This window comes from Roseivirga sp. YIW32 (assembly GCF_057219245.1).
In genome coordinates, this window is the sequence record NZ_JBXVVG010000001.1 from 456,541 (window position 1) to 514,211 (window position 57,671).

Consider the following 57,671-nt stretch of genomic DNA (forward strand, 5'->3'; position numbering starts at 1 on the left):
ACGAATGCCCAGGTTGAGGCCTCTGTTCTTTCACTTTATGACAAAGAACGATTAACAGGTCCTTTGAAAGCTGGTGCCGAGATCGATTGGGAAACCTTGGATAGAGAAGTAACAGCGAAGTTGGCACAAGCAGGTCAAATCAGAATCGTAAGCAATTCTGTGTTGAGTCCTACGACGAAAAAGGCTGTTGGTGAATTCATTGCGAAATACCCTGGTGCTAAACATGTCTCGTATGACGCCGTTTCAGCATATGGTATTTCAGAAGCCAACCGACGCTCTTTTGGTGAGGCGATGATTCCTTCTTACGATTTCAGCAAAGCCAAAACCATTGTGAGTGTTGGTGCTGATTTCTTAGGTACATGGATATCTCCTATTGAATTTGCGAAGCAATATGCACAAACAAGAAAGATCCATGCCGAGCATAGAGAGATGTCTCGTCATTATCAATTTGAATCTAACCTGTCTTTGACGGGAGCAAACGCTGACTATAGAACACCGATCAAACCTTCTCAGGTGGGGCCTTTGGTGGTAGCCATGTACAATGCTGTTGCAGCCAAAGCGGGTGCAGCCAAGGTGAATGCGCAGGCAGTAGGGGATGTTTCCTACATGGCCAAAGCAGCAAATGAACTTTGGGCGAATAGAGGCAAGTCATTGGTTGTTGCAGGATCTAATGATCCGGCCGTTCAAGTGCTTGTTAATGGTATCAATGCCATGTTAGGCAATTACGGTGTAACGCTTTCAACAGAAAGACCGGTACATTTCAGACAAGGTAATGACCAAGACTTAGCGAATTTTGCGAAGGAATTGAATGCCGGAACTGTTAAAGCTGTAATCTTCTTTAACTGTAATCCACTCTATGATTCTGCGGAGGCGGCTGCTATTCAAAAAGGATTGGCAAAGGCCAGCTTGACCGTTTCTACTGCTGATCGAATGGATGAAACGGCTTCTGCAGTGGAGTACGTAGCACCAGATCACCATTACTTGGAGCAATGGAACGATGCAGAATTGAAGACGGGGCACTTCTCCTTGATTCAGCCAACGATCTCTCCTTTGTTCAGTACCAGACAGGCGCCACAATCATTCTTGAAGTGGGCAGGTCAGGATGTTGAATATTATGCGTATCTGCAGGACAACTGGAGAGCGAACTTCTTCAACAAGCAAAATGACACGACAAATTTCCAAATGTTCTGGGACAAGTCCTTGTTTGATGGAGTCTTTGAGACAGAAGGAAATACAAAAACATATGAATTGGACGAGTCGGCGGCTTCAGCTGCTGCAACCAGTATCGCTCAGAATTACAAGTCTGAGGGAGGACTAGAACTTGCTCTTTACGAAAAAGTAGGTTTAGGTAATGGATCGCTGGCAAACAACCCATGGTTGCAAGAAATGTCTGATCCAATTACGAAAGCCACTTGGGATAACTACTTGACCATTTCCATGAAGGAAGCCAACGAATGGGGCATCGAATTGGACGAGGGAGCGACGCAGCTGGTGGAATTAACTGCTGGTGGACAAACCATTAAAGTACCAGCATTGGTGCAACCGGGTCAAGCAGAGGGAACTGTCGGTTTAGCTGTTGGATACGGAAGAACGAAAGCAGGCCGTGTAGGCAATGAAGTGGGCGTGAATGCTTATCCTATGGTGACCAAATTGAATGGCGCCAACGTGATGGATGTTCTAGCCGGTGTATCAGTGGCTGCCACTGGGGAATCATATCGAATTGCTCAAACGCAGACACACCAAACCTACATGGGCAGAGAAAATGTGATTCAAGAGGCTGTGCTTGCAGATTATCAACAAGATACTTCTGCGGGTAGATGGTCGCCTAAGATCTATAAAGAAGGTGAGTACGTGAAGCCTTCAAAAATTACCCTTTGGAAAGGACACGAGTACAATAACCACCATTGGGGTCTATCGATTGACATGAATTCATGTACGGGCTGTTCAGCTTGTACGGTTGCGTGTCAGGCCGAGAACAATATTCCTGTAGTCGGTAAAGAAGAGGTACTCAACAGAAGAGAGATGGCATGGATTCGTATCGACAGATATTATTCTGCTGCTAATCCTGCAGGAAACAAAAAGGAGCTGGAAGAAGCTTCAGCGAATCCTGAGGTCACCTTCCAACCGATGATGTGTCAGCATTGTAACAATGCACCATGTGAGACGGTATGTCCTGTTGCGGCAACAACGCACAGTACGGAAGGATTGAATCAAATGACATACAACAGGTGTATTGGTACAAGATATTGTGCGAATAACTGTCCTTATAAAGTAAGACGATTCAACTGGTTCAAGTACCACGACAATACGCAGTTCGACAAGAACTCTTCAATGAATAATGATTTGGGTAAAATGGTATTGAACCCAGATGTTACTGTTCGTGCAAGAGGGGTTATGGAGAAATGTACCATGTGTGTGCAGAGAATTCAAGCCGGTAAGCTTTCGGCTAAGCGCGAAGGCAGAAGACCTGAGGATGGAGAAATCAATACGGCTTGTGCAAGTGCATGTCCGTCAGATGCCATCATTTTTGGAGATTTGAACGATCCAACTTCTAGAATTTCACAATCACTTCAGATCTCTGAAAGAAAAGAAGGAGATAAAGTGACCGAAAGAGTAGTCAATGAGGATCGTGCATACCACGTGTTGGAGGAGCTTAACGTCAATCCAAACGTTTGGTACATGACGAAGATTAGAAATAAGGACAAACAAGAAGCTTAATTTTTAAACCGAGATAAAAATGCAAGTTGAAGCAACAGTAAGAAAACCTTTAGTAACGGGTGGCAAGACGGTTCACGACGTGACCAACGATATTTGTCGCCATGTTGAAGGTAAGCCAACAAAACTGTGGACTGCAGCCTTCGGTATCTCCGCGATCACCTTATTGATCGGTCTAGTAGCCGTGGTTACTACACTTTGGGAAGGTATCGGAATGTGGGGTCTCAACAAAACAGTAGGTTGGGCCTGGGATATCACAAACTTCGTATGGTGGGTAGGTATCGGTCACGCAGGTACTTTAATCTCTGCCGTATTGTTATTGTTCCGTCAGAAATGGAGAATGGCAATTAACAGAGCATCGGAAGCGATGACCATCTTTGCAGTGATCTGTGCTGCTCAGTTTCCAATTCTACACATGGGTAGACCATGGTTAGGAGCCTATTGGGCTTTACCATTACCCAATACCTTTGGTTCTCTTTGGGTAAACTTTAATTCACCTCTTCTTTGGGACGTATTTGCGATCTCAACTTATTTCTCGGTTTCATTGGTGTTCTGGTATCTCGGTTTAGTTCCAGACTTTGCAACCATCAGAGACAGAGCAAAAGGTATCAGACGAGTGATTTACGGCGGTTTGTCTCTTGGATGGGATGGCGCTGCTAGAACTTGGTCACGGTATGAATCAGTATCATTGATCTTGGCAGGATTGGCTACGCCGCTTGTGCTTTCAGTGCACACGATCGTATCCTTTGACTTTGCTACCTCGGTTATTCCGGGTTGGCACACGACAATTTTCCCTCCTTACTTTGTGGCGGGAGCGATCTTCTCTGGTTTTGCCATGGTATTGACCTTGATGATCGTGACAAGAGAAACATTTAAACTGCATGATTACATCACCATCGAGCACATTGAGCTGATGAACATTGTCATCATTGTCACAGGATCAATAGTAGGTATTGCTTACATCACAGAATTCTTTGTGGCCTGGTATTCAGGTGTTCCTGCTGAGCAGTATGCATTCTATAATAGAATGCAAGGACCTTATTGGTGGGCTTACTGGTCGATGATGACCTGTAACGTGATCTCACCTCAGCTGTTCTGGTTCAAAAAGATCAGAACATCCATCGCAGCAACATTTATCATTTCCATCATCGTTAACATTGGGATGTGGTTCGAGCGTTTCGTGATCATCGTGACCTCACTGCATAGAGATTACTTGCCTTCATCTTGGGCGATGTTCTATCCGACCATTTACGATATGGGCGTTTATTTATTCACTTTCGGATTGTTCTTTACTGCGTTCTTCCTCTTTGCGAAGTTCTTCCCAGTGATCAACATGGCCGAGGTAAAGAGTATTATCAAATCTTCATCTGAAAAAACTGCTGAATAATGAGTGATGTAAAGAACTATGTCCTGGGTGTATACGATGACGAAGACGTATTGCTAAAAGCCGTAGGCAAGCTACGTGCCACAGGAATTAAAATTCAAGAAGTTTATAGTCCTTTTCCTGTACACGGATTGGATGAAGAATTAGGATATAAACGTTCGAGATTGCCAATTGCAGCATTCATGTTCGGTGTATTAGGGACAACTTTGGCCCTTGTGATGCAGGTGTGGATGTTAGGAGTTGACTGGCCTATGATCATTGGTGGTAAGAATTACATCGCTCTACCAGACTTTGTGCCGGTTACTTTTGAATTGACCGTATTACTCGCTGCCTTTGGTATGGTGGGTACGTTTTTAGTGTCAAGCGACTTGAAGCCTTGGAAGGATCCGAATTTGCTGGACATTAGAATTACAGACGACAAACATGTAATGGCCATTGACATTGCCAGCAACAAGACAATGGAAGCTGCGGCCATTCAAAAAGCACTGAAAGAATCAGGTGCTGTCGAGGTAAATGAAAAATCAAGAGAAGAATAAGCTGACTGATTTATGATCTATCGATTGAAACAAATAGTCCCCCTTTTCAGCATCGTGCTGTTAGGAGCTTGTGGTGCGAGCGGAGATAATCCGGGCAGAGAGTATGCACCTCAAATGTATCACTCTGTACCTTACGAGCCACTGACGCAGATCAAGGACAAATCACAAGGTACTTGGTTGTCGAACAGGGAAGATGGTTTGGGAGAGTTCTATAACTCAAACGAAAACAACCCTTACGCGCAAAACGTACGTCAGCCAGTTGAAGGAACAGTGAGAAGAAATGGCAATGGACTCGATTACCTACCTTACAGACTAGGTTACGATGACATTGAAGCTGCGGCTGCCATTGAAAATCCATTCGAGGCTACACCAGAGATCAAAGCTGAAGGAAAAAGACTTTATGAGCAATTCTGTCAGCATTGTCATGGCGCAGATGGAAAAGGCCAAGGCAAAGTTGGAGTCGTGTATGCAGGGGTGCCCTCGTACTCATCTCCGGCAAAAAGGGATCTATCACAGGGACATGTTTTTCATGTGATCACTCATGGCATCAGAAGAATGGGAGCCCATGGTTCTCAGATCTCTGAGGACAAAAGATGGAAGATCGCACGATATGTTCAAGAGTTACAACAGAAATAACAGGTAAACATTTTTAAGGATGGCAAAAGAAGTTTTTGATTTTAATGCAGGCCTAAAGAAAAAGCTATCGATAGCATTTGTTGTCGGCTTGGTACTGTTATTAGTTGGTGCAATGTTGCCTGGTGGTGAACACGCAGAAGGAGAACACGCAGAAGGAGATCATGTAGAGGCAACTCATGAAGGTGACCATGATGACGCAAGTCATGCAGAAGAAAGTCACGACGAGGGGCACGGTGGTGCCTTAGAAGAGGCCGGAGACGGTGAAGGTGAAGCTAGCCACGGTGGTGGATGGTTCAAACGCTTCAAGATCGATTTTTGGATCAATAATGTGTACTTCACAGGATTGGCCATTATCGGATTGTTCTTCTTTGCCATCCAGTATGCAGCGCAAGCTGGTTGGTCTGCATATATCATACGAGTTCCTTTAGCAATGGCGCATTGGATCGCCCCAGCGGGTATCTTGATGTTGGCGGCTTATTTCTTGTTCGGACATGACATATTCCACTGGACGCACAGTGATCTATACGAGGTAGGCGGTGCGCACTATGATTCCATTATCGCGGGTAAGCAGGCCTTCTTCTTTTGGCCTCTTGAAGGCGGGACATTCCCGATCTTCTTTATTTTGAGAATGGTGATCTTCTTTGGGGTTTGGTACTTGTTATTCAAAAAATTGAAGGGTCTTTCTCTTGCAGAGGATGAGCTTGGTGGAGACAGCTACTGGTTTAAAATGAGAAGAATTTCAGCCGTGTTCCTAGTGATCTTTGCGGTTTCATCTTCCGTTGCAGCCTGGGACTGGATCATGTCGATCGACACACACTGGTTCTCTACCATGTTTGGCTGGTATGTATTTGCAAGCTGGTGGGTTTCTGGCTTGGCGTTGATCACCTTGATCATCGTGTTATTGAAAGAAGCTGGGTACATGCAGCAGGTTACTTCTAACCACTTGCATGACCTTGGTAAATTTATTTTCGCTTTCAGTATTTTCTGGACTTACATCTGGTTTAGCCAGTTCTTATTGATCTATTATGCGAATATTCCTGAGGAATCTGTCTATTTCGTAGAAAGATTCTTATCAGATCATTATTCTCCGTTCTTTTTCGCAAACATTGTTGTTAACTTTTTCCTTCCATTCTTAGTATTGATGACGAGAGATGCAAAGAGACTAAATGTCTTCTTGAAGATCGTTTGTGTGATTGTTCTGCTAGGACACTGGTTAGATTTCTATCTAATGATCACACCAGGTACGTTGGGCGCTGAAGGTGCCTTCGGATTGACGGAAATCGGTATGTATTTGATGTTTGGTTCGGCATTCTTGTTCGTGGTTCTTTCAGCTTTAGCTAAGTTTAACTTAGTACCGAAAAACCACCCAATGTTGGCAGAAGCAGAGCATCATCACATTTAATTAAAGTAGAATAACTAACAAATATGTTCGGTTTTTATATAGCACTAGCAGTATTCTTAGTAGTCGCGATCTTGTTGTTAATCTTCAGGATTACGAGACTAGTTAATGTAGTAAAGGGAACTGGAGAGGAGACTACCCAGACAAGCAATAACATCAATGGTGCATTGATGATGCTTTTCATGGTGCTATTCTTCGGTCTTATGGGTTGGTACTCATGGGCCAACTTTGACGCGTATGAGCCGCCTGTGGCTTCAGAACATGGTCAATTGACTGATAAATTGTTCTGGAGAACCATGTGGATCACATTCATTACGTTCTTTGTGACCAATGTGTTGTTGTTTTATTTCTCTTGGAAGTATCGTTACAACAAAAACAGAAAAGCATTATTCTATCCTCACAACAATCAGTTGGAGTACATCTGGACAGGTGTTCCGGCGATTGTGTTGACTTGGTTAGTGATCTCTGGTTGGATGGCATGGGATGGCATCATGAGTGAAGCGCCAGAAGATTCAGAACAAATTGAGATCATGGGATACCAGTTCGCTTGGTCATTGCGCTATGGCGGAATGGACAACCAAGTGGGTGACTATGATTATCGCTTGATCGACGCGGTCAATTCGCATGGTCAGGATTTTTCTGATCGTGCAGGATTTGATGATTTTCAATACAGAGACCTAGTGATTCCTAAAGGGAAGCCGGTCTTGTTAAAGATCAGAGCAAGAGATGTATTGCACTCTGTATTCATTCCTCATATGCGAGTGAAGATGGATGCGATGCCAGGTATGCCAACGCAGTTTTGGTTCATTGCGAACAAAACAACAGAAGAGATGCGAATTGAAGAGGGAAATCCTGATTTCAATTATGAGTTGGCGTGTACTGAGGTTTGTGGTAGAGGTCACTTCTCTATGAAGAAGAATGTGATCGTTCTAGAGCCGGAAGAGTACGAAGAGTGGAAAGCAGAACAAAAATCATGGCTTTCTAAGAATCCTGAATATATGAGTCAGGTACCTGATAATTTGAAGGAGTTGGCAGTTGTCACTGCAGGAATCAACGAATAAAAAGATTTAATTAAGCTATGTCTACAGCAACAGAAGCAGCAGTAATTGACGCACACGTGCACGAAGAGCATCATGACGAGCATCACGAGCAGTCATTTATTACGAAATATATTTTCTCAACAGACCATAAAACGATCGCCAAACAATTCCTGATCACAGGGATCTTTTGGGCATTTATTGGTGCAGCCATGTCTGTGATCTTCCGATTACAGCTCGGTTTCCCGGATGCTGATCTAGGATGGTTAAGACCCATCTTGGGCAAATGGATTCAAGTAGATGGAAGTTTAGATCCAAACTTCTATTTGGCTTTGGTAACGATGCACGGAACCATCATGGTATTCTTTGTATTGACAGCAGGTCTTTCGGGTACATTCTCGAATTTCTTGATCCCATTACAGATTGGTGCCAGAGATATGGCATCAGGTTTCATGAACATGTTGTCTTACTGGTTCTTCTTTGTCTCAGGAGTGATCATGTTCATTTCCTTGTTCATTGAAACAGGGCCAGCCTCAGGGGGTTGGGTTGTTTATCCACCTTTATCGGCCTTGCCGCAAGCAATGCCAGGCTCCGGTTTGGGTATGACTCTTTGGTTAGTGGCAATGGTGTTCTTTATCGCATCTTCTTTGTTAGGCGGTATTAACTACATCACCACTGTGATCAACCTAAGAACAAAAGGAATGACCTTCTCAAGACTGCCATTGACCATTTGGGCATTCTTCTTGACAGCGGTTATCGGTCTTTTGTCATTCCCTGTGCTATTTGCTGCAGCCTTGTTATTGGTGTTCGATAGAAGTTTTGGTACTTCTTTCTATTTGTCTGAAATCTACATTGGTGGTGAGGCATTATCGAACGTAGGTGGTAGCCCAATTTTGTATCAGCATTTGTTCTGGTTCTTGGGTCACCCTGAAGTATACATCGTATTGTTACCTGCATTAGGTATTACATCCGAGATCATTGCTACAAATTCGCGTAAGCCGATCTTCGGTTATAAAGCCATGATCATTTCAATGATGGGAATTACTTTCCTTTCATTCATTGTATGGGCTCACCATATGTTCGTGTCTGGTTTGAATCCTTTCTTAGGATCGATCTTCATGTTCTTGACATTGATCATTGCGATACCTTCGGCGGTTAAAGTGTTTAACTACTTGACCACCTTATGGAAGGGTAATATCATCTTTACCCCAGCCATGATGTTCTCAATAGGCTTGGTCTCAGTATTTATATCTGGTGGTATTACTGGTATTTTCTTAGGAAATTCCGCCATTGATATTCAGTTGCACGATACGTATTTCGTTGTTGCCCACTTCCACTTGGTAATGGGTGCGGCGTCAGCCTTTGGTTTATTGGCGGGTGTTTATCACTGGTTCCCAAAAATGTTCGGTCGTATGATGGACAGCCGTTTAGGCTATGTTCACTTCTGGTTGACATTTGTGGGTATCTATTCAGTGTTCTTCCCAATGCACTACATCGGTATTGCTGGCTTCCCAAGAAGATATTATTCATTCACGAACTTTGATGCATTCAGTGGCTTTACAGATCTGAACATGTTCATTTCTGCAGCGGCGATCTTCACTTTCGTGGGTCAGTTGATCTTCTTATTTAACTTCTTCTACAGCATGTACAGAGGAAGAAAAGCTCCAGCTAACCCATGGAAGTCGAATACCTTGGAGTGGACAACACCAATCAATCCTGGTCATGGTAACTGGGAAGGTGAAATTCCACAGGTGTACAGATGGCCTTATGACTACTCGAAACCAGGTGCAGAGGATGACTTCATCCCGCAGACGGTGCCATATTCTCAGACGATGGAATCCAATCTACCTCATGAAAATGATATGATTGCCTTGGAGAAAGAAGAAGCAGCGGAGGAAGTAGTGGTGGATGCAAAAGGCGAACACTAAAGGAAGATTATTTAGACGGTTTTCAGCCGTCACGATCATAGCAGTCTTCTTGCTCATCGCCATTGGCGGTATCGTAAGAAGCACAGGTTCAGGGATGGGATGTCCTGATTGGCCTAAATGTTTCGGAAGTTGGGTGCCCCCTACGGAGGTCGCTCAACTTCCGTCAAACTATAAAGCAATTTATGCTCAGCAGAGGGCTGAGAAGAATATAAAGTTTGTCAACTACTTGAAAGGCCTAGGATTTGATGACTTGGCCTTACAAATAGAGAATGATCCTTCTATTTTGGTAGAGGAAGATTTCAATGCGGCAAAGACCTGGACAGAATATGTCAACAGGTTGATTGGAGCATTAATTGGCTTACTAATATTTGCAACGTTTGTGACTTCCTTGTCTTATTGGAGGTCCGACAAAACAGTAACCGTTCTTTCATTTCTTGCATTTGTATTGGTAGGCGTTCAGGGCTGGATTGGTTCAATTGTGGTAAGTACAAACTTGTTACAATGGATGATCACCGTTCACATGTTACTGGCTTTGGCCATCGTTTGCTTGTTGATCTACGTTTATTACAGATCGAGAAAGCAAATCGAAGCAAAAGTTGCGTTACCCAAAAAAGCTTTGTGGTTAGGAATTGCTTGTTTAGTGTTAACCACGATACAGGTAGTACTTGGTACTCAAGTGAGAGAAGCCATTGATGTTGTAGCTGACTCAGCCATTGCAAGAGCGCAATGGATCGAGGAGCTCGGTGCGACATTTCTTATACACAGATCCTATTCCTTACTCTTGTTGGCTTTGCACGTCTATTTATTTTATGTGCTCATGAAGTCGGTAGCTTTTCAAGCGTTCAAGACATGGATATACCTACTTTTGGGCGTGGTAATTTTTGAAATCGCTACAGGAGCGTTGATGGCGTATTTTGCGATACCGGCATTTATTCAACCAATACACTTGCTGTTCGGATCGTTGATCATTGGGATTCAATATTATCTCGTTTTATTGATCAACAGCAAAAGAGATGAAGTGACTATATAGAAATGATTACAGGAAATTCGACAAATGTTGGACAAATGAGTCTCATCGCTGTTAAAGCGAAGGCTTATGTAGAGCTGCTGAAAACGAGGTTATCGTTTTTGGTGTCTTTCTCTTCAGCTTTTGGCTATACGTTAGCCATGGGAGGCAGAGTCGATTGGGTACAATTGACCATGCTTTTTCTCGGAGGATTTTTGATTTCAGGCGCCAGCTGCACAGTCAATCAAGTGATTGAAAAAGATCTGGACAAGGTCATGAAGCGTACATCTTCTCGACCTTTGCCAACTGAGCGCCTGACGAAGAAAGAGGCCATTTGGTACTCTGTTATAGTAGCTATTGTTGGCTTGTTAATTCTCGCCCAATGGACCAACCCTTTAACGGTGTTGTTGGCAAGTATTTCAATGGTCTTGTATTCATTTGTTTATACTCCCCTCAAGAGAGTAGGACCAATCGCTGTGTTCGTTGGTGCCATTCCAGGCGCACTTCCTCCACTTTTGGGCTGGACAGCAGCAACGGGAATGATCTCGCATGAGGCATTGATCATCTTTGGTATACAGTTCATCTGGCAGTTCCCTCATTTTTGGGCCATTGCTTGGGTAGCGGATGAAGATTATAAAAAGGCAGGCTTTAAGTTATTGCCAGTAAAGGGCGAGAAAGATTTGAAAACGGCTTTTCAGATCATGACCTATACGTTGTTCTTAATTCCATTAGGATTGCTACCGATGTATTTCGGTATCACAGGAACTAATTCGGCTGTTGTGGCGACAGTCTGTGGAGTATTGTTCTTAGCGTCAACGATCAAGTTGATGAAAGATCAATCAAGAAAATCGGCACTAAGGATCATGTTTGGTTCCTTCTTGTATTTGCCGATCGTTCAAATTGCGTTTTTACTAGACATGGTGAAATGATGGTAGAGGATTATAAATTAGTAGACGCACCTGTAGAGCAACCGCTCTCCATGCATCCAAAGAAATTCGCGATGTGGCTTTTCATCGTAACGGTGATCATGATCTTTGCGGCCTTTACGTCTGCTCATATCGTGCGACAAGCAGATGGTGATTGGTTGGAATACGACATTCCGAGCATGCTCTGGATTACGTCGGGAATTATTTTATTGAGCTCAGTATTCATGCAATGGGCCTATGTTGCTGCCAAACGAAATAAGCCGGAACAAGTGAAATTGTCTTTAAGCATTACGGCTTTTTTGGGTGTGATCTTTCTATTTGGACAATTACGAGCATGGGACCAATTGGTAGAAGCAGGAGTCTTCTTTGTAGGAAATCCTGCAGGAAGCTTTATGTATGTGTTTACCGGTTTGCATGCCGCTCACTTAATTTCGGGTATTATCTTTTTGATTTACATGGTCGTTATGGCCTTCAAGTATAAAGTTCATTCTAAAAATATGTTGAACATTGAGATGTGTACCACATACTGGCACTTTTTAGGAGGACTTTGGATTTATTTATTCATATTTTTGCTTTTAAATCATTAACTAACTGATTGTTCTATGGCAACTACTGCTACAATGAGTAAAAGAACCCTTTGGGGTGGAGGAGTAGCGCCTTTCAAGGCGAGCTACGGTAAACTGATGATGTGGTTTTTCCTTTTATCAGATGCCTTTACTTTTTCGGGCCTATTAATTACTTATGCATTCTTACGATGGAGTGCCCCTGCGTATGTGGGTGATCCAAAAGACTTTGTTTTTTCGACTGAATATTGGCCAATCCCTGAAAAGGTATACGAGGCATTCCCTGGTTTTCATGGGGTAGAGCTTCCATTGGTCTTTGTCGGTTTGATGACCTTCATTCTGATCATGTCTTCTGTGACCATGGTATTGGCCGTAGAAGCAGGACATCGAATGGATAAAAAGAATGTAGTGAAATGGATGCTATGGACAATTATTGGTGGATTTGCGTTTTTGAGCTGCCAGGCTTGGGAATGGTCTCACTTCATCACGGGCACAGATACAGCTACAATCGGTGATGTTGTTGTGAACGGAATTTGGAGAGAGAACTATGAGATCTTCGGTGCGAATCTGACGTTTAATCAATACGGTCCACCAGCCTTTGCGGCCTTGTTCTTTTTTATTACTGGATTCCACGGATTCCACGTTTTCTCAGGGGTACTATTGAATGTGTTGATTTTCTTCAATGCAGCCAATGGTGTTTATGAGCGAAGAGGACATTATGAAATGGTAGAAAAGGTTGGTTTGTACTGGCACTTTGTAGACCTTGTTTGGGTATTTGTATTCACCTTCTTTTACCTTATCTGATCTAAAGACTTTTTATTATGGAACAAGCAACTAGCAACATACAAGTACAACCCGCTGACAAATCTGTGATCTGGGGCATATGGAAAGTCGCCTTGATCTTGGCCGTTGTCACAGGAATAGAATATGTTTTCGCCTTTACAATGGACGCAGGGTTTTTAAGGTCTACGATCTTCGTTGCCCTCACGATCGTCAAAGCTTTCTACATTGTCTCTGAGTTCATGCACCTAGGTCATGAGGTAAAGGGATTGATCTATTCGATCATTCTTCCCATGATGTTTATCATCTGGTTGATCGTTGCCTTGGTCAACATGGAAGGCGCAGCGGTAAAAGATTCACGAGGAATTGTGGATTATGAGCCAGCGGGTACAGAACAAATGGATGATGCGAAATAATCAGCACAAAGAATAAAAATTCAAATCAAGTCAATCCATTGGCCTGATTTTTTCGTTTATAGCCCATGAAGAAAAAAGCTCTTTTTCTGTTTTTATTGTTACTACTCCCCATTCTGGTTTTCCTTTTTCTCAAAGGATTCGGAAGGAATGAATTCACCATCCCGGTTTACTATGAGCAAGGAGTTGGTGATAGTTTGGATACACCCTGTTTAGATAGGGCCAAACATCAGTATTATGTAAACTCTCCATTCGTTGAAGATGGAAAGCTAAAGATCATTCATTTTGAACGAGTGGATGGTCCTTTGACATTGTTTCGTTTAGAGGAGCTGGAGCGCGTGCAAGATGTTTTTGGTGATGACCCTGAAGTGGAATTGATCACTTCTGTGAACACCTCCAGCATGGGTGTACAAGAAATAGAGGATTATCAGAGTAGAGTGTACTTTGAAGATAAATTCTGGAAGCGGCAGGCCTTGGATTCAATGGCCTGGGCTCGATTGAAATACTGTGATATGGTCATGTCTAATTTGGATAACCGTGTGGTGCTATTGGATAAGGAGAACAAAGTGAGGGGGTATTACAATATTACCGAGCGGGACGAAACAGACCGATTGATCTTAGAGTTACGCATATTAAAAACTGAAATTGTAGAGTAACATGGCGGAGGTGTTAGCAAGCAAAAAATCAATGCTATGGATAAGGATATTTTCCATAGCCATCCCAGTAGCGGTGGCAGTACTTTTAGGCTTACCCACAAAACTGGATTTAGGTGATTGGGTCTATGTATTGCCTGATGTGATTGGGGTGATCAATACCTTGACGGCTATAGCTTTGGTAATGGCACTAATAGCGGTCAAACGAAAGAACATTGAGCTGCACCGTAAATTTAATGGCTTAGCTTTCCTTTTAGGTGCCGTATTTCTGGTTTGCTACGTTTTGTACCATGCGAGTGCAGAGTCTACACCATATGGAGGTGAAGGGGCGATTAGGTATGTGTACTACACCCTGTTGATCTCTCACATTGTCTTGTCCATCGGAGTGGTGCCGTTGGTGTTGCTGGCTTTCTTTTATGCCTTGAATGGCATGATAGATAAGCATAAGCGGATCGTGAAGTATACTTTCCCTATTTGGCTCTACGTATCTGTAACAGGAGTTGCTGTATATTTAATGATCAGTCCTTATTATGTACATTAATGGGATAGATGCTTTTTGAATGTTAACTTTGAACAACATGAAGAAGGGGAGAATAGTAATATTATCCATCATTGCTTTGGTGATGATCAACGTCAATGCCTTGGCACAATGTGCCATGTGTAGAGGTTCGGTTGAATCGCAGGTGAGTGCCGGTGACACTTCGGTGGCAGCGAACTTGAACTTTGGTATTCTCTATCTCTTTTTTACACCTTATCTGGTCGTTGGTGTGATCGCACTGTTATGGTATAGAGCAAGTAAACGTAATGTCAACAAGATCCAAGCTAGGCGCAATTTTGCAGGGTAGATGCCCGCAATGTAGAGAAGGTAAACTTTTTCAATTCGGTGCTTACAATTTAGACAAGTTCACTAAGATTCATAAGCAGTGTCCACACTGCCAAGTTAATTTCGAGAAAGAGCCACGCTTTTTTGATGGAGCGATGTACATCAGCTATGCACTATCTGTCGGTCTTTTCTTGGTCTCAGCTTTTCTGATCTATTTCCTTTTTCATCCGGTCAGCGAAAACGTCTATATGATCGCGATCATCTCGGAGGTGGTCTTACTCTATCCGATCATGTTCCGCTACTCGCGTATTTTCTACCTCTATGCCTTTGGGGGAATGAAGTATAAGGGGAAGTGATTGTGCGATGTGCGACATGCGATAGATAAATTGAAACGTAAGCGATAAAGTTGATCTTGCCTTGATACTCTTAACCACTGTTTGTGAGTGACTACTGATTTATGTATAGGAGTTGAACAGAGGAAGGTTATCACCAATAAGGGTGGTGTATAAAGGAAGTGACTAATATGCAATTCGTGATTCGCTGTACGCCCATCGAAACAAAAATCAGCTGATCTCCCGATTAAACACCAAGGCTTTGGCTATCCAGAAGTCGAGGTCCTCTTCCAGGTCGAATCCTTCGGCATCGATGAAAAGAAAACCGCGCATGACCCTACCGGTGAAGTCCATGGCTTTACTTCCTTTTTGAAAGATCAGTTGGTCGTGGTTGGCTTTGCCTACGCGCACCATCAATCGGTCTTGCCCGGTTTGTTTGTCTATGTCGAGGCCAACGCACATCTTGTCATTGACCATAAAGATCAAGCCGCCCATCATGCGCTTCTCTGCTGTGATGCCCGCCTTGGCTAATTTTTGGCGGATGCGCTCTGCTTGGTGTTCGCTAAAGGCCATTTTCTTTTTGAATTTGCGTGCCGTACTGAATTTACAAAAAACTTCAATGTCATCTATAAGCCGCGGTTGGTTTGCTTCAACAACCGCTCAATCGTGCGGATCCTTTTTGACCATCAAGGGGCTCTTATATAATGCTCTAACGTCAAGCACTTGGTAACAAAACTTGGCCGGTTTCTTGCTTCTTAGGTTGAATGTGTCGCTAGCACGTAAATAATTGTTAGATTAAGCATTGGCTTATACATAGAGATACTTGATCATAAACGCTCAACTCAGAACGCATCGCTGGATCATTGCCTGCATCTTTATTCTCATCATTACCGTGGTGATCGATGAGGGTATTTTCTCTGATCAAAAGAGAAGAGTTGACCCGCAAACCGCCATAACCGAAAACTTACACCGAGAACTGAGTCGCTTGGACGAGCATTTGCAAGACATCAGCGTCACAGCCATTGTCAGCCTCGATCGCTTGTTTAGCCGTTTTGAAACCGACGAGGCAATGCCATTTTTCTTGTTTGAGAATGGTGAGGTCATTTACTGGAGCACCAATCGTTTTGTACCCAAATACGGCACACTGACAGGCACCTACCTCTATAAATTTCTAAGTTTAAAAAGTGGGGAGTTTGTGGTAAAGAGAAAGGTTATCAATAGTGCGGAGAATCGTGTGATCGAGATCTTCACGCTGCTGCCACTAACGTCCAGCACCGCCATTTCTAATGATTTTGTTGAAAATGGTATGAATGCACGCATTTTCGGAAGGTCGCGATATGCCTTGTCGACCGATGCAGCTAGTGATAAAAAAATCTTTTCTCCTGAAGGAATATTTCTTTTTTCATTTGAAGGTAGCCCCCTAATGAAGATCGATTATCCGGTGTACGACTACTTTATTTTGCTGCTTTACCTGGCGGCAATTTTCTTCTTTTTACGCGCCGGTTATCACTATGCCCATCAGATGGCAGTACGCAGAGGAGTGTTCTCAGGTGCGGGTTTATTGGCTGTCTTTTTGATCCTATTCCGGTTTTTTAGCGTTTATTATGAATTTCCGCTGAGCATTATTGATTGGCATATATTTGACCCTTTTGATTATGCTGACGGCATTTGGCAACCTTCTATCGGTGACCTATTGCTCAATGTTTTGACGTTTTTAGGCTGGGTCCTCTTTCTATTCGTCCACAGCAATCAAAAGGTTCGGCAGCTCAAAGACCTCCATCTTATGGCAATTGGTTGTTTAGCGCTGGTATTGACACTTCATTTTGTCTATCAACTGGAATCCATGATCATCAATGGCCAATGGTCATTTGATGTGGCAGAGGAGATCGGCTTTTCTGTTTCGAAGGTCTTAGGGTATTTCGCTGTTTTTATCAATGCCACCTTACCCGTCATGATGATCCACTTGTTGCTTTTGAGGGCTGAATTCTCTCCTAAAAAGAAAGAAATGATTCTAGGGTTTGGAATTGCCGGTGGGCTAGCCCTATTGGTTTTTGCTTTCACTTCAATTTCAGCGATCTGCATTATCGGGTTACTTTTCCTCTATTGCGCCTTGATCCTACTCTTTGGTTTAGCTTCGCAATTGAGCAAATTGAACTACAGCTCTTTTCTTCATCTATTCTTGTCATGTTTTATTTGGTCAGCCATTGCCTTGGTCGTACTGAATGAAACCGTTGTGGAAGAACTCAGGCTGAATAAAACGGCCTTGGCCATTGATCTACAATCCGAGAATGACATCACGGCAGAATACCTGCTCAATCAGGCAAGACTGAGCATAGAAAGTGATATCCTAATTCAGAATAATATCTCTAACCCCTTTTCGCCTAAAGATTTGATCGAACAAAAGATTCGAAGAGTGTACCTCGGCGATTACTTTGATAAGTATGAGATTGAAATTCTCTTGTATAATGGTAACGGGAAGCCGATCAATGCCACGGCCGTTGATGTCGATGTGTTGAAAGAGGTCTACGCGATCGAGGAAAATCAAACGGAATTTGACTTTCTCTACTTTTTGAATGACGATTTCCCGCAATCGCTTAAGCAGTATTACCTCTTCTGTGAGGTGAAGCGGTACGGCGCTTTGATCGGGTATGTTGTGTTAAAACTAGACCGGAAACGACAACTCAATAACAGTATTTTACCTCGATTGCTGCTTGATGAGGAAGCAAGTCTCAACCTAAAGAATGACCTGAGTTATGCTTTTTTTAAGAATGGCACTATCGAAGAGCAAAATGGAACCTTTAACTACAGAAGGAATTTTAATGCTCAGCTGCTGGATGAGGAACCGGGAGAACTTAGGGGTGCCATAGAAAATGGGTATTCCCATACCGTCTTTGAGCTGGCAGAAGAGAATACACACTTGGTCATTAGTAGCCCGGTCTACCCTTTAGCCTATAAGGTGACCAATTTTTCCATCTTCTTTCTGTTCATGATAGCCCTCATCATGACCATTTTTGGTTTGATCTCTTTGCTTATCAATGCGCGAAAAGAACAAACGACGATTTCAACGAAGGTTCAGATTTTATTGAATTTTGCTTTCTTCTTGCCATTGATCACGGTAAGTATCATTGTACTCCAGTTGGTCAATGAAACAGTTGAGGAAAACCTCGAATCGAAGTACCTGAATACCACTCGCAGTGCAGCTGAAAACTTGAGCAACCCACTTTATTATTTCTTGATATCGAGGGAGACGAATGGTGAAGAGATTGAAAACAGGATCTCTGAGATTAGCCAGTATGCTGGTGCTGACATCAACCTCTTCAACACCAAAGGACAACTGATCGCAACGAATCAACGACTCATATTTGACAATGATTTATTGGCACCCTTTGCCAATCCGATGGCAGTGGCGAGTATCATTGAATCGAGCAACATTGGGGAGTTGCAATTGGAGCAGGTAGGCAATATTAATTATAAAGCGACCTATTACGCCATCATTGGGGGCGATACCAGAGAATTATTGGGTGTGTTGAGTATGCCGTTCTTTGATTCTCAAGAAGAGTTGATCGATGAGCAGCGGCAAATCCTTTCCAATATTCTGAATGCTTTTACCCTCATTTTTGTGGTTTTCGTGATTCTTTCCTTTTTGGCTTCACGCGTCATTACCTATCCCTTCACTTACCTCACCCAGAAGATCCGCTCAACTACTTTGACCAAGGAGAATGAACCCTTGATCTGGCAGGCTGACGACGAGATCGGCTTGCTAGTTCGTGAGTACAATACCATGTTGTTGAACCTAGAAAAGAGTAAAAAGGCCTTGGCACAAAGCGAGAAAGAAAGTGCATGGAGAGAAATGGCACAGCAAGTGGCGCATGAGATCAAAAACCCACTGACGCCGATGAAGTTGAAATTGCAGCACCTAAAAAGGGTGTTGAGTGAAGCCCCTGCTTCGGAACTAGCCTACGAAAAGCCGATCAATAACCTGCTCGAACAGGTAGATACTCTTAGTGACATTGCCACCACCTTTAGTGCCTTTGCCAAAATGCCGGTACCAGTGAATGAACGCATGGATGTTGGGCAGGTGCTCAAACGGACCATCGGCTTGTTTTCTGCACAAGACGTTCGTATCGACAAAAACATTCCAGCACATCAGCTTTGGATCATGGCCGATGAGAAGCTTTTAGGGCGCATTTTCAACAATCTAATTCTCAATGCCATTCAATCGAGCAAGGCTGATGAACCGGCGCTAATTCATGTAAGGGTAGAAGAATTGCCGAAAAAGGTAAGGATTGCCATAGCAGATGAAGGAAGTGGAATACCTGAGGCCATCAAAGACAAGGTGTTTATTCCTAAATTTAGCACGAAGAAAGAGGGCTCGGGCATAGGTCTTGCAATTGCTAAACGTGGGGTAGAACATGCAGGTGGGAGTATATGGTTTGAGTCTTTCGAAGGTAAAGGCACAACCTTCTTCATTGAATTTCCACTAATTGATTGATCGTGGAGCTAAAAGCTCGTCAAGTTTTTATTTTCAACCTTGCGTTTCTGTTCGCCTACGCCTTGAGTGGGCAAGATTGCAAATGGATCAAAACGACCGGTGGGCCACAAGTACTTGATTCCCTTACCGTCTTACCTTCTTCTATTTCCTTACCCAAAGATGAAGCCATTCGGTTTAGCTTCGATTTGGAAACCAATACGATCACGTTTCAGCAGCCAACAGTAGATTCCGTCTACGTTTGTTACCGAACGCTTCCTTTTGACCTCCATAGTCCGAGAGCAAATAGAACCTTGGCCGTTTATGATTCGACCGCTTTATTCAAGGATGCACTTCGTTATCAGGAGGCGCTGGTGATTCCTAAAAGAGAAGAGATCTTTAAAACGAGCAACATAGTGAAGACAGGGAGCATCAGCCGTGGGGTCTCTTTTGGGAACAGGCAAGACGTTTTTGTGAATTCTACCTTGAATTTACAGATGGAAGGGCAACTATCGGATAACGTGAATCTTCGGGCGGTCATCACGGATCAAAATGTGCCCTTCCAGCCGGAAGGAAACACCCAACAATTATAGGATTTTGATAATGTCTACATTCAGCTATACAACGACAATTGGTCTGTGAAGGCAGGAGATGTGGTGTTGGCCAATACAAAGTCTAATTTTTTACGGTACTATAAGAACGTTCAGGGTGGGCAGTTTTCATCAACGTATGCATTAAAGAATGGCTTTAAAGCTGAGACATCACTCGCAGGTTCGGTAGCAAAAGGACGCTTTGGGTCGGTAAGTGTTCAACCCATTGAAGGGGTCCAAGGGCCTTACCGCGTGCAAGGGCCAAAAAATGAGCGTTTTTTGATCATTTTGGTCGGTTCTGAGAAAGTGTTTATCGATGGTAAACAGCTAAAACGAGGGTATGATCAAGACTACATCATCGACTACAACCTTGCCGAGATCACCTTTACCAATCGAGTGGTCATCACACAGTTTACACGAATACGGGTCGATTATGAGTTTTCAGATCAAAACTATAGCCGTTTCATTTTTCAGGCGGCCCATCAGCAAAGTAATGAGCGAGTTTCCTTTGGCCTGCACTATTACTCTGAAAAAGACAATAGAGTGCAGCCGCTTGCCTTTGACCTAAGTGAAGAAGAAAAACTAGTACTTGCTAATGTTGGTGACGACCTAGAGAATGCCTTTACCTCAAGGGTGGATAGTGTTGGGTTTACCCAAGACCTCATTTTATACCGAAAAACTAATGGTTTGGATGGACAAAATCAGGTTTATGAGATTTATGAATATTCAACAAACCCTGATAGTGCTTTTTACCGCGTAGAATTTTCTGAAGTGGGTCAAGGAAATGGCAATTACATGCTGGCCAATGCCACGGCCAATGGACGCATCTACCAATGGGTTCCACCGGTTAATGGCATTCGACAGGGTCAATTTGAGCCAATTTCTTTATCGAATGCACCCAATCAGAAAGCCATGTTTACAGGTAATTTTGGGCTGAAACTGAGCAAATACGAAGAGGTCAAAACAGAAATGTCACTTTCTAAGAACGACCTCAACTTATATTCATCTTTAGATGCAGAAGATGACAATGGTTATGCCTACAAGGTGATGATGAATTCGGACAATCGGCCCTTAGGTAATTCGGGGACTTATAAGCTCAATGCAGGCTTAAGCTATGAATTCAATGACCGCAATTTTTCCTTCATCGACCGGGTGAGGTACATCGAATTCGATCGGGATTGGAGTTATGATCCGCGTGATTTCACAACCACTTTTGCGGAAAACATTGTCAATGCGGATTTGTCGGTGCGGAAGGACCTGATCAATGGCTTAGATTATCGTTTTGTTTTTCGCAAGCGAGGTGAAGCCGTAGATGGCACGCAACATTACCTCACAGGACAGAAAGATATCGGACGTTTTCGGTTGGCTTTGGATGGTTTTACCATGCAAAATGAACAGGTGCAGAATGATTCTGAATGGCTTCGCTATTCATTGGATGCCTCATACCGAAGTAAATGGCTGATTCCGGGATACCGATACCAAATCGATCGCAATGCGGTGACCAACCGACTTTCCAACGAAGTGATCAGTACGGCAATGAATTTTGAAGAGCATGCATTCTATTTGAAAAATGCCGATACGCTCCAAACCACCTATGGAGTGGAGGTGCAGTTACGAGAAGACCGCTTACCGCTCAATGGTGACTTAGTGGATAACACCCGGTCCGAGACCTATAATTTCTTCTTACGTTCAGCTATTGATCCGAACAATCGTTTGGAGCTTTTATTGACTTACCGCAACTTGACAACCTTGAGTTCAGGGAATGATCAGGAAACCATCATGGGACGGCTCGACTGGAACGCGGCATTTTTCGATCGAATCATTCGATCAGACTTTAGTTATAACCTTTCCAATAGTCGTGAGCTCAGAAGGGAGTTTATTTTTATCCCCGTACCTACGGGTGAAGGAATACATACCTGGCGTGATGACAATGGGGATGGAGTGCAAGACCTCAACGAGTTTTACCTCGCCATAAATCCAGACGAAAAGAACTATGCGAAGATTTTTGTACCAACAGATACTTTCGTTGACGCTTACAATACCATCATCAATTACCGCTTTAATCTGAATTTTCCTCGTACTTGGAGAGATGAAGGAGGCTTTAAAAAGGTCTTAGAGCATTTTTCGAACGTTTCAGCCTGGACCTTAAACTCCAAGATCATCGATGAAGAACTTGCCAATCGGTTATGGCCAACTCAAGTGGCTGAGGAGGACATTATTTCGACTAAAGAAACGCTGCGATCTACCTTGTTTTACAACCGAACAAATACAAAGTTTTCAGCAGACCTGGGATATACGCGATTACAAAACAAGCAATTGTTATTCAATGGATTCGAACAGCGGGTCAATCGTGACATCAAAGCTCATGTACGTTGGGGTATCAACAAAGCACTGAATTTTGATGTCAATTACATAGAAGGAATACGCTCTAACGCATCGGATGTGCTGACCAATCGTAATTATTCAGTAGAAACAGTGACGGTACAGCCGACCTTGGCTTGGCAACCGACAAGCCGCATGCGTTTTGTTAGCACTGTGGCATGGAAAGAAAAGGCAAATACCTTGACCGAATCCACAAACGAGACGGCGAGTATTCGACAAGTGGGTTTAGAAACGCGGTTCTCCAAAGCAGCGACTTCCACCGTGAGTGCAAACCTGAACTACATCCAAATTGATTTTGTGGGAACCGAAACCTCACCTGTTGGCTATTAGATGTTAGAGGCGCTCAGACCTGGCAGCAACCTCACTTGCAACCTCAGTTGGCAGCAACGCATTGGTAGTGGCTTACAATTGGTATTACGTTATGATGGTAGAAAATCGGGCGAGAATGATGCCATCCATTTGGGGAGGGTGCAGGTCAGTGCGTTGTTCTAGTCAGATGCTTTTGAATTTACGCATCATTTTATTCGCAAAGACAAAATCTTCCAGCTCTTCCACTCCGCTATGGATGATCTCTTCATTGGTTCCTTCCCATAGTTTCCGTCGATCACAAATGAAGATGATATGCTCACCGATCTCCATCACGGAGTTCATGTCATGCGTGACGACCATGGTGGTCAGTTGATACTCTTCTGTGATCTCTTGCAGCAATTGATCGATCTTGATTGATGTCCTTGGGTCTAGACCGGAATTGGGTTCGTCGCAAAAGAGGTACTGTGACTTATTCACGATTGCTCGGGCAATGCCTACGCGTTTCTGCATACCTCCACTAATTTCTGAGGGCATTCGTTCGTTGGTGTTTTCGAGCTTCACGCGTTTAAGGACTTCATTGACGCGGTCAAGCTTTTCATCTTCCGGCATTTTGGTGAGAACGTCCAACGGGAACTTCACATTTTGCTCAACGTTCATGGAATCGAACAAAGCACCACCCTGAAAGAGCATACCGATCTCTCTTCGGATCTCTGTTTTCATGTCGCGGTCGGCAGTGATCAAATCACGGCCGTCATATAAGATCTCACCGGAGTCCGGCTTAAAAAGGCCAACGATATTTTTGAGCAGCACACTTTTTCCTGATCCACTGGCGCCAATGATCAAATTGGTTTGCCCTTGCTTAAAAATGGCGTTGATGTCGGTCAGGATGACCTTTTCACCAAATGACTTCGAAAGATTTTTGACTTCTATCATCTGACCAAAAGCAATTGCGCTAAAACAAAATCACTAAGTAAAATGGCAATACAACTCACGGTCACTGCTTTTGTACTCGATTGGCCTACTTCCAATGCCCCACCTTTGGTATAAAACCCCATGAAGGCAGCGATCGAGGAGATCAGGAATCCAAACACGACCGATTTGATCAGCGCAAAATAGACACTGAATTCGTTGAATGAGGTTTTCAGACCGGTGAAATAATCTGTAGGACTTAAGGCACCGGCTACTTCTGCTGCAAGATAGCCACCTGTTATGGCAAGAACGCCAGCCAAGATGACCAAGAAAGGATACATGAAAACAGTGGCTAAAATCTTGGGGAGCACCAAGTAGCTGACGGAATTGATTCCCATGACCTCAAGGGCATCGATCTGCTCTGTGATGCGCATGGTTCCTAAGTTTCCAGCTATGCTTGAACCTACCTTGCCGGCAAAAACGATGGCCGTGATGGTTGGTGCCAATTCCAAAATGGTCAGGTCTCTAACGACCAAGCCAACAACTGACTGAGGAATAAATGGGCTCACTAGGTTGTAGGCTGTTTGCACGGTTGAAACCGCCCCCATGAAAATGGACACAATACTCACGATCACAATGCTGTTGATGCCGATGTAGATGCATTCGTCCAGCGTAAGTCGCAAGTAGGTCTTGAACGATTCCCTGTTTTTAAAAAGGGCTCCTAAAAATAAAATGTATTGACCAAGTCTGCTCATACTCGCTACTCTCTGCAGTATACTGGAAAAATAAGAAAACTATCTCCAAAGGTTCCTTCCTGAAGAAAAAACATTCATTAGGTTTAGTTTATTATTCTTTTAAACTTTCATTTATGCGGAAACTTGCAGTGATCAGTAGCGGAACCAAAGGCATTGGTAGGGCAACGGTAGAAAAATTTTTCAAGAATGGATTTGACGTGGTGACCTGCGCGCGGTCAGAAGAAGATTTGAGGTCCTTAGCCATTGAAATGGAACAACTAGACGAAGGAGCACTATTCACTCGTGCTACCGACATGTCAAAAAAAGAGGAGGTTATGACCTTTGCTCAAATGATCAAGGAACTTCAACGCCCAGTGGATGTACTAGTCAATAATACAGGGCTGTTCATTCCCGGCGCTGTACATGAAGAGGCAGATGGCAGCTTGGAGCAAATGATCGAAACCAATTTGTACAGTGCCTACTACTTGACAAGGGCCCTGATCGGATCGATGAAGGAGAGAAAGGAAGGGCATATTTTCACCACTGGGTCTATTGCCGGAATCCAGGCCTACGACAATGGAGGTTCCTATTCTATTTCGAAATTTGCATTATTGGGTTTCACAAAGGCCATCAGGGAAGAAATGAAACCACATGGTGTTCGTGTGACGTCTATTTTACCGGGGGCTACGTTGACCGCAAGTTGGGAGGGTGTAGAGCTTCCGGTAGATCGATTTATGAAACCGGAAGATATTGCAGACGCCATTTATGGAGCACATGCACTGTCGAAGCAAACGGTGGTGGAAGAGATAGTGCTAAGGCCACAGCTAGGGGATATTTAGTTAATTGTATCAACACTGTCTCCTTTCGGAAGGGGCTAGGGGGAGGATAATTGTTTTCGTTGATGCTTTCACTTTTTGCAATGGTCTCAGCGAGACGCTAAGACCAGAGGGTTCTAAAAAAGGCCCACCATTTACGACCAAATGGTAGACCTTTCTAGGTAATTTAATGGATAGAATACAAACTTTATCAATAAGGCCAATAGTAGGGTGACGCTAAAGAAAAGTACTTGATATTTAATTCTGTCCTTCTCCTTAGATTCTATAGCTAAAGTAAGGTAGTACAAACTCCTGCCAAGATAGATTACTAAGATGATGTTCAATATATATTCGAAATACATGATGTTTCTTTTTCACTAGTCTTAGCGTCTCGCTAACTTGATATGCTCAATGCTTTGGATAGAGTAAGAATCTGATTGATAAGGCAAGTACTAGACTTATGCTAAAGAAGAGTAATTGCAATTTAATTCTGTCTTTCTCTTTTGATCCAATGGCCTTGATTAAAAAGAACAGCATTCGTCCCAGATAGATCACAAAAATGATGTCGAGCAAATGATAGAAGTTCATAATGTGCGTTTAAATTGATTATCTAATTTAAAAATTTCGCTATTGAACGCATAATACCTTTCCCTTTTAAGGCGTTCCACTTGTTCCAAAATCCTTGATCCTTCTGAAAAACCTCCTGCCAATTCTAACTTTTTAAGCCTATGGAGGTTACCTTTGCAGCCGAAAGAAAGTCATGAGCGATTCTAAGAAATACTGCAACAGTCTCACCCAATATTCAAGAAGAAAGACCATTCCTGTGAAGGTGGGCGATGTGGTGATCGGTGGCGATAACCCTATTGTTGTGCAGTCCATGACGACAGTGGATACCATGGATACCATGGGTACGGTAGAGGAGACACTGCGCATGGTGGCTTCAGGTTGTGAATTAGTGAGGATCACTGCACCAAGCATCAAAGAGGCTGAAAACCTTAGGGAAATCAAAGAAGAATTGCGTAAACGAGGTTGTCATGTTCCTTTAGTGGCGGATATTCACTTTACCCCAAATGCCGCTGAGGTCGCTGCTCAGATCGTTGAAAAGGTCAGGATCAACCCGGGAAATTACGCTGACAAGAAGAAATTCGAGCAGATTACCTATACAGACGAGACCTACCAGGCAGAGCTCGATCGGATCAAGGAAAAATTTAAGCCACTGGTTGAGCTTTGCAAGAAGCACGGCACGGCCATGCGTATTGGGACCAACCATGGCTCACTCTCTGACCGTATCATGAGCCGCTATGGAGATACGGCTTACGGCATGGTGGAATCGGCATTAGAGTTTTTGCGTATTTGTGAGGAAATGGATTACGATCAGATCGTGTTATCTATGAAATCGTCGAATGCGCAAGTGATGGTAGAGGCTTACCGCTTATTGGTTCATAAACTGGAGGAAGAGGGCTTAAAACCTTACCCTTTGCATTTGGGGGTAACGGAAGCTGGCGAAGCAGAAGATGGAAGAATCAAATCTGCGGTCGGTATTGGCACCTTACTCGAAGACGGCTTGGGCGATACGGTTCGGGTTTCTCTGACTGAAGCACCGGAATTTGAAGCACCAGTGGCAAGGAAGTTGGTCGATCGTTACATTAGACGCGCTGGGCATGCACCCATAGCAGCCATTGAGGGAAACCCCATTGACCCATTCCTTTACCACAAAAGAGAAACGAGAGAAGTTGCGAATTTTGGCGATCGAAATGTCCCTCGTGTTATTGCAGATCTTTCAGGATTGACCGAGCTTCAAGTCAAAGACCTGAAGTCAGTCGGACACTTTTACTTGCCAGAACCCGACAAATGGCGCATGAATGATCAAGGAGTCGATTATGTCTATACTGGATCGAACCCTTCTCCCTTTATGTTGCCAAATGGGTTAGGTGAAGTCATTGATTATACGGTTTGGAAGGGGCTAGCTGATAGAAAAAGTCGTTATCCACTGTATACGGTGGATACACTAAAGTCTGCCGAGGATTGTTCAGAGGAACTCAACTTCTTACGCATCACGATCGACGAATTTGATCCGGCGGATTTCGACTTGCTGGAAGTGGACAATTTGGTATTGCTCTTGCGTACGACCAATGCGCATGCCATGCCGGCACTTCGAAGATTCATGTTTGAATTGGTGGCGAGAAAGGTGAAAAGCCCGGTTGTTTTTGAGCGGAACTACACCATTGCCGAGCAGGAACAATTCTTGATCGATGCCTCGACAGATATTGGAGGCTTGCTAGTTGACGGGTTTGGCGACGGCGTCATGATGACCGTAGAACCCACTGAAAACATCTTGGCTGAACTAAAGCTTAAGAACGAAACAGCATTCGGCATATTGCAGGCTGGACGAACGCGCATGACCAAGACCGAATATATTTCTTGCCCTAGTTGCGGCAGAACCCTATTCGATTTACAGGAAACAACCGCCAAGATCCGTAAACGAACGGATCATTTGAAGGGAATCAAGATCGGTATCATGGGTTGCATTGTGAATGGTCCAGGTGAGATGGCCGATGCAGATTACGGTTACGTCGGGTCAGGAAAAGGGAAGATCACACTCTATCGCGGACAAGAGGTTGTCAAAAGGAGTGTACCTTCAGCCGATGCGGTCGATGAATTAATTGAAATCATTAGAGAAGATGGCAACTGGTTAGAACCGGAAGTTGTTGAATTATCAAACGCATAAGCATGGAAGAGCAGCAGAAAGAGCAAAAACAAGAAAGAGTAAAGTTAACAGCAAAAGAAGCGTTTGACTTTGGTCCGGTTTTCGAGTACTTCTTTCGAAAGAAAGATCCTAACAGACCTTCGAACTTCAATTTGAAGATGATGCACGGCATCAACAAGATCTCGATCATCATGTTCCTGATCGCTTTGACGGTGATGATCGTGCGGTTTATTACTCGTTAATCAAACTGTTTAAATCCAATATCTAAGTATTCCAGTTGCCAGAGCTCTTCGCTCTGTTTCAAATGCAACTAGCCAATAATTGGAGTTTCTTTGTTAACCTTAAATAGTAGGTAGGCATTCTGATTAGGGTTTGGAAAGAAATTGAATTGATTAATGGGTTCTCCATTTTGTTCCTCTTTCAAAAACAAGTGTACTGTAGAATCGTCAAACTGACCCCATTTTTCAGACCTTATGAGTATTTCTTGATCTGCAAGAGCCATGGAGACAACTCTGTTGGGTCCTCCCCAGATCTCCATTATTCGACCATAGACTTCTATTCCCGGATTCCTTAAAATGACCTTGGCATTATACCTCAAGTAGCCTGAAGATGCTCGGAATTCCTCATAAACAACCTGAAGGTCCTTAGTGCCATCGCCATCGATATTTATTTGGTCGCTAAAGGTTTTTGAGTTGATCTCATTAGTATTGGTTTGTCCCACCAAAGTCATTTCTGATTTATCGAAGGTTTGGAATTCGTCAATGCTTGAAAGATCCCCTACAATGATTGACAAGGTAGTTTCTTCATCATTCTGACATGATAAGCATAGAAAAATTGGAGAAAGTCCAATAAGCGTTAACTTCAGTAAGTGAATAATAAAGCGATCTATGTACATAGATGAATTTAGGGAATTCTGCTTAAAGAAGTCTGGCGTAACCGAATTGACCCCATTTGGTCCTGATACCTTGGTGTTCAAGGTCATGAATAAGATGTTTGCTATTACAGGCATCGACGAATTTGAGTTCATCAATCTAAAATCGACACCAGAAAAGGCGATTGAACTACGGGAAACATGCGAAGGCATAAAGCCGGGTTGGCACATGAATAAAACGCACTGGAACTCTGTATTTACTGATGGAACAGTGAGTGACCAGCTGATCAGGGAGCTTACGGATGAATCCTATGATTTGATCGTTGCCAGCCTGCCTAAGAAAACACAGCAGGAGTTAGCGGAAATCAAGGCACGATCTTAATGCCATAATTATGGAAGCTGTAGTTGTCATGGTCCGACACACTTAATTCTATCCACGCCAAATAGCGTGTGTTTCCATCTTGCATTCTAAAGGCCACAAACCTATTGTCAAGGCCATTCCATAAGCCCGTGGTGCTGCGAGAAGTAGGATCGTAAACACCGAGTGGTGCTTCCTCTACCGAATCCCAGGCGCCCTCTTCAAAACGAATGATATCACCACCATTCAGTGGCACCACGAACCCGTCAGCATTCACCAATACCTCAGCATTTGTTGCTTCATTCGCAGTGGAAATCACCAAACCCTTGTCACCGAAAAAGTCTTGATAAGCCCGCAGGATTAGGTCAATGTCATTGTTTTGGTCCAAGTCCAATTCCCTAAGGTTCGAATGAATATCGTCTCGCTCTATGGTGATTGGGCCCTCCAACCCGAGAAGTCGTACCCCTGCTCCATCATCACCCATGATCAACTGGCGTTGCTCGTCCGTAATGGTTGGACCGTTATCGCTCTCACAGGAAAGGATAAAAAGGCTAACAATTAGTAGGTAAGCGGAGTGGTATAACTTCATTGTGACGTTTTTAGGTTTGCCAATATAACGTTTGTTCCTTGATCGGGTTTTCAAATGGGACGTGTTCTTCTTGGCACTTCTCATACCGTGTTCGGATGGCATTGTACCATTTGGCTTGCATATCCGGGTCTCCCATGAGCATGAGAGGAGGATTGTTGTTCAACCCTTCTTTTAACTTTTTAAAGACATCAACATCTTGCTGAATGAAGGTATCTGCGAACCGATAGAAGATCGGTTTGAGGAACTTGATCCACTTGATGTCAGTATAAATGAACTGCGTTAATTCCGTTGTATGCTCATTGACAGGGGTAAGGGTGGTCATGATCACAATGTCATTTTCACCTACTTTTAGGTGTTCAATGCGTATACCAGGAATCTGAAAACTGATCTCTGTCGTTTGCTCCTTCTTCAAGATCTTATAAGCCGCTGAGTTTTTACTTGGGGCATGCCTGACCATCGTAAAGCCCAAATGTGAGGGGGCGAATTTTTTCGTTTTGAGTTTGAGGTTCGTCTTTTTTCTAAAAAACCAGGACTGATGAACGAAAGGAACATGCGCAGGGTCGATCAGTCCGATGACTGAATGATCAAGTCCGCAATCCATCGTTTTGGCCGTCACCAGGTCGAAGGATTGATTTTCATTCAAAGGGAATTGTGGGAGTAGGGTTTCGTCAAAGTCCTCCGGTTTTCGAATGTCCTTGGGGAGGTAGATCAAGACCAAACCATGCATTTCTTTAAGCAAGTAATAGGGAGCCCTTACTTTAGATACATCAAGTTTCGATTGTGGAGGGAGCGCCGGTATTTTGGAACAAACACCATTGGGTTGGAATCTCCAACCGTGATAGCAACATTCGATTTCACAGCCGTCAAAAGTTCCATAGGTCAATGGTATGCCTCTGTGAGGACATTGATTTCTCAATGCGAAGGCTTTTCCATCATTTGCACGGCCAAAACAGATCTTTTCCCCGTCGATCTCTTTTTCAATGGTCTTGCCTATTTCCAGTACAGAACTATGACAAGCAACATACCAGATATTGCGTAAATTTTTAGAACTTGATTTGCTCATAATTATGATTGCCTACAAACATACACAATGGCATAGAATGTAGGAAATGATGTAGGTCAGGTATTCTTATTTGATGACCTCTTGAAGAACCTCCAGCTTCCCATCAATCTCAGGCAATTCAGTTATTCCGAGCAGTTTCGCGATCAGAGGATAGATGTGAACATTTTCAAAAGTAGACAGCCGTAATCCTTCTTTAAGCTGCGGGCCATTGGCATAGAAAATGCCCTGCATGTCTTGCATTTCATAAGGATCAAAGCCGTGTTCACCTTTAATGGAGCGGGTTTCGACAATTCCTTCTATGCGACTTGATGAACTCAAATAATGCTCGGTGTTCATGGTGACTATGATGTCACCAATGCGAGATGCATTGCCTTGGTAATGCCATTTTTTAGGGAAATCCTTTCTTAAAAACATCTGATAGCCTTCTTCTCTTTTCTTTAACTCACGGTAGATCTTTTTGATGTTCTTTTGCTCATTCACGTAGAAGTGAGCATGAGCACCATTAGAAACAAATTTATAGTCCGATCTATTAAGGCCGGTTTGTAATTGTTCAATAGAGATGTAGTTGTCAGGGCTTGGTGGAATTTCGTGCATGCCATGGTCACTGACCAAAAGGACATTGATGTCCAGCGGTAAATCTTCAATTCCTTTCATTAATAGCCCAAGGAGGCGATCAGCCTCTAATACCGAGCGTTTAGTGGATTCAGCATTTGGACCAGCACGGTGACCCTCTGAATCGACCAATGAGAAATACAAAGTAATGAATTGAGGCCGCTGCTCAGCAGGTAATTTAAGCCATTCCATGGCTGCCTCAATTCGTGTTTCGTTGGCGATTGCCCCGTCGTAGATGTGGTAGTAATCGGGAAATCTTCCTTTCACCGGTGCTTCGGATCCCACCCAAAAATAGGAAGCGGACTTCATTCCATGTTCTTGCACCAATTGCCATAAGGGTGTCCCTCCATAGAACCGGGCATCCTCGACTACCTTGCGGTTCCCGATGGTGTAGGTAAGGCCAAGGTCGCGATCGTAGAAGCTGTTGTCAACCAAGCCATGGTGGCTAGGGTACAAACCCGTCACGATACTGTAATGATTGGGGAAGGTTTTGCTTGGGAACGAGGGAATGAGCCCTTGGGCTGCTACTCCTTCATCGATAAATGCCTTAAAGTTTGGTGCATCAAATTTTTCCACATAATCATGCCTGAACCCGTCAAATGAAACCAGCACTACGATGGGTTTATCTTCTTTTTGAATGGCAGCGATCTTGGCGAATGAGACATAGCTCAAGACCAACAACAAAATGATCAGTTCAAAATTCTTTTTAAGCACACCCAAAGGTAAGTCGGGATTGATAAAGAAACATCAATCCACGATTATCAAAGCTTTACGAAAAGGTAAATCAGTTAGTCAAAATAGGCGAGGTCAACATCAATAGTGAGATTGGCCTCGTTCATAATGGTTTTAGCGAGTCCCTTCGTACGGCTCATTTCGTATTTAAAAAAGAATTGCATCGTGTGGATCTTACTTTCGTAGAAACTCGTTTGAAACGCAGTGTTTTTATCGTTCAATGCCTTTTGCGCAGCAGCGGCCATTTTTAACCATTGCCAACCCACCACAATGGTACCAAACATGTCCATGAACGGTGTGGCATCAGCTAAGAATTTCTCAAAGTTGCCGGTTTTAGCAATGGGTAAGAGATGTCCCAGGACCTGCTGCACAGTTGCCAAGTTGGTTCCTAGTTCCTCAGCGTAAGGGCTCAGTTCAGGATATAGAGCTGCTGCACCGATGGTTTGCTGCATCTCTTGCGCAAGCAGTGTGAGGGCTTTGCCATTTTCTAAGGTTACCTTTCTCCCAAGGAGATCGAGCGATTGAATACCGGTTGTTCCCTCATAGATGCTAATGATCCTCATGTCTCGATAATATTGCTGTAGAATGAAATCCATACAGAAGCCATATCCTCCCAGTACCTGTAGACCTTGGCTTACGGATTCTAATCCTTTTTCGGAAGGATAGGTCTTGGTGATCGGGGTGAGTAATTCCAATAGCAAATGATAATGATGCTTTTCATCCTCATTCGAGGCGGTTATTTCTTTATCGACATAATACGAGGCTTGAGAGATCAGGGCAGCTGAACCTTCAACAATCGCCTTTTGAAAAAGCAGCATGCGCTTCACATCCGGATGATTGATGATCAAGGTTTGTCCTGCTTCAATGTCTTTTTTACCTGAGGCGTTTAGCTTTCTTCCTTGAGGGCGTTCTTTCGCATAAGCCAAGGAGGCATAGTATGCAGCAGAAGCGATCCCGGCACCCATTCTGCCCGTCGCGATACGGGCTTCATTCATCATTTGGAACATGTAGTTCAAGCCTTTGTGCGCTTCACCCACCAAATAGCCTTCTGCGTCTTCAAATACCAAATGAGAGGTACAGTAACCTCGTTGCCCAAGTTTCTCAAACTCACCTGCTGTGATCACCTGTCTTTCACCTAGGCCTTTCGCCGTTAGCTTTTTTGCGGGCACTACAAAAAGAGACACGCCTTTGGTGCCCGCTGGAGCGCCCTCTATTCTTGCCAAGGTCAGATGAATGATGTTCTCTGCAAATTGATGGTCGCCTGAAGAGATGAAGATCTTTTGTCCATTGATGCTGTAGCTACCATCTTGCTGAGGTTTCGCGGTGGTTACAATGTCTGAGAGCGAGCTTCCTGCCTGAGGTTCAGTAAGGCACATGGTGCCTGTCCATTCCATTTCTAGCATTTTGGGTAGATACGTCGACTTAAGCTCATCATTGCCGAAAGATGCGATCAAATTTGCAGCGCCTGCAGTGAGGCCTAAATATCCGGTCACGTGGTTGTTCGCTGCTTCCATCAAAAAGTACGCGGCATGAAATAGCATACTGGGCATTTGTAAGCCTCCAATTTGTTCTGGGAAGAACGAACTCACCAAGCCTAATTCTGCCGATTGTTTGAAGATCTTTTCAAACTGAGGGTGGATGTGAATTCGCCCATCTTTGAAATAGGCTGGTTTTTCATCCATCTCTTTGATGTATGGAAACAGCTCAGCATCTGAAAAATCTTTGATGGCATCAAGAAATAGATTAGCCGCTTCTTGATCATAATTCGCAAACAGCGGTTGTTCATAAATCTCTTGGGCATTGTGCACATCATGCATTAAGAACTTCAGCGTTGCTAAACTTGCGTAATCGTTTTTCATATCTATTTCTTGCAATTTGGGGCGAGCCCCGGGGTTTCTATCAAATTTCCATTGTCAATATACCAGTCAAACCATTCCCCACCACTACCATCGGCCCAAGTATTGAGATCGAAGCGGTCATTTCCCGATGCATCGGCCATGATGCGGTAGACAGAGAGGGCCTTTTTGCTGGCGATCCAAGTTAATGACTGATTAGGTACACTCTTTTCTGGAAGGGAGGCATTGCTGCAATTGGATTGAATAAAGTAAACGGCATTGGCTTTTTCAGGCGCTTTTCCAAAGACCTTGGCCAAGCCGTCTTCTTCTATACAGACGGCGGTGTATTCATCACAGGCAATACCAAAAACTCGTTTTTCTTCTTCTTTTACAATTCTACTGATGAACGCAGCATGTCTTCCTTGTCGGTTTCGGTCTGCGTAGTGGGTGTCCGTAATGGTGTGCTGAAGCAAGTCAATTTCCAGGAAGTCATTGCCGAGCTTCAGTTTTTCATGGTAGGGGTTAGCAAGCGCCTCTTCCGATTGAATGGTGCCATTCTCCGCGCTGAAATACCATTTCCCAAGTACGGTCATTCCTGCACTTGTACCGCCAATGGCTCCTCGCTTTTTATTGATGTGTCGATTGATGGCACGTTTCATTTTTGATTGCCCCCAAATATTGACGTAGTTGAATTGGTTTCCACCTGCCATCCAAATCACTTCTGCTTTTTCGATCTTGTCAATAACGTAGGGATGGTTTGCTGCTTCGAGGCTGTTGATTACTAAACTTTCCACAGAATTCACTTCGACACCTAGCTTTGAGTAGAGATACTCGTTGTAGCCATCGCTTCCTGAGGCCCGTAAGACCAGCACGTCTCCTCCTTTTGCCTTTGCTAAGAACCATTTCATTGCGGCATCATGCTCTGACCTACCGCCCATCATCGTAATGCCAAAGTCGGGCTGTACCTTTTTGTCGATCGGATTTCCGGAAAAATAGGAAGTATATGGTTCTTGCTTGCTCAATTCTTGGGGCGTTGAAGGAGCCATTTGAACCCAAAGGAACTGGATTAGGCTGATCAAGAGCAGTAGCGGGTTGTCCATCTTTTATCGATTTTGTAATGGGTTTAAAGTAACGGAGCCAATAAGCGGCAAAGCGATTCTTTCAATTTAGCAGGTGTTTTTCTGGCCATCCATTTGTTCAGAACTGCCTGTTGGCAGTCTTTCATGTCTTCTTCAAACTGAGCATGCAGTGTGCTGATCAAGGCTTTATCATACAGGTAGGTATTGACCTCATAATTGAGGTCGAAACTTCTATAATCCATGTTAGAAGTGCCTACCGAAGCAAAGTTATCGTCGATGATGATCACCTTAGAATGGACGAATCCTTTGGTATAAAAATAAACCTCAATCCCCAGACGCAACAACTGCTTTACGTAGCTGAGTGAGGCCGCCTGTACGATCCAAGAATCACTTTGATAAGGAATCATAAGCTGTACACTTACTCCACTTTTTGTTACAGTACTTAAGGCATTCATGATGCTCTCCGTAGGGATGAAGTACGGTGTGGTGATTCGAATGCGTTCCTCCGCCGCATTAAAGGCCAGCAAGAAGGATTCCATGATGCTGGCTAGTTCCCAGTCGGGACCACTGGCATTGATCTGAACGGGTTGTGTTCCCGCAGCTTTAAAGCTGGGGAAGTAATTGGGGCCATCGTTCAACTCTTTACCGGTAACGAATTGCCAACTCAGCATAAATAGAAACTGCAGCGTTTTCACACTTTCTCCTTCAAGCATCAAATGTGTGTCTCGCCAGAACAGTTGATGTTTGCCATTATTTAAGTACCTGTCGTCAAGGTTAATGCCTCCGGTAAAACCGACTTTTCCGTCGATGACGATGATCTTACGGTGGTTTCTATAGTTGATCTTACTAGTGAATGACGGAAACAAAACAGGCATGAATTCATAGATCTCAATACCCGCAGCCCTTACTTTTTTAAAGTATGCTCGTTTCAAACCTAAGGAGCCGACACCATCGACAATGATTCTTACGCGAACGCCTTCTTTCGCTTTTTGCATGAGTAATTCCGTCAATTCACCACCCACATCATCATCAGAAAAAATATAGTACTCCAAATGGATATGTTCCTTGGCCTTGAGAATCGCTTCTTTTACTGCAGGGAATTTTTGTTCACCGTTTTTTAAGATGCGCACCTTATTGTAAAGGGTGAGGGGAGAAAGGTCACGCATCAAAAAGTTGATCAACTTGTGGTACTTGTTGAAAGGTCGATAGTTTTCAGGAATTTCTAAGGGTGTTCGTTTGTCTAGGTGTTGCTCAACGTATTTTTCGCCAAAGGCTTGATTGATCAACTTTCTTTTATTGAAGATTTTCTGTTTCCGTAGGTTCTGACCAAAGAAGAAATAGATGATAATGCCAAGCACCGGCAACAGCAGCAAGAGCAAAAGGTAGGAGTGGGTTTTGAGCGGATTTTTATTTTCTAAGAGCAAGCTGGCTACCGCATAAATCAGCGCTAAGACGTAAATGGGGAAAAGATATACCGAATATTCCTGCCAAAGCTCGAGCATGGATGAATATAGCTATTTGAAGAGTTGCTTCACAAAAGAAAAACCAAAGTCTAAAATAGGAGTGGAGGACATTATCTTGATTTCTTCTTTTAGGCTGGTCTCTTCATCCAGAAACTTGAATACCGCTTGGGCGCCATTTTTCTCAAAAAGATTGGTGAAGATATCCTCACCGGTGAATTTTCCTTTCGTCAGTACATCCAATAAGGTGGCGTCATAGGCTTTGAATCGTTTTTTCTGATGGGGAAGCTCATGATCAGGGGCAAGACCAAGGGCCACGTTGGCTGTCATTTTTTTAAGGATGTGTTGTGCCCGCAGGAAAGAGTAACCTGTGCTTGCTTTAGCGAAACCTCCTAGAATGCCGATGTTGAAGACATGATCACTCACCCGGATATTGAATGGATAATCCGTCATCGGGATGACCCCTGCTTCTTCTTCCATTAGTTTGTACTGCTTTATGCCCAAGCTCGTAATGTAGTTTTCAAGTCTTTGCGTATAGGCCTCCTCCGATAAAAGGGTTTTGTTAAAAACAGTATATTCAACCAAGGCCTGCTGTGCGGAAAGGGGCAGCACATAACCAAATCGACAGTCTCCCTCTTGATCTACAGAAAAGTCCATGTAGGTCACTCTATCCGGATCGAATTGCGGTTCTTTGGTTTCAATGAACCAGCCTTTAAAGTGTTGAAGCACATTATTGGCATTGTTAAAATTCAGCTGCCCGTAATTGATGGTACTATTGAAGACCAGCTCTCCTTTAAACACCTCTTTTTCAGTTCTTATTTCGCCATCAGGGGCAATGGAGATTACTTCATCCTGTATCCATTCGACATTAGGTGTAGCCTTTATCTTAGGAATGAGGTGATCGTAGAAGTCTATTCCACGGATCATTTTGTAGGCATAAGGGGCCAGCGTATAGGTTTGTTCGAAGTGGCTTCCTTTGACCAATGCCTTTGACCAGCGTTTATGAACGAGGTCTTCGAAAAGGTTTTCCTCCTTTTCCCAAAAGCACCAGGTTCTATCATTACGAACTTTTTTGTCCTTGTCGATCACAAGAATTGATTTGTTGCCGTCCTTAAGATCTAAGAGAAGGGAAGTTAAGGTCAAACCCGAAGCGCCTGCACCGGCAATGATGTAATCGAATGATCGCATAGTTCGCTTAAACTTACCACAAAAAGCCAAAAGGAATGATGTGAAGGCTGAACTTTACCGTTCATGTGTTGCTTTTTGTCTTTTCTAGTTTGAGAGACTAAAAATGTTAAATTTACGTCCCTTTTGGGTGAAAATTAACAAAACAACCGTCATTAGCCTGCTTTTAGCGTGCCTGTTCTCGTCGTGCGCTTTGCAAATGATATGTCCTGCATATCAAAGTGCTTTTATTCTGGATGAATATGAGCAGAGGGAGGCCTATTCCCTTTTTACCGAAGTCGATGGGACAGTGGTGTCAAAACGGCCCTATGGTTACAGATTTGATGCTGCTCGAGGCGACACCCTCATGGAAAAGTTTATTTCTGGCACGTCTGGAAAAGGATTTAGGGTACAGAGAGGCCGAGTACATCCCTATAAAAAGTATGGCTTTACCTATGAGGGTTGGAAAAAGGAAAATCTAGTTGCCAAGATCTTCAAAGGCAGAGAAAAACCTGTACTGGAAAATCCTTATCTGTTCGATCGACTCTTCAAAAAGAAACCATTTTACCAATTGGATGGACAAGAAATGGACTTGGTTCACTTCAACAGGACAAGATATGACCGTCTTGTGGCGGAGGTTATTGACACGGCACGTTACCGACAGCTTATGGCCGAATACGATTCCATGCCCCCACCAATTCAGGTGCAGCATGCCCCCTTATTACGCGGTGGTTTTAATGTAGAGCAGGAAGAGTATAACCGTAAATTTGGCGGGTACTTTTTACGAGTGAAGCCTCAACCAAAACCTTCAGCTACTGATCAGGGACAATTGGTAGATTCTACCGCTGCCGATACGACCAAAAGGAAAAAAGGGATATTCGGTCTATTCAAAAAGAAAGAGAAAGAAGAGCAGGAAGACCCGAATAAGGATACAGGTTCGAATGAAGATGCCGTCAGAAAAGAGGACGAAGAATAACCGATCAGTTTTCTCTATTGAAGTAGAAATGGTTTAACTCGTCGGAATTTGCCTCAATCAGATCGATTAATCCATCTTGATTGAGATCTCCTGCAATGATGTCATAAGTTGCAAAATTCATTTCCCCCAAGCTGACCTTCTGCCATTCCAGTCCTTTCCCTTTATTCAGGAAAAGGGTATTGGGCTGTCGTCCATTTGCGAAGACAACGTCCAGTTTACCATCGGCATCTAGGTCAGCAAGTTCAACGGCATAGGATCGGTCGGAGGAGGCATCAATGATGACTGCTCGTGCATAGCTATTTTGTGCATCTCCAAAATAAATGGCATTGGCTTCACCAATGTTTGCGGTAATGATGTCCAGGTATCCATCCTTATCGAGGTCCGCAATTGCCACAGATCGGGTTTCATCTTTTCCAGAACCAAAAGGAATCCGTTCTTGAAAATCTAGGCGGCCATTGTTGAGGTAAATGTAGTTTTGTTGCCCATCTCTATTGGCTAAAATGAGGTCGTTGTGGCCATCTTTATTCATGTCTGCTATGGCGACATCTATAGTAGAATCATCAGCAGAGCCAAAACTGAGTACTTCATCAAAGGACGCATTTCCATTATTCAAACAGATCTGGTTGACGCGTCCTCTATTGGTGATCAGGATATCGATATCGCCGTCTTCATCCATATCGGCTAAAGTGATGTTGCGCGTAGGTGCATACTCGTCACCAAAGGTGCCGTTGCGACTAAAGTTTCCTCGACCGTCATTGAGGTAGATGGCATTGGGCGCCATGTCATTACCCACAGCAATGTCAAGGTCGCCATCTCCGTCGAGGTCAGCCAGTTCAGTAGCATAGGATGTTTCCTTGATGAGGTCTAACGGCATGGCTACAGTGAAGATGCCGTTTCCATTGTTGAAATACACTTGGTTTTGTTGAGGCCAGTGACGACCATTGGCTGCGACAATATCCAGGTCGCCGTCATTGTCAATATCTCCTAAACTTATAGAAGCTGTTTTTTCCTCTTTTGAGCCAAAAATCAGCCGGTCATTCGTCCTGAAACGTTCCTGTGATAGACTGATTGGTGCAGAAAGAATACATATAACTAGGCAGAGGACGAGCTGTTTCATAGCCTAAAGTAGCTAAAAACCATGATTTAAATCATACTTGGGCGTAACAGAGGTTACAGAAAACTTTCCTCGGGATTTCCAATTTTGGACTACCACTTTGGAAAAATATATCACTATGAAAGTAGAACAATTATACACTCAATGTTTAGCAGAAGCCGCTTACTATATTGAATCCGATGGAGAAGCTGCTATCATTGATCCATTACGTGAGGTTCAACCATATTTGGACCTAGCTGCAGAGAATAGCGCAAAGATCAAATATGTTTTCGAAACGCATTTCCATGCAGATTTTGTTTCCGGGCACATTGACTTGGCTGCAAAAACAGGTGCCAAAATCATTTTTGGGCCCACGGCTCAGCCCCAGTTTGATGCTGTAGTGGCAAAGGACAATGAAGAATTTACTATTGGTAAAATCAAGGTCAAGGTCTTGCACACACCTGGACATACCATGGAGTCATCCACTTTCCTTTTGATCGACGAAGAAGGAAAGGATCATGCCATCTTTACTGGAGACACCTTGTTTTTAGGAGATGTTGGTCGACCTGATCTTGCGGTAAAAACCGATTTAACCCGAGAGGATTTGGCAGCACATCTGTATGATTCACTTCGTCTCAAGATCATGCCTTTAGCAGACGATGTCATCGTTTATCCGGGTCATGGCCAAGGTTCTGCCTGTGGAAAGAACATGAGTTCTGATACGGTGGACACTTTGGGTAATCAGAAGAAATTCAATTACGCCCTTCGTCCTGACATGGGTAAGGAAGAATTTATCAAAGAAGTAACAGCCGACCTCGTGGCTCCACCGCAGTATTTTCCAAAGAACGCGGTCATGAACAAAATGGGCTACGATAGTATCGACAATGTGCTGCACCGTGGAGTGCTACCGCTAGATCTGAAAGAGTTCAAACAAACCATAGAAAAGAACAAAGCCATCGTCATTGATGCTCGTCACCAAGATGATTTTGCTAAAGGTTACATTCCAAATAGCCTTTTCATTGGTATTGACGATAATTTTGCTCCTTGGGTAGGCGCATTGATCAACGATTTGCAAACACCTATCGTCTTTATTGCGGAGGAGGGAAAAGAAGAGGAGGTTGTTATTCGCCTTTCGCGTGTAGGCTACGACAATACCTTGGGTTTCCTCAAAGGAGGAATTGAAACTTGGAGCGCAGCTGGAGATCCTGTTTCTACCATTGCAGAGATTGAAGCCGAAGCCTTAGCTCAACGGTTTAATGAGGGCATCAATATCTTGGATGCCAGAAAGCAAAGTGAATTCGAGTCACAGCATGTTGATGGAGCGGAAAATTACCCGCTTGATTTTGTCTGGGACCAATTGGATAAGATAGACAAAAACACCCATTGGTTTGTGCATTGTGCAGGTGGCTATCGATCAATGATCATATCGTCCATCTTGGTATCCAACGGATTCAAACACATTACAAACATCAAAGGAGGCTTTGAAGCCATTCAAGCCACTAAAATTCCTTTGACGTCATTTAAAGAGCAAGTCACTATGCTTTAGTGAACTGGTTAAGTTGATGGTTGAAAGCCCTGTCGATACGCGTCGGGGCTTTCTTTTTTTAAACAAATCGTATCATTCTCCATTTAGTGATTATGCAATTAACCGCTCGAGAGATTGATCGTATCATTGAAATGGCTTGGGAAGATCGCACTTCCTTTGATGCCATAGAAGCACAATTTGGGCTACCCGAAAAAGAAGTCATTAAACTGATGCGCAAGGAAATGAAACCTAGCTCATTTCGAATGTGGCGTGAAAGAGTACAGGGCAGAAGCACCAAGCATAAAGCAAAGCAATCCAGCGATCGCTTCAAGTGTTCTCAGCAAAAGCAGATCAGCTTGAATAAGATCAGCAAGCGTTAATCTACGATGCCCTCATAGATGAGTGCATACAACTCCTCCCAGAATTGATTGTTGCTAAAACCAGCGATTTGGGTCATGCCCGTGAAAACCAGCTGCTCTGCTGGATCGATGAAGAATTTTGTTTGAAATAGCCACTCCATTCATAGGTCCCAGGACTCTTGGGGGAGCGGTTGCTTGGTTTGTCTTGATACAAGGTGAAACCTAAACAGAAGGAACCATCAGGGCTTAGCCGAGCATTCTCATAATCGTTGAGCACTAGTGGCATTTGATCTGTTGTCATCATAGCCAATGCTTTTTCAGACAAGATGTCCCCACCGCCTTCAACAAGGGTTTGAATGAATTTTGTGTAGTCCATTGCTGTACCCGATAAGCCGGCTCCACCAGCAAAAAAGTTCCGAGGTCCTTCAGTTGGGTAGGCAGCAAGCGCTCCTTGTCCTATCTTCTCGGCAGTCATCCATTGCCCATTTACTTTAAACATCACAGGAGTCAATCGTGAGAATTTATCCTCCGGCAAATAGAAATGGGTGTCCATCATACCCGCTGGTTCAAAAACATGTTCGGCGAAATACTCATCCAAGGGTTGGCCTGAGACCACTTCAATCACCCTTCCCAACACGTCCATGTTCAATCCATAGGAAAATCGTTCACCCGGTTGATGGGCTAAGGGCACTTCTGCCAGTCGATCTATCCATTCTTCTGTAGTCCATTCGGGATGCGAAAAGCCGACGTTCATATCAAACTGTTCATAGACCGCCATGAGTTTACCGGGGTTGAAACTGCCGTAAACAATACCCGAGGTATGCGTCAGCAAATTGCGGATGGTCACTGCTTTTTGCACCGGTACGGTGGTAAAGCTCGAGTCAGAAGGATCAAATTCGTCTAGGACCACCATGTCTGAAAAACTTGGGATGTACTGATAAACAGGTGCATCTAATTCGATCAGCCCCTCATCGACCAGCTGCATGATGGATACGCTGGTAATGGCCTTTGTCATGGAGGCTAAACGATAGATATCATCGTTCTGATAAGGCGTTGTTTCATTTATGGCTCCAAAACTCTTATTGAGCACTGTTTTGCCCTCTTTTGCGATGACAAAAGTACCGCCCGGAATGATTCCCTCATTGACAGCTGACCTAATGTAGTCGTCAATTTCTCCCAGTATTTCAGAAGAAAAACCAACTTCTTCAGGTGTGGCGGGTGTCAACCATGACGATTGCTGCTGGCAGGAGGCAAACGAAATAAAGATTAGTACGAGTGAAGCGAACTTTTTCATTAGGCTTTTTTTGAAGTTAAGGATTCAATAGGAATTTCAGGGCAATATTTGCACTTGTTACCGGGGTCTCTTCCATAGGGACATGTCCTGCATTTTCGATTATTGCGACTTTTGCATTAGGAATGCGTTCTGCAAATGTTGTGGCGTTACTTACGGGGATCCACTGATCGTCCGCACCCCAAATGATCAATGTGGGGGCCAAAATTGAAGGTAGTTTATCGGTAATATCTGGATTGACTACACGGGCTCTGTCACGAAAAGCAACGCGATTACCGGCTCTAAGTGCCATGTCGTGGTAGCGAGTGACCAATTCATTAGTGACCTTTCCATCATCGAAATAGACCTCTTTCATGTTCTTTTTGATGAATGACTTAGGAGTGATGAACTCAAGGAGTTTTCCTAAAACAGGATTTCTGGCCAGTTTAAATACGGCAGGGTCCTCGCGGTCATCTGGAATCCCAGAGGCATCCAACAAGATCAACTTCTCCACTTTATTGGGGAACTCTGCAGCAAAAGACCAGGCAATGCCTCCGCCTAATGAATTGCCTGCCAGTGAAAAACGCTCCAATCCGATCTTCTCTACGAACGCATTCAAGAATGCAGTGTAAGCTTCTATGCTGTAATCACGAGTTGTAGAAGGTCCTGTTAGACCGAAAGCGGGCAAGTCAAGGCGAATGATGCGGAACCGGTCTTTGAGCTGCGATGTCCATCCATCCCAAGTGTGTAGGGATGAGGCTGTCCCATGAAGCAAGAGCAAAGGAGGTCCTTCTCCTTCTATTCGATAGTGGACCTTGGTGCCTTCGATCTCGATAAATTCCGAATAGGAATTGGCATACGTTCTCTTTAATTCTTCTACCGATAGATCGGAGTAGAATGAAGTAACCAGTAGAAAGATTGCGACAGCCAGCAGGCCTAAGCCAATATAGCTGAAGGTCTTTTTCATTTGGACAGGTCGAATAGAATTTTGCCTTTTCGTCCTTCTCCTTCCATATGGGCAATGGCTTTTTGCCACTCATCGAGGCTGTATTCTGCCTCAACCGCTGTTTTTAGTTCGTTCTTGGTGAGCATTCCGAGGATCTTCGGTACGATACTTCGACGTTCGTCTCCAGATAAATTCATGAACCAGGTGGTCAGCCAAAAACCTTGAACATGCAGATCTTTGAAGATCAAAAGGCCACTGTTCAAAGGAATGGGTTGTAGACTCAAGAGTCCATAGACCTGTAATAAGCCGCCACTTTGAAGGCAATTCAGCACCTTATCACCCAGTTCACCGCCAACAGCATCGAAGGCTGATTTTGCCATTGCGCCATCGGTCGCTGTTTTAACTGCTTTAAAGAGGTTTTCTGTTTTCTCATTGATAATGGTATGGGCGCCTAAGGCAAGCAATTCTTCTTTTTGCTCATCTCTTCTGACGGTTCCTATGACGTTGATACCTCTTGTCGATGCGAATTGAATCACAAACTTGCTGAAAGCCGAGGCAGCGGCAGTAATGAGTAAAAAGTCACCTTCTTCCAAATCCGCCTTGATCAACATGCCATAAGCCGTTAGCGGGTTGATGAAGGCTTGTGCAGCTACATCATCAGGCAAGCCTGGGGGTTGTGGTATAACCGTATTGGCGGCGACACAAACGTATTCAGCCCAGACACCTTGCTGCGTAAAAATGACTTGAGAACCAACCGGCATCTCGACACCATCGCCACAAGAATCGACTACTCCACAGGCCTCAAAGCCCCCTATTTGGGGCACATGCGGCCTTAAACCATACATGCCTCGAATGAACATGATGTCAGCCGGTACAATATTGGCCTTGGAAACTTTTACACAGATTTCACCCGGCCCGGGCTTGGGTTTATCAATGTCTTTCAGTTGGAGTACTTCTTGCGGTAAACCGATGTTTTCAAATAGGAGTGCTTTCATAGGTTGATTTTTTAATCGTTCTTCTCGTTGGTTTTTCCTTTAGGTGTTCGATCAGTTCTTATCCTGGAGCGATAAAATGTGTCCAATGCTTTAGCTGTTCGATGAGCATGAAAAGGAATTTAACCAATTACTCGTCATGCATACTAAATTAAATCATTTATCTTAGATACCCTTCAAGGAACTCACTTATATGAAATACATCAATCAATTTGATTTGACTGGTAAAGTGGCAATTGTCACTGGCGCCAGTAAAGGCATAGGAAAAGAAATGGCCGTTGCCTTGGCCCAACAAGGAGCTCATGTGGTGGTGAGCAGTCGAAAACAAGAAGCCGTAGATGTCGTTGCTCAGGAGATCCTTTCCCAAGGTTGGCAGGCCTCTGCCTCTGCTTGCCATATGGGCGATGACGACGACATTCGGCGCTTAGCAGAGCATACGATTAAAGCCTTGGGCGGAGTAGATATTGTGATCAATAATGCGGCCGCAAACCCAGTATTTGGTCCAATAGAAGAAGCGGGAGATGAGGCTTTTGATAAGATCATGCAGGTAAATGTAAAAGGGCCTCTTAACCTCGCCAAGTACTGCTTAGAAAGCATGAAAGAAAGGGGCGGAGGAGCAGTGGTAAACATCAGCAGCATCGAAGGCATCACACCTGGACACGGCTTGGGGCTTTATTCTGTGAGTAAATCGGCATTAATTCAACTGACGAAGGTCATGGCGAAAGAATGGGGACCCCATAGCATTCGGGTCAATGCGATCTGCCCTGGTCTTATCAAAACAAAATTTAGCGAGGCCTTAACATCGAACGATCAAATTCTCAAGATGGTCATGAAGAAACAAGCCTTGCCCATGTTGGCTGAACCCCAGCACTTAGCGACCCTTGCACTCTACTTGTCTTCCGATGCTTCTCAGTTCATTTCAGGTGCTGTCATCACCGCCGATGGTGGTTTTACGATATAGAACCTAGAGGTGGGACATGCGTATTGAGACTAGAGCTGATTTCTGATTGACTATTATACTGAAAACCAATATCCAAATGAACCAACTATTTGCTACCGATAAACTCAAGGAGCTCTATCCGAAGATCAAGATATTTGTGGAAGAGGAACTGTATCCCACAGAGTTGCATTTGTTGCAAGACGATTGGTCCGAGACAGCCCTTACTTTAGCTTCTAAGCGCGAAAAGGCCAAGAGTCTCGGAATCTGGGCACCGCATCTATCTGAAGAAGAGGGAGGCCAAGGGCTGAGCATGACGGAGTTTGGTCAAATTTCAGAACTTTTGGGGACCTCAGTAATTGGGCATTACGTGCTGAATTGTCAGGCTCCGGACATAGGCAACATGGAGTTATTGCATCAATTTGCTAATGAAGACTTGAAGGGGCGCTACTTGAAACCGCTCATGGATGGAGAGATTCGGTCCTGCTTTGGCATGACAGAACCTGAATTTGCCGGCTCTAACCCGGTGAACATGGCGACGACCGCTGTTTTTGTCGGAGATGAGATCGTTTTGAACGGGCACAAGTGGTTCACGACAGCTGCCGATGGGGCAACTTTTTGCGTGGTGATGGCGGTGACCGATGCAACCGCAGATCCGTATGCCAGAGCGAGCATGGTTTTGGTTCCAACAGATGCTCCGGGATTCGAATTGGTCAGGAATATTCCGATCATGGGAGATTCAGGGGGAGGTTATTTCAGTCATGCAGAAATTAGGTTGCATGATGTCCGCGTTCCTAAGAACCATCTGATCGGTGAAGTTGGACAAGGCTTTAAGATGGCGCAATATCGCTTGGGTCCGGGTAGGATACATCATTGCATGCGCTGGATAGGGGTTTGTGAACGTGCCTTTGATATGATGTGTCAACGAGCCGCTTCACGTGAGTTGGGCAATGGAAAAAAACTTGGTCATCAACAGACCATTCAAAATTGGATAGCAGAGTCTCGAGCCGAGATCGACGCTTCTCGCTTGCTCGTTTTGAATACAGCAAGAAAAATGGATGAAGAAGGAGCGAAGGCTGCTCGATTAGAAATATCTACCATCAAGTTTTATGTAGCGAATGTACTGATGAAAGTGCTGGATCGAGCGATACAAGTGCACGGAGCATTGGGCATAACTGACGATACCTTACTTTCATTTTGGTATCGGCATGAGCGAGGAGCCAGAATCTATGACGGGCCGGATGAGGTGCATAAGTCGAGTTTAGCCAAACATATACTCAAGGGATACGGATTAAAATAAACGTCACTGCGAGGCACGAAGCAGTCTTTTTGCGATTAAGTAGATCGCTTCGCCCGTTTCACTTCCTCGCCATGACGACAGCGATATGATAGACCAACCAAAAGACATACGCCAGGGAGAGGAATTGAATCTCGAAAAGTTAACGGGTTATTTGACAGAGCATCTAAAGGGTTTTTCAGGTGAACTGGAGCTCAGTCAATTCCCATCAGGATTTTCCAATCTCACTTACCTACTGAAGTCAGGAGAGAAAGAATACGTTTTAAGGCGACCGCCCTTTGGTGCAAATATCAAAGGGGGGCATGACATGAGTCGTGAATATCGAGTGCTTAAAGCACTGGAGAATTTCTATCCAAAAGCCCCGAATCCTGTCGTCTTCTGTGATGATCAAACCATCTTGGGCTGCGATTTTTACCTGATGGAGCGCGTAACAGGCGTGATCCTGCGCGGAAAGCCACCAAAAGAGCTTGATCTCTCTTCCGACACCATGCGCGCCATCTCTACGGCATGTGTTGATCACTTGGCCGACCTACATCGAATTGATTTAAAGGCCGCAGGACTTGAAGATTTTGGCAAACCAGAAGGCTACACCCAGCGTCAAGTAGAGGGTTGGGTTGCGCGCTATTACAAAGCCGAAACCGATCAAGTGGAATCCATGGACCTGGCCGCAGACTGGCTTCAAAAGCACCTCCCAGAGCAGACCTTAGTTTCACTGATTCACAATGACTACAAATACGACAACCTCGTGTTGAATCCAGCGGATCTTAGCGACATCAAAGCGGTGTTGGATTGGGAAATGGCGACCATTGGAAACCCTTTAATGGACATGGGTACTTCTTTGGCCTATTGGGCCGAGGCGGGAGATTCGGATGTCCTCAAGCCCTTTAGTTTGACCTGGCTGCCAGGTAATTTTACTCGAAAGGAATTTGTTGAGCGGTATGCAGAACAAACGGGCTATGATTTAACGGATCAGTTGTTTTACTATGTTTTTGGTGCGTTTAAAATTGGTGTGATCATTCAACAGATCTACGCACGATACAAAAAAGGATTAACGCAAGATCCTCGCTTCGCTCAGCTGATTTATGCTGTTCAAGCCTGCGGCGCCAATGCGGTGATGGCGTTGGAGAAAGGGAAAATATAAAAAGAACGTCATTGCGATGATCCCGAATAGGGAGAAGAAGCAATCTAATAATCTGCTTCGTTCCTCGCAGTGAAGACAAATGCTTAGAAATTCATCCTGAATTGATTTCAGGATCTGATTGAAAAGATTCCGAAAAAAAGTCGATCTGGCGGGAGACAGGTTCGGAATGACGAAAACAAAAAAGGAATAGAAATGAAACTACAACTACAAGACATCAACAAAGTCCTCATTCTCGGAGCGGGAACCTTAGGCCTAAGGGTAGGACTCCAATCAGCGATAAGTGGATTTGAAACCACCATTTACGACATAAAGGATACTGCGCTTGATTCGGCAATAAAAACCCAAGAAGGTATTCTTCATTACCTGATCAAATCCGGAAAATTGACCGAAGCACAAGCGGAGGCAGCCAAAGCTCGGTTGACGTTTACCACATCGGCAGAAGAAGCAGCAGACGATGCGGATTTCCTTAACGAATCAGTGACCGAAAACCTGGAATTAAAACGGAAAGTATGGATTCAGTTTGGTGACTTATGTCCTGAGAAAACCCTTTTTACCTCCAACACTTCCTATTTATTGGGCTCACAATTAGCCGATGCATCGGGTAGACCTGAACGTTTCTGTAATTTTCATTTTCATGATGTTTTTTATGCCAATGTCGTGGACGTAATGCCTCACCCCGGAACGGAAGAATGGATTCCACCAGTATTGATGGAATTAGGTAAAGTGCTTTGGCAGACTCCTGTGTACGTCAAAAAGGAAAATCCTGGTTACATTTTCAATTACATGCTGATGGCCTTAATCGGTGCTGCCGGATCGCTCAAAACCTTGGATATTGGGTCCATTGAAGACATTGATCGCAGCTGGATGGGTAATTTTAAAATGGAAATGGGTCCTTTTGGCGTTTTGGATACTGTGGGCTTAGATACGGCCTGGCACATAACCAGTGCTCAATCTGATAAAAAGAGCCAGGCTTTTGCCGCTTTATTGAAGAGCTATATTGACCAAGGTAAATTGGGCGTTAAGACAGGAGAGGGGTTCTACCAATACCCAAACCCTAAGTACAAAGCAGAAGGATTTGTTGAAGGTTGATCAGTTCTGTTGAGAGATCTGGTGCTGGAGTTCTTCGATTTTTTCTTGTTTGACTGTAAGCGCTTTTCGTTGCTTTCCCATCGGTTCTCCTTTGAGTGAGGACAACTCCAGTGAAATCTTGTACATCAATTCTTCCAATGCTTCGAGCAGCAGGTCTTTATGTTGAGTTTCTATCTTGATCATAAACAAAAATAGCACAACCATGCGATTGTGCTACTTGTGGGCCCACCTGGGCTCGAACCAGGGACTTTCTGATTATGAGTCAGATACTCTAACCAACTGAGTTATAGGCCCTGCATTTTATTTAACGTCGTTTGCAAATTTCGACAATATTATTCTTTTGGCTCAAATACTGACGCTTCGTGCATCAACTTGACTGCTTGCACGTCAAGGCCATGGACTTTTCCCGATAAATCGGGATCAGATACGCTAACCAACTGAGCCTGCCGACCGTAAATAAGCTTGCTTATTGAGGGTGTGTTGTAGGCCCTATCCAAAGTTCTTAGGAGACCTTTGAAAATTGGAGTGCAATGTTACATATTTGCGCCAAATTAAACAAAGCAAATGCAGGCCGACTTAGCTAAAATTAAACACATCATTTTTGACCTCGGTGGTGTGATCATTGATTTGGACGAAGGAGCGACAACGCGAGCTTTTGCAGAGTTGTTCAACAAAAGTGAAGAGGAAATTCAGGCTTTTTCACAACAAGAGTTTTTCAAGGCCTACGAAATCGGCGAAATTGACGACCCAACTTTTCGTGCCAACATACGCGAAGCTTTTGAATTTACAGGCCCTGATGAGCGAATTGATGCAGCCTGGAATGCCATGCTTGGCAAGATTGACAAGGACAAAATTGACATGCTAGAAAAGCTGGCTAAGCAGTATGACCTTTATGTGATGAGCAACACCAACGACATTCACGTAAGGCTGTTCGATCGTGTGTTTGAATACATGTCGGAGGGTAGACCAGCACGTTCATTTTTTAAGCAGGTCTATTTTTCTCAGGAAATTGGGGAGCGCAAACCGAACGCAGGGGCTTGGCAGTTGATTCTCAATGATCACCAGTTATCTGCGCATGAGTGCTTGTTCATTGACGATAAAGCCAAAAACACCTTGGCGGCTGAAGCACTGGGCATCCAAACCTTTCTCAACGAGAATCCAAGGGATTGGATGAGGCTGTTTCAAACGAGCTGACGAAAGGCTTCAATACCTCCTGTCAAGCTGTAAACCTTCTTGAACCCCTGTTGGGTTAGGTATTTCTGCGCTTTTTTAGACCGGTCTCCCGAATTACAGTGCAAAATGATCTCTTGGTTCTTGTAGGCATTTAGCTTATCAAGGAACTGAGGTAACTCTCCAAGAGGACAACACTGATCTGCTATCGATTCTTCCTCAAATTCCCATACTTCGCGCACATCAATGAATAGGAATTGATCTCCTTTGTTCTTTCTACTCAAGAGGGCTGCAGCAGTTATTTCTTTCATACTAGTCTGATAAAATTACCCGCCTAGCAACGGGCTTGCCATCAATAAAAAATTTGAGCAAATATATGCCTTTTTTGTTTCTGGAAAGGTCTACCCAAACTCCTCGTTGTCGTGTATCTAAAATGAAGTTTTGCTGGTTCCCATAATTGTCGAATACCTGAATATCGCTTGCTTCACCGGCAATGTAAAAGCGGCCTGTACTTGGGTTTGGAAAGATATTCACGTCAGGTGCGGCGTCTCCCGATTGACCCGGGAAATTCGCGGCCACCGCCTTATCAAAACGAGGTCGCATGAGAAAACTACCCTCAACGAATTCATTTGCTTGCCATCGACCAGACACATTGTAGAACATTTCACTTCCAGAATCATTGTTTTTATCGAGCCCTACTGCCAAAAACTCATTGGTTGCTTGCCCAAAGCCGATGAAAAAGGTGTCTTGCACGTAAATAGGGCTGTCTAGAGCATAAGCTCTTAAGTCCCCAAGGCTTTCAGCCCGTAAAACGCTGTAGGAGTTTTGATACAAAACAGATTCCGGATCATTGTCCAATTCCCTGCGAACAAACAATTCGATGGGTTGTCCAACTTGCTGGGCCAAGGGAAAGTTGATGTCCACGTGTGTAAGCAAGGCCCTTTCTTCTGCGTAAAAACGATAGGCCAATTGACCACCTCGTTGATTAATACCCGCGGCAAAGTCCGGTTCTCCATCGTCATAAGCCAAATAATCGTTCAGGACGGTTACCATTTTCACGGTATCGTTCACTCGGTAGTCGACATTGAAGGCGAAGATTGTATCGTTGGATGAACTTATCGATTCGATAAAATAGGTATCTCCTGAGTTGATGTAATAGCTTGTTTCCAATAGTAGAGAGTCAGCATTCGGGTTGAGAAGGGCAGGGTTTAGCCCGGGGGAATCAAATGTTCTGCGCTCAAAAGCTCCAGGCAGTGGGTTGGCCAACACTTCATCGTTCAAGGTTTGTATTGTATTTCCAGAAACAAGGTCTGTGACAACGGTGGAGTACTGTATGGGCTGGAATATTGAGTTGAGGTTATAGAATTCGGCGTTAGTTTCTACCACATAGGTAGACGCATTGGAGAAGAATTGTTCTGTTGGCATGGCCGCATACGGTGCTGTCAAAAAGGAGGGCCTTCTCGTCAGGGCTCTGTCTAAGTAGGCAATGTCCAATGTCGATCTGCTCTTGTTCAAAAAGATGTAATCGATCAACCAGGTGTCAAAAGGTCCGGTTAAGTTGCTATATGCCTGAAAACGAAACTGAAACTCACTATGCCATAAGTCTTGATCGATCTTGATCAATTCCTGCCGAAACTCTTCACTTTCTTTGTCAAAACCTCCTTTTAATGACCAAAGCCGTTGCCAAGTGCCGTTCGGTCCCTTGGCTTCTAAAACCAACGAATCGGAAAGCTCCGGCAATTCACCACGACCGTTCACCTGCCAGAAAAAACTTAAGTAAACAGAGTCTGCCTGTTCGGGGCCGAGTTGTGAGAGGTCGATGAAGCTAGAGGTCAAGCTATCTGTTTTTCCATTGATCAAAGATGTCGCGTTATACGGGTTTCCAAATGCATCAACACCATCAAAGACGGCCACATTGAGTGTGGGTGGATTGATTCCGCTAGAATTGCTGATCCTCACATTATCGGAGTTCACCCATTTTTCAGGGTCCGGCCAAAGTCCAGCAGTAGAAAAGTCATCCCAAAACGGCAAGGGTTGTACACTCTGAGTGCTCTCCGAAACGAAGCTTTTTGATTTGGTCTCTGACTGGGTATTCTTGTACGTGAGGGGTACTTCAATGAGTTGTGCCTGCGTAACGTGTAAAAGGCTTAGGCATAATATGGTAAAAAAGAGACGCAAACGACTTAGTTATTTTCTTTATCTGGGTCCACTTGATTGATCCAGATCTCAACCAGATCATCTGTTCTTATCTCCCTACCCACAGGCGGTAGCTGTTTGTAAACAATGGGTCCTTGGACTGTGTCATTTTCAATGTAGTAGATCTCAGTAAGTTTTAAACCTGATGCACTGATCTGGAATTTTGCCTCTTCCAAAGTTCTTCCAATAAAATCGGGCATCGCAAATCGGGTGTTTCCTTCTCCATTCCCAATGACCAGATCAATGGTTGATCCTTTATAGATCAAGGTGTTCGCTTCAAGGGTTTCGTCATTCATGCGCTGTTCAATGACGGCGTTTAGTCTTCGGTCGGGTACATAACTGATCACCCCGAGTTTAAGCCCATTACTCTCTAAAATATCTTCCGCATTTTGCGAATCGGTACCGATCAGGTTGGGCATGCGTACTTGAGGTGGAACTTTAGCATTCAATGTCAGGTAAACCATTCGGTTTTCCTTCACTTTAGAACCAGGCTTAGGGTTTTGGCTCAGAATGGCCAAAGGCTGCATGTCTTCTGCATAACCAGAATCCGTCGTTACTTGATAACGCAGGTCCCTGTTTGTAAGTAACTCGTTGATCGATTCGAAGGCCATACCCTCAACATCAGGTACGGTTATGGTTTCGTTGTGGTTGGTCGATAGTGGTAGATAAACATAAAAAAAGAACAAAAGCAAGGATGCACCGATGGCGATCATTAAGCCGATATTCTTCAAAAAAGTAAGCAGAGTGAATGGTCTTTTGCTCATTGCAATGGTAACGCTTTAGGTGAAGATAAATTTTATCTCACAGACCGTAAAGATAATTAATAATGCAGCTGACAAAAGAAATTGACGTGGTCTGTTGTACTAGACTTTTTTTTAGACCTGTAGCACAATATTTAGGGCTTAAGCAACAGGAGCCGCGTTGACCGCTACCACTTGTCTAACCTCAGGAATATCACGTTTGATGGCTTCTTCTATACCGGCTTTCATGGTCATGGCAGACATAGGGCATGTTTCGCACGCACCTTCCAATTCCAATTTAACCACCAGGTCGTCGGTGATTTCGAGCACTTTTACATTTCCACCATCAGCCAAAAGGAATGGTCTGATCTTTTCAAGTGCTGCTTCAATTCTATCTAACATGCGTTTTAAACGTTTATTTCTACCTTTTTGGTTTCAGCCTTCTCTGCATTTCTTATGGCTATTTGCTGTGCTGTCCGCTCGGCGATATGACCAAACGCATCGGCAACAGGTCCTTCACGCATAATGGCAGGATACCCCATATCCCCACCTTCTCTAATGCCCTGAACCAAAGGAATTTCTCCTATGAAGGGAACTTTGGCCTTCTCAGCTAAATTTTTACCTCCTTCTTTACCAAAGATATAATACTTATTCTCAGGTAATTCTTCTGGTGTAAAGTAAGCCATATTTTCTATTACACCAAGCACGGGTACATTGATCTGAGGCTGCTGAAACATATTGAGCCCTTTCTGAGCATCTGCCAGCGCCACTTTTTGAGGAGTGGTGACAATCACGGCACCGGTAACAGGAACCGTTTGTACCAAGGTCAAATGGATATCACTAGTGCCTGGAGGTAGGTCGATCAATAAGTAGTCCAACTCACCCCATTCGGTGTCTGCGATGAATTGCTTCAAGGCACTGCTGGCCATTGGACCTCTCCAAACCACCGCATTTTCCGCAGGTGTCAAAAAGCCGATCGAAATCAGCTTTACCCCATATTGCTCAATAGGTATAATTTTGTTTTTCCCATCTTCTTGCTTGATGCCCGGTTGCTCATGCTCGCAATTGAACATGGTTGGAATAGAGGGGCCATAAATATCGGCATCAATCACCCCCACTTTGGCGCCGGATTGGGCAAGGGCAACAGCCAAATTCGCAGTAACAGTAGATTTCCCCACTCCACCTTTACCAGATGCTACAGCAATAATGTTTTTAACGCCTGGCAGCAAAGGGCCCTGATCGCGAGAGGTGGTCACATGCGAACTCATTTCGATGGATACCTCGAGGTCAGCACTAATGTGCTCTTCGATCGCCTTTAAGCAATTCGTTTTAATGAGCTCTTTCAATGGACAGGCTGGTGTCGTCAACATGACCGTAAAGGATAATTTTTTTCCTTCGATCTGGATGTTCTCGATCATGCCCAAGGTGACCAAGTCCTTTTTAATGTCCGGGTCATCAACATGGCTCAAGGCCTTCAGCACACTCTCTTTTGTAAGCTCCATGGGTTTGTATTTGTGGTGTAAATAAAATGCATTAGTTTGACTTTTTAATTAACATCTTCTAGTCAATATAGTTCAGCTGCCTTTTGCCGTCTTATATTTGAAACATCATGGCCATAAGCGACTCAACGATACAGGAAATCAAGAACCGCATCGACATCATCGATGTGATCGGTGATTTTGTGAGTTTGAAAAAAGTAGGGAGCAATTACCGAGCGCTGAGTCCTTTTACCAATGAGAAAACGCCCTCCTTTTACGTCAGTCCATCAAAGGAGATCTTCAAATGCTTCTCATCAGGGAAGGGCGGAGATGCGATCTCTTTTGTGATGGAGGTCGAAGGCATCAATTACATCGAAGCCTTAAAGTATTTGGCCGAGAAATACGGTATTGAGCTGGAGGAAGAGGAAATGACCGATGAGCAAATACAAGCTCAGAATGAACGGGATAGCCTCTTTATTGTACTCAATTTTGCTGCCAAGCACTATCAGGAATTATTGACGGAACACGAGGAAGGACGGTCGATTGGATTAAGTTATTTCAAGGAACGAGGGTTTAATCAGACCATCATCGAGAAATTCGGCTTAGGTTATGCTCTCGATCAGTGGGATGGCTTGTTGAAAGCGGCTACTGCCAAAGGACATCAAGAGGAGATGCTATTAAAAGCGGGCTTGGTGCTTAAAAATGACCAGGGCCGAATCTACGATCGATTTCGGGGAAGGGTCATTTTTCCCATTCACAATGTCTCTGGAAAGACCATCGCCTTCGGGGCAAGAACCCTGAGGTCAGACAAAAAGGAACCCAAGTACATCAATTCACCTGAAACGGAGGTCTACCACAAGAGCGATGTACTCTATGGTATCCATCAGGCAAAACAAGCGATTCGCAATGAAGAGATGTGCTACCTGGTTGAAGGGTATACAGATGTAATTTCACTGCATCAGGCAGGGGTAGAAAATGTCGTCGCTTCTAGCGGAACGTCTTTAACCACAGAGCAGATCAAGTTGATCAGTCGTTACACCAAGAACATCACGGTGCTTTACGATGGGGATAGCGCTGGGATCAAGGCTTCCTTCAGAGGAATCAACATGATCTTGGAGAACGACCTGGATGTTAAGGCCGTTGTTTTTCCAGAAGGGGAAGATCCGGATAGTTTTTCCAAGACGATGGATTCGGCAGCCTTCAAGCGCTACCTGATCAATGAGGCGCAAGATTTCATCACCTTCAAAACGAATGTGCTCACGGATGGTGGCAAATCCATCGATCCGGCGAATAAAGTCAAGGTGATTCGGGAAGTGGTTGAATCAGTAGCATTGATTCCAGATGGCATCAAACGTTCGGTCTACATCCAATCCTGTGCCGACCAGCTCGACATTCAGGAGCAGGTCCTGATTTCTGAGTTGAATAAGATTCTCATTCAAAAGAGAAAGAAAGATCAGCAATCTGAGCGCTACCAGCAGCAAGCCGAAGAGGCGATACTGCCTCCCCTGGAACAAGAAGATAAAACAGACATCAAGATCACTTCCTATTATGTCGAGAAGGAATGTTTACGGATGCTGATCAATTATGGTAATGAGTCTTTTGATGATGAAGTCAGTATCGGAGAGTTTATCCTGGAGGAGATAGAAGAGATCAATTTTGATGATGAGGTCATCAGTCGCACAATTTCCAAAGCCGCTGAAATATTGGCAAAAGGGGACAAGATTGAGCCGGACCGATTCATCGGGCCTCAAGATCCGGCCATGAGTCAAGTGGTGATCGATCTGTTGGAGATGAAATATTTTGTGAGTGACGGGTGGCAAGAGAAATTTCGTATCGCCACGCTGCACGAATCAGAAGACCTTCCCAATGCTGCTTATAAGATCGTACTCCGACTTAAAAAGAAGAAGCTTGAGCTGTTGATCGAACAAAATGATCAGGCCTTGAAAACGGCTACGGATATTGAAGAACAAAACGAACTGCTCAAAGTGCACAAACATTTGAAATCACTGCTGGTTGAAGTGGATAACGAATTAGGAACAGTCATCCCTCGATAGGGGGCTATTTTTCATTTACTTTGCAGGCATAAAACAGAATTAATGGCGGAAGAAATTCAACTGAATACGATTGAAGAGGCAATTGAAGCCATTCGAAATGGTGAAGTCATCATCGTTGTCGATGACGAGAACCGAGAGAATGAGGGTGATTTTATTTGTGCTGCTGAAAAAGTAACACCTGAGATCATCAATTTTATGGCCACGCATGGTCGCGGGCTGATCTGCGCAGGCATTGTGGAGGACAGGTGCGATGAATTAGGCTTGGATCTAATGGTTAGAAATAACTCTGCCGCTTATGAAACGCCTTTTACGGTTTCTGTTGATCTAATAGGACATGGCTGTACTACCGGAATATCCGCTTCCGATAGAGCCAAGACCATCAAAGCCTTGGTTGATCCGAGCATCAGGCCTGAAGAATTAGGCAAACCCGGCCATATTTTTCCTCTACGGGCCAAAAGAGGCGGGGTGCTTCGACGAGCCGGGCATACGGAAGCCTCCATGGACTTTGCGCGCTTAGCGGGGCTTAAACCTGGGGGTGTATTGGTTGAGATCATGAATGAAGATGGCTCTATGGCGCGTTTGCCAGATTTGAAAAAAGTA

Annotated in this window: 56 protein-coding genes and 1 tRNA gene (2 of these 57 only partly in view); 34 read left to right on the plus strand and 23 right to left on the minus strand. The window is 44.1% G+C overall.

The genetic code is table 11. The features are described 5' to 3' along the window. The 16 genes from AC2D6U_RS02330 to AC2D6U_RS02405 form a co-directional block, all read left to right on the plus strand. Positions 1-2,718, plus strand: the 3' portion of a protein-coding gene (locus AC2D6U_RS02330; protein WP_484719326.1) for a TAT-variant-translocated molybdopterin oxidoreductase. 378 nt of this gene lie to the left of the window's left edge; only the last 2,718 of its 3,096 coding nucleotides appear in the window; its start codon lies beyond the left edge, outside the window; the stop codon is at positions 2,716-2,718. 19 nt (positions 2,719-2,737) lie between these two features. Beyond that, complete coding sequence (nrfD, locus tag AC2D6U_RS02335) at positions 2,738-4,102, plus strand: NrfD/PsrC family molybdoenzyme membrane anchor subunit (RefSeq protein ID WP_484719327.1); 1,365 nt, start codon at positions 2,738-2,740, stop codon at positions 4,100-4,102. Continuing rightward, positions 4,102-4,635, plus strand: a complete 534-nt coding sequence (locus tag AC2D6U_RS02340) for a DUF3341 domain-containing protein (protein WP_484719328.1) — start codon at positions 4,102-4,104, stop codon at positions 4,633-4,635. Before nrfD ends, AC2D6U_RS02340 begins: the two co-directional genes overlap by 1 nt. 24 nt (positions 4,636-4,659) lie before the next feature. Further along, positions 4,660-5,271: a c-type cytochrome gene (locus tag AC2D6U_RS02345; RefSeq protein ID WP_484719329.1), complete on the plus strand. Its 612-nt coding sequence runs from the start codon at positions 4,660-4,662 to the stop codon at positions 5,269-5,271. Positions 5,272-5,290: 19 nt separating this feature from the next. Further along, the gene (locus AC2D6U_RS02350; RefSeq protein WP_484719330.1) at positions 5,291-6,673 is read left to right on the plus strand and encodes a quinol:cytochrome C oxidoreductase; all 1,383 of its coding nucleotides are present in this window, start codon (positions 5,291-5,293) and stop codon (positions 6,671-6,673) included. A 23-nt stretch (positions 6,674-6,696) separates the two neighbouring features. After that, entirely contained in the window at positions 6,697-7,731 is a 1,035-nt protein-coding gene (locus AC2D6U_RS02355) for a cytochrome c oxidase subunit II (protein WP_484719331.1), read from the plus strand. A gap of 17 nt (positions 7,732-7,748) precedes the next feature. After that, positions 7,749-9,635 carry a cytochrome c oxidase subunit I gene (locus AC2D6U_RS02360; RefSeq protein ID WP_484719332.1) on the plus strand — a complete coding sequence of 629 codons (1,887 nt, stop codon included), beginning with the start codon at positions 7,749-7,751 and terminating at the stop codon, positions 9,633-9,635. After that, on the plus strand, positions 9,616-10,665 hold the full coding sequence (locus AC2D6U_RS02365; RefSeq protein ID WP_484719333.1) for a COX15/CtaA family protein: 1,050 nt from the start codon (positions 9,616-9,618) through the stop codon (positions 10,663-10,665). Before AC2D6U_RS02360 ends, AC2D6U_RS02365 begins: the two co-directional genes overlap by 20 nt. A 2-nt stretch (positions 10,666-10,667) precedes the next feature. Beyond that, positions 10,668-11,570, plus strand: coding sequence for a heme o synthase (gene cyoE / locus AC2D6U_RS02370; protein WP_484719334.1), 903 nt, complete (start codon positions 10,668-10,670; stop codon positions 11,568-11,570). Then, positions 11,570-12,154 (plus strand): cytochrome c oxidase subunit 3, encoded by a 585-nt coding sequence (locus AC2D6U_RS02375; RefSeq protein WP_484720576.1) that lies wholly within the window; start codon positions 11,570-11,572, stop codon positions 12,152-12,154. Before cyoE ends, AC2D6U_RS02375 begins: the two co-directional genes overlap by 1 nt. Positions 12,155-12,169: 15 nt before the next feature. Beyond that, entirely contained in the window at positions 12,170-12,934 is a 765-nt protein-coding gene (locus tag AC2D6U_RS02380; RefSeq protein WP_484719335.1) for a cytochrome c oxidase subunit 3, read from the plus strand. 17 nt (positions 12,935-12,951) lie between these two features. Further along, the gene (locus tag AC2D6U_RS02385; RefSeq protein WP_484719336.1) at positions 12,952-13,326 is read left to right on the plus strand and encodes a cytochrome C oxidase subunit IV family protein; all 375 of its coding nucleotides are present in this window, start codon (positions 12,952-12,954) and stop codon (positions 13,324-13,326) included. 65 nt (positions 13,327-13,391) lie between these two features. Further along, on the plus strand, positions 13,392-13,979 hold the full coding sequence (locus tag AC2D6U_RS02390; protein WP_484719337.1) for a hypothetical protein: 588 nt from the start codon (positions 13,392-13,394) through the stop codon (positions 13,977-13,979). A 31-nt stretch (positions 13,980-14,010) separates the two neighbouring features. Next, positions 14,011-14,517, plus strand: coding sequence for a DUF420 domain-containing protein (locus tag AC2D6U_RS02395; RefSeq protein ID WP_484719338.1), 507 nt, complete (start codon positions 14,011-14,013; stop codon positions 14,515-14,517). A 37-nt stretch (positions 14,518-14,554) separates the two neighbouring features. Then, positions 14,555-14,821, plus strand: a complete 267-nt coding sequence (locus tag AC2D6U_RS02400) for a hypothetical protein (protein ID WP_484719339.1) — start codon at positions 14,555-14,557, stop codon at positions 14,819-14,821. Then, positions 14,781-15,155: a DUF983 domain-containing protein gene (locus tag AC2D6U_RS02405; protein ID WP_484719340.1), complete on the plus strand. Its 375-nt coding sequence runs from the start codon at positions 14,781-14,783 to the stop codon at positions 15,153-15,155. The genes AC2D6U_RS02400 and AC2D6U_RS02405 overlap by 41 nt, the downstream gene beginning before the upstream one ends. A 207-nt stretch (positions 15,156-15,362) precedes the next feature. Here AC2D6U_RS02405 and AC2D6U_RS02410 read toward each other — a convergent pair whose 3' ends face one another. Beyond that, the gene (locus AC2D6U_RS02410; protein ID WP_484719341.1) at positions 15,363-15,704 is read right to left on the minus strand and encodes a TfoX/Sxy family protein; all 342 of its coding nucleotides are present in this window, start codon (positions 15,702-15,704) and stop codon (positions 15,363-15,365) included. Between the two features lie 250 nt (positions 15,705-15,954). On the opposite strand from AC2D6U_RS02410, the gene AC2D6U_RS02415 reads away from it, so the two are divergent. From AC2D6U_RS02415 to AC2D6U_RS02430, 4 genes are read left to right on the plus strand one after another with little or no spacing between them, the layout of a single operon-like run. After that, positions 15,955-19,623: a sensor histidine kinase gene (locus tag AC2D6U_RS02415; protein ID WP_484719342.1), complete on the plus strand. Its 3,669-nt coding sequence runs from the start codon at positions 15,955-15,957 to the stop codon at positions 19,621-19,623. A gap of 2 nt (positions 19,624-19,625) precedes the next feature. After that, a complete protein-coding gene (locus AC2D6U_RS02420; protein ID WP_484719343.1) occupies positions 19,626-20,192 on the plus strand; it encodes a hypothetical protein in 567 nt (188 codons plus the stop codon). A 45-nt stretch (positions 20,193-20,237) separates the two neighbouring features. Continuing rightward, on the plus strand, positions 20,238-22,901 hold the full coding sequence (locus AC2D6U_RS02425) for a hypothetical protein (protein WP_484719344.1): 2,664 nt from the start codon (positions 20,238-20,240) through the stop codon (positions 22,899-22,901). Beyond that, positions 22,902-23,063: a hypothetical protein gene (locus tag AC2D6U_RS02430; RefSeq protein WP_484719345.1), complete on the plus strand. Its 162-nt coding sequence runs from the start codon at positions 22,902-22,904 to the stop codon at positions 23,061-23,063. Here the strand turns inward: AC2D6U_RS02430 and AC2D6U_RS02435 are convergent, their stop codons facing one another. Together AC2D6U_RS02435 and AC2D6U_RS02440 are read right to left on the minus strand one after the other, a co-directional pair. Then, on the minus strand, positions 23,064-23,813 hold the full coding sequence (locus AC2D6U_RS02435; RefSeq protein ID WP_484719346.1) for an ABC transporter ATP-binding protein: 750 nt from the start codon (positions 23,811-23,813) through the stop codon (positions 23,064-23,066). It abuts the gene before it with no gap. Next, on the minus strand, positions 23,810-24,544 hold the full coding sequence (locus tag AC2D6U_RS02440) for an MlaE family ABC transporter permease (protein WP_484719347.1): 735 nt from the start codon (positions 24,542-24,544) through the stop codon (positions 23,810-23,812). Before AC2D6U_RS02440 ends, AC2D6U_RS02435 begins: the two co-directional genes overlap by 4 nt. A gap of 113 nt (positions 24,545-24,657) precedes the next feature. Between AC2D6U_RS02440 and AC2D6U_RS02445 the strand changes: the two genes are divergently transcribed. Continuing rightward, on the plus strand, positions 24,658-25,362 hold the full coding sequence (locus AC2D6U_RS02445) for an SDR family oxidoreductase (protein ID WP_484719348.1): 705 nt from the start codon (positions 24,658-24,660) through the stop codon (positions 25,360-25,362). A gap of 384 nt (positions 25,363-25,746) precedes the next feature. Here AC2D6U_RS02445 and AC2D6U_RS02450 read toward each other — a convergent pair whose 3' ends face one another. After that, positions 25,747-25,926 carry a hypothetical protein gene (locus tag AC2D6U_RS02450; protein WP_484719349.1) on the minus strand — a complete coding sequence of 60 codons (180 nt, stop codon included), beginning with the start codon at positions 25,924-25,926 and terminating at the stop codon, positions 25,747-25,749. 172 nt (positions 25,927-26,098) lie between these two features. Between AC2D6U_RS02450 and ispG the strand changes: the two genes are divergently transcribed. After that, entirely contained in the window at positions 26,099-28,066 is a 1,968-nt protein-coding gene (gene ispG, locus AC2D6U_RS02455; RefSeq protein WP_484719350.1) for a (E)-4-hydroxy-3-methylbut-2-enyl-diphosphate synthase, read from the plus strand. Positions 28,067-28,068: 2 nt separating this feature from the next. Then, positions 28,069-28,287, plus strand: a complete 219-nt coding sequence (locus tag AC2D6U_RS02460; protein WP_484719351.1) for a DUF6728 family protein — start codon at positions 28,069-28,071, stop codon at positions 28,285-28,287. A 68-nt stretch (positions 28,288-28,355) separates the two neighbouring features. On the opposite strand, the gene AC2D6U_RS02465 is transcribed toward AC2D6U_RS02460, so the two are convergent. After that, on the minus strand, positions 28,356-28,838 hold the full coding sequence (locus AC2D6U_RS02465; RefSeq protein ID WP_484719352.1) for a hypothetical protein: 483 nt from the start codon (positions 28,836-28,838) through the stop codon (positions 28,356-28,358). A gap of 94 nt (positions 28,839-28,932) precedes the next feature. Here AC2D6U_RS02465 and AC2D6U_RS02470 point away from each other — a divergent pair, with 94 nt between their 5' ends. After that, entirely contained in the window at positions 28,933-29,298 is a 366-nt protein-coding gene (locus AC2D6U_RS02470; protein ID WP_484719353.1) for an MmcQ/YjbR family DNA-binding protein, read from the plus strand. Here AC2D6U_RS02470 and AC2D6U_RS02475 read toward each other — a convergent pair. From AC2D6U_RS02475 to AC2D6U_RS02505, 7 genes are all read right to left on the minus strand, one after another. Then, positions 29,282-29,863 (minus strand): hypothetical protein, encoded by a 582-nt coding sequence (locus AC2D6U_RS02475; RefSeq protein WP_484719354.1) that lies wholly within the window; start codon positions 29,861-29,863, stop codon positions 29,282-29,284. The two genes, AC2D6U_RS02470 and AC2D6U_RS02475, sit on opposite strands and share 17 nt — an antisense overlap. A gap of 10 nt (positions 29,864-29,873) precedes the next feature. After that, the gene (locus AC2D6U_RS02480; protein WP_484719355.1) at positions 29,874-30,926 is read right to left on the minus strand and encodes a Rieske 2Fe-2S domain-containing protein; all 1,053 of its coding nucleotides are present in this window, start codon (positions 30,924-30,926) and stop codon (positions 29,874-29,876) included. Between the two features lie 66 nt (positions 30,927-30,992). Continuing rightward, a complete protein-coding gene (locus AC2D6U_RS02485; protein WP_484719356.1) occupies positions 30,993-32,252 on the minus strand; it encodes an alkaline phosphatase family protein in 1,260 nt (419 codons plus the stop codon). A 74-nt stretch (positions 32,253-32,326) separates the two neighbouring features. After that, a complete protein-coding gene (locus AC2D6U_RS02490) occupies positions 32,327-34,129 on the minus strand; it encodes an acyl-CoA dehydrogenase family protein (RefSeq protein ID WP_484719357.1) in 1,803 nt (600 codons plus the stop codon). Between the two features lie 2 nt (positions 34,130-34,131). Further along, complete coding sequence (locus AC2D6U_RS02495; protein WP_484719358.1) at positions 34,132-35,205, minus strand: cyanophycinase; 1,074 nt, start codon at positions 35,203-35,205, stop codon at positions 34,132-34,134. 23 nt (positions 35,206-35,228) lie between these two features. Continuing rightward, on the minus strand, positions 35,229-36,686 hold the full coding sequence (gene cls / locus AC2D6U_RS02500) for a cardiolipin synthase (RefSeq protein WP_484719359.1): 1,458 nt from the start codon (positions 36,684-36,686) through the stop codon (positions 35,229-35,231). 12 nt (positions 36,687-36,698) lie between these two features. Next, entirely contained in the window at positions 36,699-37,832 is a 1,134-nt protein-coding gene (locus AC2D6U_RS02505) for a lycopene cyclase family protein (protein WP_484719360.1), read from the minus strand. A gap of 196 nt (positions 37,833-38,028) precedes the next feature. Between AC2D6U_RS02505 and AC2D6U_RS02510 the strand changes: the two genes are divergently transcribed. Next, entirely contained in the window at positions 38,029-38,784 is a 756-nt protein-coding gene (locus AC2D6U_RS02510; protein ID WP_484719361.1) for a hypothetical protein, read from the plus strand. A 4-nt stretch (positions 38,785-38,788) separates the two neighbouring features. Here AC2D6U_RS02510 and AC2D6U_RS02515 read toward each other — a convergent pair whose 3' ends face one another. Then, the gene (locus tag AC2D6U_RS02515; protein WP_484719362.1) at positions 38,789-39,901 is read right to left on the minus strand and encodes an FG-GAP repeat domain-containing protein; all 1,113 of its coding nucleotides are present in this window, start codon (positions 39,899-39,901) and stop codon (positions 38,789-38,791) included. Between the two features lie 115 nt (positions 39,902-40,016). Here AC2D6U_RS02515 and AC2D6U_RS02520 point away from each other — a divergent pair, with 115 nt between their 5' ends. Together AC2D6U_RS02520 and AC2D6U_RS02525 are read left to right on the plus strand one after the other, a co-directional pair. Next, a complete protein-coding gene (locus AC2D6U_RS02520; RefSeq protein ID WP_484719363.1) occupies positions 40,017-41,423 on the plus strand; it encodes an MBL fold metallo-hydrolase in 1,407 nt (468 codons plus the stop codon). A gap of 92 nt (positions 41,424-41,515) precedes the next feature. Beyond that, positions 41,516-41,782, plus strand: a complete 267-nt coding sequence (locus AC2D6U_RS02525) for a TIGR03643 family protein (protein WP_484719364.1) — start codon at positions 41,516-41,518, stop codon at positions 41,780-41,782. Between the two features lie 73 nt (positions 41,783-41,855). Here AC2D6U_RS02525 and AC2D6U_RS02530 read toward each other — a convergent pair whose 3' ends face one another. Genes AC2D6U_RS02530 through AC2D6U_RS02540 form a run of 3 tightly spaced genes read right to left on the minus strand, consistent with a single transcriptional unit; the run spans position 41,856 to position 44,972 of the window. Further along, positions 41,856-43,055 (minus strand): serine hydrolase domain-containing protein, encoded by a 1,200-nt coding sequence (locus AC2D6U_RS02530; protein WP_484719365.1) that lies wholly within the window; start codon positions 43,053-43,055, stop codon positions 41,856-41,858. A 16-nt stretch (positions 43,056-43,071) separates the two neighbouring features. Next, a complete protein-coding gene (locus tag AC2D6U_RS02535; RefSeq protein ID WP_484719366.1) occupies positions 43,072-43,998 on the minus strand; it encodes an alpha/beta fold hydrolase in 927 nt (308 codons plus the stop codon). Then, on the minus strand, positions 43,995-44,972 hold the full coding sequence (locus AC2D6U_RS02540) for a zinc-dependent alcohol dehydrogenase family protein (RefSeq protein WP_484719367.1): 978 nt from the start codon (positions 44,970-44,972) through the stop codon (positions 43,995-43,997). The genes AC2D6U_RS02535 and AC2D6U_RS02540 overlap by 4 nt, the downstream gene beginning before the upstream one ends. 190 nt (positions 44,973-45,162) lie before the next feature. Here AC2D6U_RS02540 and AC2D6U_RS02545 point away from each other — a divergent pair, with 190 nt between their 5' ends. The 4 genes from AC2D6U_RS02545 (at position 45,163) to AC2D6U_RS02560 (ending at position 49,433) form a co-directional block, all read left to right on the plus strand. After that, complete coding sequence (locus AC2D6U_RS02545) at positions 45,163-45,930, plus strand: glucose 1-dehydrogenase (protein ID WP_484719368.1); 768 nt, start codon at positions 45,163-45,165, stop codon at positions 45,928-45,930. 76 nt (positions 45,931-46,006) lie between these two features. Then, positions 46,007-47,206, plus strand: coding sequence for an acyl-CoA dehydrogenase family protein (locus AC2D6U_RS02550; protein WP_484719369.1), 1,200 nt, complete (start codon positions 46,007-46,009; stop codon positions 47,204-47,206). Between the two features lie 85 nt (positions 47,207-47,291). Next, the gene (locus tag AC2D6U_RS02555; protein WP_484719370.1) at positions 47,292-48,344 is read left to right on the plus strand and encodes a phosphotransferase family protein; all 1,053 of its coding nucleotides are present in this window, start codon (positions 47,292-47,294) and stop codon (positions 48,342-48,344) included. A gap of 192 nt (positions 48,345-48,536) precedes the next feature. Beyond that, positions 48,537-49,433 (plus strand): 3-hydroxyacyl-CoA dehydrogenase NAD-binding domain-containing protein, encoded by an 897-nt coding sequence (locus tag AC2D6U_RS02560; protein WP_484719371.1) that lies wholly within the window; start codon positions 48,537-48,539, stop codon positions 49,431-49,433. Here AC2D6U_RS02560 and AC2D6U_RS02565 read toward each other — a convergent pair whose 3' ends face one another. Together AC2D6U_RS02565 and AC2D6U_RS02570 are read right to left on the minus strand one after the other, a co-directional pair. Beyond that, positions 49,434-49,616, minus strand: a complete 183-nt coding sequence (locus tag AC2D6U_RS02565) for a hypothetical protein (RefSeq protein WP_484719372.1) — start codon at positions 49,614-49,616, stop codon at positions 49,434-49,436. 37 nt (positions 49,617-49,653) lie between these two features. After that, positions 49,654-49,727: transfer RNA gene (locus AC2D6U_RS02570), tRNA-Ile, on the minus strand. Between the two features lie 270 nt (positions 49,728-49,997). Between AC2D6U_RS02570 and AC2D6U_RS02575 the strand changes: the two genes are divergently transcribed. Then, a complete protein-coding gene (locus AC2D6U_RS02575; RefSeq protein WP_484719373.1) occupies positions 49,998-50,627 on the plus strand; it encodes an HAD family hydrolase in 630 nt (209 codons plus the stop codon). Here AC2D6U_RS02575 and AC2D6U_RS02580 read toward each other — a convergent pair. From AC2D6U_RS02580 to AC2D6U_RS02600, 5 genes are all read right to left on the minus strand, one after another. After that, positions 50,615-50,914 (minus strand): rhodanese-like domain-containing protein, encoded by a 300-nt coding sequence (locus AC2D6U_RS02580; RefSeq protein WP_484719374.1) that lies wholly within the window; start codon positions 50,912-50,914, stop codon positions 50,615-50,617. The genes AC2D6U_RS02575 and AC2D6U_RS02580 overlap by 13 nt on opposite strands. 1 nt (position 50,915) lies before the next feature. Next, positions 50,916-52,781, minus strand: a complete 1,866-nt coding sequence (locus tag AC2D6U_RS02585; protein ID WP_484719375.1) for a T9SS type A sorting domain-containing protein — start codon at positions 52,779-52,781, stop codon at positions 50,916-50,918. 5 nt (positions 52,782-52,786) lie between these two features. Then, positions 52,787-53,563: a PASTA domain-containing protein gene (locus tag AC2D6U_RS02590; RefSeq protein WP_484719376.1), complete on the minus strand. Its 777-nt coding sequence runs from the start codon at positions 53,561-53,563 to the stop codon at positions 52,787-52,789. A 138-nt stretch (positions 53,564-53,701) separates the two neighbouring features. Continuing rightward, positions 53,702-53,941: a NifU family protein gene (locus AC2D6U_RS02595; RefSeq protein ID WP_484719377.1), complete on the minus strand. Its 240-nt coding sequence runs from the start codon at positions 53,939-53,941 to the stop codon at positions 53,702-53,704. 5 nt (positions 53,942-53,946) lie between these two features. Continuing rightward, the gene (locus AC2D6U_RS02600; RefSeq protein ID WP_484719378.1) at positions 53,947-55,041 is read right to left on the minus strand and encodes an Mrp/NBP35 family ATP-binding protein; all 1,095 of its coding nucleotides are present in this window, start codon (positions 55,039-55,041) and stop codon (positions 53,947-53,949) included. 107 nt (positions 55,042-55,148) lie between these two features. On the opposite strand from AC2D6U_RS02600, the gene dnaG reads away from it, so the two are divergent. Continuing rightward, the gene (gene dnaG / locus AC2D6U_RS02605) at positions 55,149-57,071 is read left to right on the plus strand and encodes a DNA primase (RefSeq protein WP_484719379.1); all 1,923 of its coding nucleotides are present in this window, start codon (positions 55,149-55,151) and stop codon (positions 57,069-57,071) included. A 42-nt stretch (positions 57,072-57,113) separates the two neighbouring features. Further along, a protein-coding gene (gene ribB, locus AC2D6U_RS02610) for a 3,4-dihydroxy-2-butanone-4-phosphate synthase (protein WP_484719380.1) crosses the window boundary here: on the plus strand, positions 57,114-57,671 show its 5' portion. 591 nt of this gene lie beyond the right edge of the window; 558 of the gene's 1,149 nt are visible here — the first part of the coding sequence; its start codon is at positions 57,114-57,116; its stop codon lies beyond the right edge, outside the window.

Coding starts and splice junctions, on each gene's coding strand:
- AC2D6U_RS02590 (WP_484719376.1), bottom strand. CDS start 53,563: ATGAGCAAAAGACCATTCACTCTGCTTACTTTTTTGAAGAATATCGGC.
- AC2D6U_RS02385 (WP_484719336.1), top strand. CDS start 12,952: ATGGAACAAGCAACTAGCAACATACAAGTACAACCCGCTGACAAATCT.
- cyoE (WP_484719334.1), top strand. CDS start 10,668: ATGATTACAGGAAATTCGACAAATGTTGGACAAATGAGTCTCATCGCT.
- AC2D6U_RS02520 (WP_484719363.1), top strand. CDS start 40,017: ATGAAAGTAGAACAATTATACACTCAATGTTTAGCAGAAGCCGCTTAC.
- AC2D6U_RS02575 (WP_484719373.1), top strand. CDS start 49,998: ATGCAGGCCGACTTAGCTAAAATTAAACACATCATTTTTGACCTCGGT.
- AC2D6U_RS02350 (WP_484719330.1), top strand. CDS start 5,291: ATGGCAAAAGAAGTTTTTGATTTTAATGCAGGCCTAAAGAAAAAGCTA.
- AC2D6U_RS02405 (WP_484719340.1), top strand. CDS start 14,781: ATGTCAACAAGATCCAAGCTAGGCGCAATTTTGCAGGGTAGATGCCCG.
- AC2D6U_RS02380 (WP_484719335.1), top strand. CDS start 12,170: ATGGCAACTACTGCTACAATGAGTAAAAGAACCCTTTGGGGTGGAGGA.
- AC2D6U_RS02550 (WP_484719369.1), top strand. CDS start 46,007: ATGAACCAACTATTTGCTACCGATAAACTCAAGGAGCTCTATCCGAAG.
- AC2D6U_RS02560 (WP_484719371.1), top strand. CDS start 48,537: ATGAAACTACAACTACAAGACATCAACAAAGTCCTCATTCTCGGAGCG.
- AC2D6U_RS02510 (WP_484719361.1), top strand. CDS start 38,029: ATGATATGTCCTGCATATCAAAGTGCTTTTATTCTGGATGAATATGAG.
- AC2D6U_RS02355 (WP_484719331.1), top strand. CDS start 6,697: ATGTTCGGTTTTTATATAGCACTAGCAGTATTCTTAGTAGTCGCGATC.
- AC2D6U_RS02450 (WP_484719349.1), bottom strand. CDS start 25,926: ATGAACTTCTATCATTTGCTCGACATCATTTTTGTGATCTATCTGGGA.
- AC2D6U_RS02390 (WP_484719337.1), top strand. CDS start 13,392: ATGAAGAAAAAAGCTCTTTTTCTGTTTTTATTGTTACTACTCCCCATT.
- AC2D6U_RS02360 (WP_484719332.1), top strand. CDS start 7,749: ATGTCTACAGCAACAGAAGCAGCAGTAATTGACGCACACGTGCACGAA.
- AC2D6U_RS02410 (WP_484719341.1), bottom strand. CDS start 15,704: ATGGCCTTTAGCGAACACCAAGCAGAGCGCATCCGCCAAAAATTAGCC.
- AC2D6U_RS02540 (WP_484719367.1), bottom strand. CDS start 44,972: ATGAAAGCACTCCTATTTGAAAACATCGGTTTACCGCAAGAAGTACTC.
- AC2D6U_RS02600 (WP_484719378.1), bottom strand. CDS start 55,041: ATGGAGCTTACAAAAGAGAGTGTGCTGAAGGCCTTGAGCCATGTTGAT.
- AC2D6U_RS02490 (WP_484719357.1), bottom strand. CDS start 34,129: ATGAAAAACGATTACGCAAGTTTAGCAACGCTGAAGTTCTTAATGCAT.
- AC2D6U_RS02460 (WP_484719351.1), top strand. CDS start 28,069: ATGGAAGAGCAGCAGAAAGAGCAAAAACAAGAAAGAGTAAAGTTAACA.
- AC2D6U_RS02430 (WP_484719345.1), top strand. CDS start 22,902: ATGTTAGAGGCGCTCAGACCTGGCAGCAACCTCACTTGCAACCTCAGT.
- AC2D6U_RS02525 (WP_484719364.1), top strand. CDS start 41,516: ATGCAATTAACCGCTCGAGAGATTGATCGTATCATTGAAATGGCTTGG.
- AC2D6U_RS02505 (WP_484719360.1), bottom strand. CDS start 37,832: ATGCGATCATTCGATTACATCATTGCCGGTGCAGGCGCTTCGGGTTTG.
- dnaG (WP_484719379.1), top strand. CDS start 55,149: ATGGCCATAAGCGACTCAACGATACAGGAAATCAAGAACCGCATCGAC.
- AC2D6U_RS02375 (WP_484720576.1), top strand. CDS start 11,570: ATGGTAGAGGATTATAAATTAGTAGACGCACCTGTAGAGCAACCGCTC.
- AC2D6U_RS02515 (WP_484719362.1), bottom strand. CDS start 39,901: ATGAAACAGCTCGTCCTCTGCCTAGTTATATGTATTCTTTCTGCACCA.
- AC2D6U_RS02530 (WP_484719365.1), bottom strand. CDS start 43,055: ATGAAAAAGTTCGCTTCACTCGTACTAATCTTTATTTCGTTTGCCTCC.
- cls (WP_484719359.1), bottom strand. CDS start 36,686: ATGCTCGAGCTTTGGCAGGAATATTCGGTATATCTTTTCCCCATTTAC.
- AC2D6U_RS02555 (WP_484719370.1), top strand. CDS start 47,292: ATGATAGACCAACCAAAAGACATACGCCAGGGAGAGGAATTGAATCTC.
- AC2D6U_RS02580 (WP_484719374.1), bottom strand. CDS start 50,914: ATGAAAGAAATAACTGCTGCAGCCCTCTTGAGTAGAAAGAACAAAGGA.
- AC2D6U_RS02545 (WP_484719368.1), top strand. CDS start 45,163: ATGAAATACATCAATCAATTTGATTTGACTGGTAAAGTGGCAATTGTC.
- AC2D6U_RS02470 (WP_484719353.1), top strand. CDS start 28,933: ATGTACATAGATGAATTTAGGGAATTCTGCTTAAAGAAGTCTGGCGTA.
- nrfD (WP_484719327.1), top strand. CDS start 2,738: ATGCAAGTTGAAGCAACAGTAAGAAAACCTTTAGTAACGGGTGGCAAG.
- AC2D6U_RS02565 (WP_484719372.1), bottom strand. CDS start 49,616: ATGATCAAGATAGAAACTCAACATAAAGACCTGCTGCTCGAAGCATTG.
- ispG (WP_484719350.1), top strand. CDS start 26,099: ATGAGCGATTCTAAGAAATACTGCAACAGTCTCACCCAATATTCAAGA.
- AC2D6U_RS02400 (WP_484719339.1), top strand. CDS start 14,555: ATGAAGAAGGGGAGAATAGTAATATTATCCATCATTGCTTTGGTGATG.
- AC2D6U_RS02435 (WP_484719346.1), bottom strand. CDS start 23,813: ATGATAGAAGTCAAAAATCTTTCGAAGTCATTTGGTGAAAAGGTCATC.
- AC2D6U_RS02340 (WP_484719328.1), top strand. CDS start 4,102: ATGAGTGATGTAAAGAACTATGTCCTGGGTGTATACGATGACGAAGAC.
- AC2D6U_RS02535 (WP_484719366.1), bottom strand. CDS start 43,998: ATGAAAAAGACCTTCAGCTATATTGGCTTAGGCCTGCTGGCTGTCGCA.
- AC2D6U_RS02440 (WP_484719347.1), bottom strand. CDS start 24,544: ATGAGCAGACTTGGTCAATACATTTTATTTTTAGGAGCCCTTTTTAAA.
- AC2D6U_RS02595 (WP_484719377.1), bottom strand. CDS start 53,941: ATGTTAGATAGAATTGAAGCAGCACTTGAAAAGATCAGACCATTCCTT.
- AC2D6U_RS02495 (WP_484719358.1), bottom strand. CDS start 35,205: ATGGACAACCCGCTACTGCTCTTGATCAGCCTAATCCAGTTCCTTTGG.
- AC2D6U_RS02475 (WP_484719354.1), bottom strand. CDS start 29,863: ATGAAGTTATACCACTCCGCTTACCTACTAATTGTTAGCCTTTTTATC.
- AC2D6U_RS02395 (WP_484719338.1), top strand. CDS start 14,011: ATGCTATGGATAAGGATATTTTCCATAGCCATCCCAGTAGCGGTGGCA.
- AC2D6U_RS02480 (WP_484719355.1), bottom strand. CDS start 30,926: ATGAGCAAATCAAGTTCTAAAAATTTACGCAATATCTGGTATGTTGCT.
- AC2D6U_RS02365 (WP_484719333.1), top strand. CDS start 9,616: ATGCAAAAGGCGAACACTAAAGGAAGATTATTTAGACGGTTTTCAGCC.
- AC2D6U_RS02445 (WP_484719348.1), top strand. CDS start 24,658: ATGCGGAAACTTGCAGTGATCAGTAGCGGAACCAAAGGCATTGGTAGG.